The organism is Lactiplantibacillus dongliensis (genome assembly GCF_005405105.1).
Classification (GTDB): domain Bacteria; phylum Bacillota; class Bacilli; order Lactobacillales; family Lactobacillaceae; genus Lactiplantibacillus; species Lactiplantibacillus dongliensis.
On record NZ_BJDK01000007.1, the window covers coordinates 1 to 57671 of the forward strand.

48 protein-coding genes (1 of these 48 running past the window's edge) are annotated in these 57671 nt (G+C 45.8%); 20 read left to right on the forward strand and 28 right to left on the reverse strand.

Translation table 11 applies throughout. From position 1 onward, the window contains the following. Nucleotides 1–166: 166 nt before the first annotated feature. The gene (locus FFM80_RS03450; protein ID WP_137634507.1) at nucleotides 167–883 is read right to left on the reverse strand and encodes a GntR family transcriptional regulator; all 717 of its coding nucleotides are present in this window, start codon (nucleotides 881–883) and stop codon (nucleotides 167–169) included. Between the two features lie 511 nt (nucleotides 884–1394). Here FFM80_RS03450 and FFM80_RS03455 point away from each other — a divergent pair. The 4 genes from FFM80_RS03455 to FFM80_RS03470 all read left to right on the forward strand — a co-directional run bounded on the left by FFM80_RS03455 (nucleotide 1395) and on the right by FFM80_RS03470 (nucleotide 5155). Further along, complete coding sequence (locus FFM80_RS03455; protein ID WP_137634508.1) at nucleotides 1395–1661, forward strand: hypothetical protein; 267 nt, start codon at nucleotides 1395–1397, stop codon at nucleotides 1659–1661. Nucleotides 1662–1941: 280 nt separating this feature from the next. Next, nucleotides 1942–3324, forward strand: a complete 1383-nt coding sequence (locus FFM80_RS03460; protein WP_137639522.1) for a glycoside hydrolase family 1 protein — start codon at nucleotides 1942–1944, stop codon at nucleotides 3322–3324. Further along, a complete protein-coding gene (locus tag FFM80_RS03465; protein WP_137639523.1) occupies nucleotides 3324–4799 on the forward strand; it encodes a PTS sugar transporter subunit IIC in 1476 nt (491 codons plus the stop codon). Before FFM80_RS03460 ends, FFM80_RS03465 begins: the two co-directional genes overlap by 1 nt. 29 nt (nucleotides 4800–4828) lie before the next feature. Then, on the forward strand, nucleotides 4829–5155 hold the full coding sequence (locus FFM80_RS03470) for a PTS sugar transporter subunit IIB (RefSeq protein ID WP_137634511.1): 327 nt from the start codon (nucleotides 4829–4831) through the stop codon (nucleotides 5153–5155). A 1363-nt stretch (nucleotides 5156–6518) separates the two neighbouring features. Here the strand turns inward: FFM80_RS03470 and FFM80_RS03475 are convergent. Next, complete coding sequence (locus tag FFM80_RS03475; RefSeq protein ID WP_137639524.1) at nucleotides 6519–8360, reverse strand: FAD-binding protein; 1842 nt, start codon at nucleotides 8358–8360, stop codon at nucleotides 6519–6521. Nucleotides 8361–8530: 170 nt separating this feature from the next. On the opposite strand from FFM80_RS03475, the gene FFM80_RS03480 reads away from it, so the two are divergent. Beyond that, on the forward strand, nucleotides 8531–9424 hold the full coding sequence (locus FFM80_RS03480) for a LysR family transcriptional regulator (protein WP_137639525.1): 894 nt from the start codon (nucleotides 8531–8533) through the stop codon (nucleotides 9422–9424). A gap of 300 nt (nucleotides 9425–9724) precedes the next feature. Here FFM80_RS03480 and FFM80_RS03485 read toward each other — a convergent pair whose 3' ends face one another. From FFM80_RS03485 to FFM80_RS03495, 3 genes are all read right to left on the reverse strand, one after another. Then, complete coding sequence (locus FFM80_RS03485; protein WP_137639526.1) at nucleotides 9725–10156, reverse strand: universal stress protein; 432 nt, start codon at nucleotides 10154–10156, stop codon at nucleotides 9725–9727. 1 nt (nucleotide 10157) lies between these two features. Continuing rightward, nucleotides 10158–11744 carry an Nramp family divalent metal transporter gene (locus FFM80_RS03490; protein WP_137639527.1) on the reverse strand — a complete coding sequence of 529 codons (1587 nt, stop codon included), beginning with the start codon at nucleotides 11742–11744 and terminating at the stop codon, nucleotides 10158–10160. A gap of 229 nt (nucleotides 11745–11973) precedes the next feature. Continuing rightward, on the reverse strand, nucleotides 11974–14373 hold the full coding sequence (locus FFM80_RS03495; RefSeq protein ID WP_137634515.1) for an NAD(P)H-dependent oxidoreductase: 2400 nt from the start codon (nucleotides 14371–14373) through the stop codon (nucleotides 11974–11976). Between the two features lie 154 nt (nucleotides 14374–14527). Between FFM80_RS03495 and FFM80_RS03500 the strand changes: the two genes are divergently transcribed. Next, nucleotides 14528–15415 (forward strand): LysR family transcriptional regulator, encoded by an 888-nt coding sequence (locus tag FFM80_RS03500; RefSeq protein WP_137639528.1) that lies wholly within the window; start codon nucleotides 14528–14530, stop codon nucleotides 15413–15415. On the opposite strand, the gene FFM80_RS03505 is transcribed toward FFM80_RS03500, so the two are convergent. Further along, the gene (locus FFM80_RS03505) at nucleotides 15404–16918 is read right to left on the reverse strand and encodes a hypothetical protein (RefSeq protein WP_137639529.1); all 1515 of its coding nucleotides are present in this window, start codon (nucleotides 16916–16918) and stop codon (nucleotides 15404–15406) included. The genes FFM80_RS03500 and FFM80_RS03505 overlap by 12 nt on opposite strands. An 889-nt stretch (nucleotides 16919–17807) precedes the next feature. On the opposite strand from FFM80_RS03505, the gene FFM80_RS03510 reads away from it, so the two are divergent. Beyond that, nucleotides 17808–18515: a hypothetical protein gene (locus FFM80_RS03510; RefSeq protein ID WP_137639530.1), complete on the forward strand. Its 708-nt coding sequence runs from the start codon at nucleotides 17808–17810 to the stop codon at nucleotides 18513–18515. Nucleotides 18516–18596: 81 nt separating this feature from the next. Here the strand turns inward: FFM80_RS03510 and FFM80_RS03515 are convergent, their stop codons facing one another. Then, complete coding sequence (locus FFM80_RS03515; protein WP_137639531.1) at nucleotides 18597–20291, reverse strand: oleate hydratase; 1695 nt, start codon at nucleotides 20289–20291, stop codon at nucleotides 18597–18599. 222 nt (nucleotides 20292–20513) lie between these two features. Between FFM80_RS03515 and FFM80_RS03520 the strand changes: the two genes are divergently transcribed. Both FFM80_RS03520 and FFM80_RS03525 read left to right on the forward strand, forming a co-directional pair. Further along, nucleotides 20514–21335, forward strand: a complete 822-nt coding sequence (locus tag FFM80_RS03520; RefSeq protein WP_137639532.1) for an HAD family hydrolase — start codon at nucleotides 20514–20516, stop codon at nucleotides 21333–21335. A gap of 173 nt (nucleotides 21336–21508) precedes the next feature. Continuing rightward, nucleotides 21509–22183 (forward strand): DUF6198 family protein, encoded by a 675-nt coding sequence (locus tag FFM80_RS03525; RefSeq protein WP_479686881.1) that lies wholly within the window; start codon nucleotides 21509–21511, stop codon nucleotides 22181–22183. Between the two features lie 36 nt (nucleotides 22184–22219). Here FFM80_RS03525 and FFM80_RS03530 read toward each other — a convergent pair whose 3' ends face one another. Both FFM80_RS03530 and FFM80_RS03535 read right to left on the reverse strand, forming a co-directional pair. Beyond that, on the reverse strand, nucleotides 22220–22675 hold the full coding sequence (locus FFM80_RS03530) for a nucleoside 2-deoxyribosyltransferase (RefSeq protein ID WP_137634521.1): 456 nt from the start codon (nucleotides 22673–22675) through the stop codon (nucleotides 22220–22222). Between the two features lie 532 nt (nucleotides 22676–23207). Then, the gene (locus FFM80_RS03535; RefSeq protein ID WP_137639533.1) at nucleotides 23208–24080 is read right to left on the reverse strand and encodes an aldo/keto reductase; all 873 of its coding nucleotides are present in this window, start codon (nucleotides 24078–24080) and stop codon (nucleotides 23208–23210) included. Between the two features lie 487 nt (nucleotides 24081–24567). Between FFM80_RS03535 and FFM80_RS03540 the strand changes: the two genes are divergently transcribed. Then, entirely contained in the window at nucleotides 24568–25809 is a 1242-nt protein-coding gene (locus tag FFM80_RS03540) for a PTS sugar transporter subunit IIC (RefSeq protein WP_137639534.1), read from the forward strand. Between the two features lie 47 nt (nucleotides 25810–25856). On the opposite strand, the gene FFM80_RS03545 is transcribed toward FFM80_RS03540, so the two are convergent. The 5 genes from FFM80_RS03545 to FFM80_RS03565 form a co-directional block, all read right to left on the reverse strand. After that, nucleotides 25857–26825, reverse strand: coding sequence for an NADPH:quinone reductase (locus tag FFM80_RS03545; protein WP_137639535.1), 969 nt, complete (start codon nucleotides 26823–26825; stop codon nucleotides 25857–25859). Nucleotides 26826–27063: 238 nt separating this feature from the next. After that, nucleotides 27064–28251 (reverse strand): CynX/NimT family MFS transporter, encoded by a 1188-nt coding sequence (locus FFM80_RS03550; protein WP_137639536.1) that lies wholly within the window; start codon nucleotides 28249–28251, stop codon nucleotides 27064–27066. Between the two features lie 62 nt (nucleotides 28252–28313). Further along, nucleotides 28314–28610: an ArsR/SmtB family transcription factor gene (locus tag FFM80_RS03555; RefSeq protein WP_137634526.1), complete on the reverse strand. Its 297-nt coding sequence runs from the start codon at nucleotides 28608–28610 to the stop codon at nucleotides 28314–28316. Between the two features lie 92 nt (nucleotides 28611–28702). Then, nucleotides 28703–29935, reverse strand: a complete 1233-nt coding sequence (locus tag FFM80_RS03560; protein ID WP_137639537.1) for an MFS transporter — start codon at nucleotides 29933–29935, stop codon at nucleotides 28703–28705. A gap of 239 nt (nucleotides 29936–30174) precedes the next feature. Beyond that, the gene (locus tag FFM80_RS03565) at nucleotides 30175–30597 is read right to left on the reverse strand and encodes an Hsp20/alpha crystallin family protein (protein ID WP_137634528.1); all 423 of its coding nucleotides are present in this window, start codon (nucleotides 30595–30597) and stop codon (nucleotides 30175–30177) included. A gap of 328 nt (nucleotides 30598–30925) precedes the next feature. Here FFM80_RS03565 and FFM80_RS03570 point away from each other — a divergent pair, with 328 nt between their 5' ends. Continuing rightward, nucleotides 30926–31120 (forward strand): PspC domain-containing protein, encoded by a 195-nt coding sequence (locus FFM80_RS03570; RefSeq protein WP_137639538.1) that lies wholly within the window; start codon nucleotides 30926–30928, stop codon nucleotides 31118–31120. A 39-nt stretch (nucleotides 31121–31159) separates the two neighbouring features. On the opposite strand, the gene FFM80_RS03575 is transcribed toward FFM80_RS03570, so the two are convergent. Further along, nucleotides 31160–31645: a GNAT family N-acetyltransferase gene (locus tag FFM80_RS03575; RefSeq protein ID WP_137639539.1), complete on the reverse strand. Its 486-nt coding sequence runs from the start codon at nucleotides 31643–31645 to the stop codon at nucleotides 31160–31162. A 269-nt stretch (nucleotides 31646–31914) separates the two neighbouring features. Between FFM80_RS03575 and FFM80_RS03580 the strand changes: the two genes are divergently transcribed. Then, entirely contained in the window at nucleotides 31915–34653 is a 2739-nt protein-coding gene (locus FFM80_RS03580; protein ID WP_137639540.1) for an HAD-IC family P-type ATPase, read from the forward strand. Nucleotides 34654–34715: 62 nt separating this feature from the next. Here the strand turns inward: FFM80_RS03580 and FFM80_RS03585 are convergent, their stop codons facing one another. Next, on the reverse strand, nucleotides 34716–35600 hold the full coding sequence (locus tag FFM80_RS03585; protein WP_307722450.1) for a proline iminopeptidase-family hydrolase: 885 nt from the start codon (nucleotides 35598–35600) through the stop codon (nucleotides 34716–34718). Nucleotides 35601–35770: 170 nt separating this feature from the next. Between FFM80_RS03585 and FFM80_RS03590 the strand changes: the two genes are divergently transcribed. Both FFM80_RS03590 and FFM80_RS03595 read left to right on the forward strand, forming a co-directional pair. After that, on the forward strand, nucleotides 35771–36253 hold the full coding sequence (locus tag FFM80_RS03590) for a PH domain-containing protein (RefSeq protein ID WP_137639541.1): 483 nt from the start codon (nucleotides 35771–35773) through the stop codon (nucleotides 36251–36253). After that, nucleotides 36246–37676: a PH domain-containing protein gene (locus tag FFM80_RS03595; RefSeq protein ID WP_137639542.1), complete on the forward strand. Its 1431-nt coding sequence runs from the start codon at nucleotides 36246–36248 to the stop codon at nucleotides 37674–37676. Before FFM80_RS03590 ends, FFM80_RS03595 begins: the two co-directional genes overlap by 8 nt. A 65-nt stretch (nucleotides 37677–37741) precedes the next feature. Here FFM80_RS03595 and FFM80_RS03600 read toward each other — a convergent pair whose 3' ends face one another. From FFM80_RS03600 to FFM80_RS03610, 3 genes are read right to left on the reverse strand one after another with little or no spacing between them, the layout of a single operon-like run. Then, a complete protein-coding gene (locus FFM80_RS03600) occupies nucleotides 37742–38113 on the reverse strand; it encodes a hypothetical protein (protein WP_137639543.1) in 372 nt (123 codons plus the stop codon). Then, complete coding sequence (locus FFM80_RS03605) at nucleotides 38106–38900, reverse strand: alpha/beta hydrolase (protein ID WP_137639544.1); 795 nt, start codon at nucleotides 38898–38900, stop codon at nucleotides 38106–38108. The genes FFM80_RS03600 and FFM80_RS03605 overlap by 8 nt, the downstream gene beginning before the upstream one ends. A gap of 20 nt (nucleotides 38901–38920) precedes the next feature. After that, nucleotides 38921–39652, reverse strand: a complete 732-nt coding sequence (locus FFM80_RS03610) for a GntR family transcriptional regulator (RefSeq protein WP_137639545.1) — start codon at nucleotides 39650–39652, stop codon at nucleotides 38921–38923. A gap of 224 nt (nucleotides 39653–39876) precedes the next feature. Between FFM80_RS03610 and FFM80_RS03615 the strand changes: the two genes are divergently transcribed. The 4 genes from FFM80_RS03615 to FFM80_RS03630 all read left to right on the forward strand — a co-directional run bounded on the left by FFM80_RS03615 (nucleotide 39877) and on the right by FFM80_RS03630 (nucleotide 44610). Next, on the forward strand, nucleotides 39877–41226 hold the full coding sequence (locus FFM80_RS03615) for a PTS sugar transporter subunit IIC (protein ID WP_137639546.1): 1350 nt from the start codon (nucleotides 39877–39879) through the stop codon (nucleotides 41224–41226). Nucleotides 41227–41241: 15 nt separating this feature from the next. Continuing rightward, nucleotides 41242–42342 (forward strand): DUF871 domain-containing protein, encoded by a 1101-nt coding sequence (locus FFM80_RS03620; protein ID WP_137639547.1) that lies wholly within the window; start codon nucleotides 41242–41244, stop codon nucleotides 42340–42342. A 462-nt stretch (nucleotides 42343–42804) separates the two neighbouring features. Continuing rightward, nucleotides 42805–43698: an N-acetylmuramic acid 6-phosphate etherase gene (gene murQ, locus FFM80_RS03625; protein ID WP_137639548.1), complete on the forward strand. Its 894-nt coding sequence runs from the start codon at nucleotides 42805–42807 to the stop codon at nucleotides 43696–43698. Nucleotides 43699–43719: 21 nt separating this feature from the next. Continuing rightward, nucleotides 43720–44610 (forward strand): BadF/BadG/BcrA/BcrD ATPase family protein, encoded by an 891-nt coding sequence (locus FFM80_RS03630; RefSeq protein ID WP_137639549.1) that lies wholly within the window; start codon nucleotides 43720–43722, stop codon nucleotides 44608–44610. Between the two features lie 52 nt (nucleotides 44611–44662). On the opposite strand, the gene FFM80_RS03635 is transcribed toward FFM80_RS03630, so the two are convergent. Beyond that, on the reverse strand, nucleotides 44663–45331 hold the full coding sequence (locus FFM80_RS03635) for a hypothetical protein (RefSeq protein ID WP_137639550.1): 669 nt from the start codon (nucleotides 45329–45331) through the stop codon (nucleotides 44663–44665). A 98-nt stretch (nucleotides 45332–45429) separates the two neighbouring features. Next, nucleotides 45430–46791 carry an amino acid permease gene (locus FFM80_RS03640; RefSeq protein ID WP_137639551.1) on the reverse strand — a complete coding sequence of 454 codons (1362 nt, stop codon included), beginning with the start codon at nucleotides 46789–46791 and terminating at the stop codon, nucleotides 45430–45432. A gap of 225 nt (nucleotides 46792–47016) precedes the next feature. Here FFM80_RS03640 and FFM80_RS03645 point away from each other — a divergent pair, with 225 nt between their 5' ends. Further along, nucleotides 47017–47472 carry an NUDIX hydrolase gene (locus FFM80_RS03645; RefSeq protein ID WP_137639552.1) on the forward strand — a complete coding sequence of 152 codons (456 nt, stop codon included), beginning with the start codon at nucleotides 47017–47019 and terminating at the stop codon, nucleotides 47470–47472. Between the two features lie 42 nt (nucleotides 47473–47514). Here FFM80_RS03645 and FFM80_RS03650 read toward each other — a convergent pair whose 3' ends face one another. Continuing rightward, entirely contained in the window at nucleotides 47515–48087 is a 573-nt protein-coding gene (locus FFM80_RS03650; protein ID WP_137639553.1) for a Crp/Fnr family transcriptional regulator, read from the reverse strand. Between the two features lie 90 nt (nucleotides 48088–48177). Between FFM80_RS03650 and FFM80_RS03655 the strand changes: the two genes are divergently transcribed. Then, the gene (locus tag FFM80_RS03655) at nucleotides 48178–48768 is read left to right on the forward strand and encodes an NAD(P)H-dependent oxidoreductase (protein WP_137639554.1); all 591 of its coding nucleotides are present in this window, start codon (nucleotides 48178–48180) and stop codon (nucleotides 48766–48768) included. A gap of 38 nt (nucleotides 48769–48806) precedes the next feature. Here FFM80_RS03655 and FFM80_RS03660 read toward each other — a convergent pair whose 3' ends face one another. The 6 genes from FFM80_RS03660 to FFM80_RS03685 form a co-directional block, all read right to left on the reverse strand. Then, nucleotides 48807–50069, reverse strand: a complete 1263-nt coding sequence (locus FFM80_RS03660) for a glycoside hydrolase family 5 protein (RefSeq protein ID WP_137639555.1) — start codon at nucleotides 50067–50069, stop codon at nucleotides 48807–48809. A gap of 628 nt (nucleotides 50070–50697) precedes the next feature. Next, entirely contained in the window at nucleotides 50698–52290 is a 1593-nt protein-coding gene (locus FFM80_RS03665) for an HIRAN domain-containing protein (protein WP_137639556.1), read from the reverse strand. A 174-nt stretch (nucleotides 52291–52464) separates the two neighbouring features. Beyond that, complete coding sequence (locus FFM80_RS03670) at nucleotides 52465–53949, reverse strand: ABC transporter substrate-binding protein/permease (protein ID WP_137639557.1); 1485 nt, start codon at nucleotides 53947–53949, stop codon at nucleotides 52465–52467. A gap of 591 nt (nucleotides 53950–54540) precedes the next feature. Beyond that, the gene (locus FFM80_RS03675; protein ID WP_223877287.1) at nucleotides 54541–56169 is read right to left on the reverse strand and encodes a peptide ABC transporter substrate-binding protein; all 1629 of its coding nucleotides are present in this window, start codon (nucleotides 56167–56169) and stop codon (nucleotides 54541–54543) included. Between the two features lie 33 nt (nucleotides 56170–56202). Further along, nucleotides 56203–56937, reverse strand: a complete 735-nt coding sequence (locus FFM80_RS03680; RefSeq protein WP_137639558.1) for a gamma-glutamyl-gamma-aminobutyrate hydrolase family protein — start codon at nucleotides 56935–56937, stop codon at nucleotides 56203–56205. 189 nt (nucleotides 56938–57126) lie between these two features. Continuing rightward, nucleotides 57127–57671, reverse strand: partial view of a polysaccharide deacetylase family protein gene (locus FFM80_RS03685; protein ID WP_223877288.1) — the 3' portion only. Its footprint extends 472 nt past the window's final position; only the last 545 of its 1017 coding nucleotides appear in the window; its start codon lies beyond the right edge, outside the window; its stop codon occupies nucleotides 57127–57129.

Genomic DNA, 57671 nt, shown 5'->3' on the forward strand with positions numbered 1-57671 from the left:
GCCGGGCGGGCCAGAATTGGCTCAGTGGTGTCGTTTATCTTGGTCGGTGATTTTCCGACTTAGATAACCCCCGGCTTTCGAGACCGCTCTGTGGCTCGAAAACGCGGCCACCACGTTCCAGCCGATTCTGGCCCAACCAGAGTGGCAATTTAAACCAACTAGCACCCTAATGAACCTGAATATCCGCTACCACGGTACTCGTTGCGTACGGGAAGTGGGATTCTGACACTTCAAACGGCTGACCATCGTCGGTATAACTGACTTGATTAATAATGAGGACGGGATCGCCTAACTTGGCACCCATGCCGTCAACATCATCTTGTGTGGCTTTACCCGCCGAGACAATCCGATGAGACCCGGCAATCGATAAGCCACATTCATTTTCTAAGTAACCATAGACTGAACCCATCAAGACGCTCTTGGTCAATGTGACAATACTGGTTGGCATAATCGTATGTTCATAGGCCCAAACCTGGCCTTCCACATAACGAACTCGCCGAATGACGTAGACGGGATCCATCTCATCGATCATCAACTGTTCCGCTTCACGAGTCGTTGGTAAGCGGGCCTGTAATTCTAAGACCTTACTCGTGACCTTCTTGCCAGCGTTCGTCCGCGTCGTCCCAATTGGGCGATCAACCCGGGTTTCTTGGCGATGGTCGGTCAACCCAAAGTCTTTGCGCACAAAGGTCCCGGCCCCTCGCTTTGAATAAACCATCCCTTCAATAATTAATAATTGAATGGCCTTATGAATCGTAATCCGCGTCGTGTTAAACGTCTTCGCTAATTTATTTTGATCCGGCATCAATTCCCCGGGCGCATACTTGCCCGCTTTGATGTCCGACCGCAAACTATCCGCGATCGTTTCGTATTTATAAGCCAATTAAATTCACATTCTTTCTTCAATAACTTCTTGTCAAACAGTTTACCCCATTTCGTTAACAATTGACAATATTTGTATATACTTTTTCTAATGACTGTTCGTTTGTCTTGCCACTCTGGTTGGACCAGAATCGGTGTTAGCTAGACTGATTGCCCGCCGGTTATTTTCTAAAATACTGGCATGCTTTGGCCGACATTTTAAGAACCAACTTCTCGACTAAATTCGTGGATTAATATTAATCCATAACTACCCGTTAGTTAACGCCGGGCGGGCCAGAATTGGCTCAGTGGTGTCGTTTATCTTAGTCGTGGTTTTGCGACTTAGATAAAGCCCGGCTTTCGAGACCGCTCTGTGGCTCGAAAACGTGGCCACCACGTTCCAGCCGATTCTGGCCCAACCAGAGTGGCAGAATAAACCATTTCAACCTTTTAAAACCGATTGTTTCCCCCTCCATCATCTAAATCGTTATAATGAAGATACTGCCCAATCTAATTCAATGAGGTGAAAGTCTATGGAAGTCCATTCATTAAAACTCGATCAAGAAGCCGTCATCTATTCAGCGGCCATTAAAGCATTAGCCGGCTTTAAGCCTGAAATCGATGTTGATTTTTCAAAAGTAACCAATCAAGAAGAGGCCCAAATCTTAGCGCACGAAACCACGAAGCAATTTACTGAAGTTTTCGAAAAGCTTTTGGAATCTGGCTATGCTAAAGCCATTTCAAAAGGCCAATTGGCTGAATGGGGCGCTTACTATATGGCCCACAAGGTTCACAAATAAGTCTCAATCAATAAAACGTAAGCGCAATCATTTTAAGTCAAAAACAACTAGCACCACTATGATTGACCGCTTGAATTAGTACCAACCAATCCGGTTGGTACTAATTTTTTTGTGATTTCCTGTTTTTACAAATGCCGTCATAACGCGGTTTACCAGCGGTCATTTTTAAAAGACTATACAAATTCAATTAAAAGGATTGTTTTTAATGCCATTTGAGGCTATACTAAAAATTGTTAAAGGAAAGCGCTTCCTGAAAAACAAGCTTAGATTGGAGGAAAATATGGAACTTTCACGTAGAATGCCCAAAGATTTCTTCTGGGGCAACTCCGTTTCAAGTATGCAAACGGAGGGGGCCTGGAACATTGATGGTAAAGGGCTATCAGTATATGATGTGCGCCCGGCCACTGAGCACACTGCGGATTGGCATGACGCCATTGACGAATATCACCGTTATGACGAAGACTTGGATTTGATGCAGGACATGCATATGAACATGTATCGAATTCAGATTTCTTGGTCACGAGTGGTTCCCGATGGTGATGGTGACTTTAATGAAGCCGGGATTGCTTTTTATGACCGCTTAGTTGATGGGATGCTCAAGCGCGGGATTACGCCGATGATTTGCTTGTATCACTTCGACATGCCCTTAGCGTTAGCCCAAAAAGAAAACGGATTCATGTCCCGGCATACGGTGGATGCGTTTGTCCGTTTCGGGAAAAAGATGATTGAACACTTCGCTGATCGGGTCAAGTATTGGATCACGTTCAACGAACATAATTTGTACTTTACAAATGAAGTTTTCAACATTTCAGGTTACGAACATGGCGACAAGTCTCTAAATGATCTCTACACAATCTTCCATCATACGATGTTGGCACACGCCCAATTGGAAACGTTTACCCACAGTCACTATGATGATGTGCAATTTGGAGGCATGATTGCTTATACGCCGGTCTACCCCGCTACTTCCAAGCCAGAAGACGTGTTCGCTGCTCGGCAATTAGATCAATTTTTAAATAACAATTTGAACGATGCGTTTGTCCACGGTCATTACGCCAACGAAGTCTTAACCTATATTAAGAACCACCAAATCGATTATGACTTGCAACCAGGTGACAATGACATCTTAGCGGGCATGCACGCTGACTTCTTAGCTTTCAGCTATTATCGCACGACGACGATCAACGCCGACAAGGTACCAGCGGGAACCGCACCAAATCGTTACTTAGACTATGGCATGGAAAGTAACCGTTTTCTACCAGCTAACCAGTGGGGCTGGACCATTGATCCACTGGGCTTTCGCAATATGATTACTGATTTGTACAATCGCTACAATGTACCGGTCTTCCCGATTGAAAACGGGATTGGGATCGAAGAACATTGGGATGGTCACGATATGATCGAAGATGACTTGCGCATCAAGTATCATAAAGAACACATCCAAGCGATGAAGGACGCAATGTTTTTAGATGGCGCTAAAGTTCTTGGTTACTTGGGCTGGGGGCTCATCGATATTCCGAGTTCACACGCCGACATCGAAAAACGGTACGGGGTCGTCTATGTCAATCGCAGTAATCATGATTTGAAAGATTTAAAACGAGTACCAAAGAAGTCTTATTACTGGCTAAAGTCAGTTTTAGCAAAAAATGGAGATGAATTGTAATGGAAAATAGCAGTAGTAATAGTGCTTTTAGTAATTTCATTAACAACAAGATTTTGCCACCAGTAATGAAGTTCGTTAACACGAAACCAGTTAAAGCCTTACAAGACGGGATGGTTTACGCGTTACCATTTATCATTATTGGGTCCGTATTCTTAATTTTATCAAATATTCCAATACCAGCCGTCGCCGCAGTCTTAAAAGCGTCTGGTTGGTCGGCCTTCTTTAACCAAGCTTACACCGCAACTTTCGCGATTATGTCAGTTTGGGCGGCCGTTGGGATTGCGTATGTGTATGTCCGTAACGAAGGTTATGAAGCGTTGCCTGCCGGGTTAACATCATTAGCAACTTTCCTTCTATTACAAACATTATCCATCGCCAGCCCATTAGCTGGTGCGATGGGTAAAGCTGGCACTGGGATCACCAATGCCGCTGGTAACGTTGTGATGTCTGGAACAGCCGTTTCAAGCAACATCGACAAATTACCAAAGGCTTTACAAGGCTTCTTAACCACTCCTGTTAGTGGCGTAATCAACTTAACTTGGCTTGGTGGTCAAGGGATGGTTGCCGCTATCATTATCGGGATTTTAGTTGGTTGGGCTTACTCCGCTATGATTCGTGCTGGTTGGAAGATTACCTTACCAGAACAAGTCCCAGCTAGTGTTGCTGGTCAATTTACAGCGATGATTCCTGCCGGTGTGATCATTACCGTTTCAATGTTCATTTACGCCGCCATTGATTTCTTCGGTAAGACTGATTTATTGCAATTAATCTATAAATTATTACAAACACCACTCCAAGGGTTATCTGATTCCTTAGGTGGGGCCTTAGTTATTGCGTTCTTAGTCCCATTCTTCTGGTTCTTCGGGGTTCATGGTGGGTTAATCATGGGTGCCATTACCAGTGGTCTCTTGATTCCTAACACAGCTGATAACGCCGCTTTATATAAAGCCGGCAAATTGACTGTTGCTAACGGTGCACACATTGTTACTAACGAATTCTACAACAACTTTATTAACTTAACTGGTTCTGGGATTACCATTGGTTTGGTTATCTTTACGGTCTTCGCTGCTCATTCAGTTCAAATGAAGACCATTGGGAAGATCGAATTGGTTCCAGCTCTATTCAACATTAACGAACCATTCCTGTTTGGTTTGCCATTAGTTATGAACCCATTCTTGGCAATTCCATTCTTCTTAACACCAGTGCTCGTTGCTTTGTCAACTTACTTGGTTATCTACTTCGGGATTGTCCCACCACTGAACGGGGTTGCCGCTCCTTGGACGACACCAGCAATCATTTCTGGGTTCCTGATTGGCGGCTGGAAGATGTGCATCTGGCAGACTATTACCTTGGTTATGTCAACAGCCATCTACTTCCCATTCGCTAAGAAGTACGACAAGATCTTGAAGGGTCAAGAAGACGCTAAGGCTGCTGCAGAAGCTGCTGCCGGTAACGCCGCTACTGAAAAAGCTTAATCGCATTAGTTTGAAAGGATGAATTGATTATGGCTGAAAAAATCATTATGTTAGCCTGCTCAGCGGGGATGTCAACCTCCCTCTTAGTCTCAAAGATGGAAGCCGCTGCTAAAGCGGACGGCGTTGATTACAAGATCTTCGCCACTGCTTCATCTGATATTGACCACCAATTAGCTTCCGATGAAAAGCCCGATGTCTTGTTACTCGGACCACAGATTCGCTATATGGCTAACGATGTTAAAAAGAAGACCGACGCTGCCGGGATTCCAATGGACATCATCAACATGTCTGATTATGGCATGATGAACGGGGAAAACGTCTTAAAAGCTGCTGAAAAGCTATTAGGCGACGCTTAACACGTTGTTCCACGTGAAACATTGTCACACATAGATTGACTAACGGCGCCGCTGCACATTAGATTGTGTAGCGGCGCCGTTTTTTTGTTTAGGGAATAGTAGTCGGTGATTGCCGCTCCGGGTGGGCTGGATTTGATGCTGGAACGTGGTGGCCGCGTTTGTGAGCCAAGGGGCGGTCTCACAAGCCGAGCTTTGACTAAGGCCGGGAAACTCACCCGACCTAAGTCAAACGACACCACTGAGCATCATCCAGCCCACCCTGCGCTAATATTTAGCGTTGTTGAATACACATCTTCTTTGCAAAACGACCTTACTTGCATCATAGCTAGCTTTTTTTCATACATCTGATTTATATTAATCACGCTTGGTGTTAGTTGGCTTAAATTGCCACTCTGGTTGGCACAGAATCGGCTGGAACGTGGTGGCCGCGTTTGCGAGCCAAAGATCGGTCTCGCAAGCCGGGCTTTATCTAAGGCGGAAAATCACCGACTAAGATAAACGACACCACTGAGCCAATTCTGGGCCACCCGACGTTAACTAACGGGTTTTAAAAAATTAACGATTGACTATCTTCAGTTTAATTATTTAGCCAAGAGGTTGGCTTATAAAATGCTCAGCCGTGTCGTTGGCCTTAGTACGAGTATTTTTTCTCGGACTTAGACCAAGGTCAGTTTTGAAGATCGTTATTTGGTTTCAAAATGACCCATGGCATTCCAGCATTTTAGAATCCAACCGGCAGGCGGCAATTTCAACTAGCACCAAGCGTATTAATCCAATAAATTTAAAGGAGTGGTTGTATTTTATGAAAAAGTTAAAGCTGGGCAATCTCAAGTTCACTAATGCTGTCTATACCATCAATAATTATGGATCCCCCAAACTCCGGTTAAATCAAAGATTGATAGTTATTTCTTCTTGTATCGTGATCTACATCCAAATAATTATTCCTAACGCATCTTTGCCAAAGCTAACTATTGGAATAACTGCCATTAACCTTTTTCTAAGTGGCACTCAATTTATGCATGATCTTTCTAACAGCCGAAAAATCATCTATCATCTTTTTAACAGTATGATATCAGGGCTCCTGATCTGCCAGCAAATCTATCCCATTTTGGTTAACGTTCTTGGAAATCACCTAGAACCTTACTTGATTTGGAATATCGGCCTCATAATGGTTGCCTTAATCACTATGGTAGCAATCGCCATTACTCTAAAGGTAGCCAAAAGACGCCATCATTTACTTTGAAACAAGTAGATAATTTTTCAAAACTGATACCGGTCACAAAAACAGACGTTATTATCGGTTGTATTCTTTACTCCCGATAATAGCGTCTATTTTGAGTTTATCAAGATCAATCAAATCTGACTAATCTTTTACTGGCAGTTTGGCCTTTTCCAATGCATTTTTAACGGCACTCTTAACAGCACGACTGGACGTTGATGCACCCGAAATCACATCGACATCATAACTGTTAGCTGCCACCATCTTAGCGGGTAATTGCTCAATCGCAACTTGGCCAACGTCTTCGCTTTCACTTTGACGAACAACTTCAACCTGTTTTAATGTCTCGTCAGCGTATGTGATACGGACAACGACTTGACCGCCAATCCCATTATCACTGGTACCAAGATACTGATTAGGACCAACTTTAATGTCATCATCAGTTGCTAAAAGGTCATTACCACCCAGTGCAGCTGATTTAGCACTGGCCCCAGATGTGGCATCAGTTGTTTCAGGCTGGCTTTCCTTAGCCTTAGCCGCATTTTCACCAGCAATCTTCCCAAAAATCAAGCATTCGGCTAAGTTACCACCACCCTGATATTGGTTCGCACAAATACCGCCTAATTCACCAGCTCCATACAAATGAGGAATCGGCTTGCGACTACTATCCAGAATTTCGGCTTTGGCATTCCGCCGTGGTCCACCTTGCGTGTTTAAAACATCATGGGTTAACGGTGCCGCATAGAACGGTCCATTGCCAAATGCCTGCATTGTTTCTGGATCACGACCATATGCATAATCGTGTCCTTCCATAGCAAAGTGATTGAAATCATTAATTGTTTGCGTCAAAATAGTTGGGTCTACATCCATCTGTTTTGCTAATGCTACCAAGCTATTCCCTTTTAACAACGTCTTTAAGAAGTCAGCATATGGTAACTTCGCATCATTTTGGAATTTCGTTAATTGTGCTTGGTCAAATACTAAGTATGGATGAACATTTGTCCGGGGCACCCGCCAAGTACCATGGTCATAAATATGGCCATGACGATTAGGCTCGTCTTCTTTAAAGTAGCGGCTACCATCATCACCAACTGTAACAATACTCCCCTGATACAAATCTGGCCACGCGCCAACAATCAACCGAGCGCGCTCACCAGCTGGCACCTTAAAAGCCATCCCATGTAACATCCCTAACGCTTCATAATTTTGCATATGCCACATATCAGCGCCAACTTCTTCACCCATCCGAATGCCATCACCTTGGTTATATAAGGTTCCAAGTGGTGCCAAATGATCGGCACCTAAATAATCTTGGACTTGTGACCGATTATTTTCAAAACCACCCATGGCCATGACTATGCCGTTACGTGCTTTAATATTAACTAGCTGACCGTTACGTTCAATTTGGATCCCAATCACTGTCTTTGTCGCTAGATCCTGAATAAGATGTTTTGCCGGTGACTGTAACCAAACATCAATTTTATCAGCACGATCCAATACCTTTTGTCGTAAAATTTTCCATAATGCCGCATCAAACATTCCCGCATGAACCGTGGTGAAATCATAAGACTGTACGCCATCATATTCTGGATATTCAAAAATCGCGTCTTTAATATTGATATCTGTTGAGCTAGTATCGAAATCATTTTTGAAGCTAAATGGTTCAACATCTAGGTATTGACGGACGTACTGGCGCATGTTGACCATACCATCAACATAAGTGTTGACCATCTCATCATCTAAATCCATCGGTGCCGTTAATTTTTGATAATATGTTTTTAAATCTTTAAAGTTGTCGCCCGTACCTATTAACTGTGCTGAATACCGAGTATTCCCACCTTCATGGCCATTAGGTGCGGCATCAGTCAACAAGACCTTCGCGCCGGCATCGGCCGCAAAACGTGCAGCTGTAGCACCTGCACCACCAAAGCCTAAAACTACCGTATCATAAGTCGCATCCCAATTAAGTTGATTATTCGCTATCATATTACCGAGCTCCTTACTTTATTTGTGTCAGTTATCACAACTTCAATAAACAACCTTATTATGCAATCGCTTTCTTTGATTGTAAAATTACTCTCAAGGCGTATGATGATAACAAAACTGTTATAGAATTTAAGTTGTTGTGATTAATCTAGTTATTGGAGGTCTCAAATATGGAACAACGATTAGCTGACTTTTTAGCTGCCATTGAAACAACTGGTAATATGACTAAGGCTGCACAAAGTCTATTTATTACTCAGCCTTACATTAGTCAAACCATTAGTCGTGCTGAACACGACTTGCAAGTGGCCCTACTCAATCGGCAACACCAGCCACTGACCTTAACATACGCTGGTAAACGTGTACTGACTTACCTCCAAGCTGAACATCAACTCCAGCGCTCTTTAAAACAAGAGCTACACCAATTAACCAACCATGCTTATGGCTCGTTATCTTTGGCAATCAATCAGCCTTTAGCTGCAACTTGGCTACCGGCCATTCTACCAACACTGTATACCAAGTTTCCACAACTACACACCAGCTTAATGGAAATGACGACCAGTGACGCTGAACAATTGCTTCCCGCTGGCAAGATTGATGCTTTTATAGGTAAAGCAATCCATGATGACCGTTTAAGTTTTCATACTATCGGTCGCGTCACTTTAGCTTTAGTCGTCCCTAGCAGTTATTCCATTCATGTTGATCCTGCTAATCCACTTGCCGTACTAACAAATCAAAATTTCATTCGCTTAAGTGACCCTTCACGTTTTCAAGAAATGGTCGACCATTTCTTTCAAGATAATGGCATCACGGTCATTAATCGAATTGAAGCGCCAGATTCACGTGTGGCTTTACAATTAAGTCTGGCTCAGCTTGGCTGTACGATAACCGGCTTAATTGATGCACGCCAGTTGCAACGTCAACAGCCACAACGTTTACAAGTCTTTCCCATTCCAATTGAACAGCTTTCTTTAGATATGGGAATTTCCTATCCACGCCAAAATCGATCCGAAGTCATGACAACTCTCGTTAACACCGTTACAACCGTGTTACCAGCCTTAATTTAGGCCTAAAAATTTCTGTAATGACCTTTTAAATATAGGCTTATCTTGGTATTAACGACTCTATCTCCAAACTGTCGCTACTTAACGCCGGGCGGGTCAGAATTGGCTCAGTGGTGTCGTTTATCTTGGTCGGTGATTTTCCGACTTAGATAAAGCCCGGCTCGGAAGACCGCCCTTCGGCTTCCGAACGCGGCCACCACGTTCCAGCCGATTCTGACCCAACCAGAGTGGCAAAAAAACAACTAACATGATACAACAAAAGCACGCAACCAGCTGATCCTGATTGCGTGCTTAATTGTATTTTTAACGAATCACCAACACTGAAACTGGTGAATATTTAGCCATATAAGCGGCTTGACTCCCGAAATGACGCGCTAAACCTTTTTTGGCGATTGATCCAATAATCAATAAATCTGGTTGGAGATGTGGAATCACATCTTTAACAATCGTTTCGCCCGGTTCGCCTTCAGCGATCAACGTCCGTACTCGCTTGGCACCGGCATCTTGGGCTTGCTTTTGATACTTCAGCAAGTGGGTTTCAAGCTCATCACGTTCACCATGGACGTAATCTTTATTCAAGGCCTGATACACATTCATATCATCATTTTCCAAAATCGACACGATAATCAACTCAGCATCGGTTTGAACAGCTTGTTGAATCGCATATTCGAAAGCTAGTAAAGCATCGGCCGAATCATCGACCCCCACTAAAATTCGTTTAAACGTTGTGCTCATCTTATTCACCATCCTTGGCTAAAGCAGCCTGTTGCGCTGCATAACGCCGATTACCACGACGTAAATCATAAACGGTCCAGACTAATAAAGCTAAAATTGCAGCAACTAAAACGTATGCAATAATCGTGGACAACGTTTGTTCACCAGCCGTTGGGTTAGCCCCAAAGAATCCCAAGACCGCATCTGGTAACCCAATCATGTTCAAGACCGTTAATCCAATAACGGATAACCAACCTAACACCTTAATGACCAATGAATTCTTAAACCGATTTCCCATTTCAACTTTGCTATCGGTCATCATCAATAATGGCAGCATCGAGAATGGTAAAGCAAAGGCTAAGAAGACTTGCGAGTTATTCATCAGATTGTTCAGTGCGGTATGTTCATCAATCGCGCTCTTACCACTCGTTAACATGACACAAATTAGCACTGGAATCACTGAGATCAACCGGGTGACTAACCGCCGCAACCATAGTGGCATCCGCATGTGGACGAAACCTTCCATGATAACTTGACCAGTTAAGGTCCCGGTAATCGTGGAGTTTTGACCAGAAGCTAACAACGCAATCGCGAAGAGCGCTGACAGTAATCCTGACTTAGCGACCCCAATCAAAATCCCGTTACTTAACATCGACGTATTTGACAAGGCTTCATACAAGCCGAAGAATGATGGATCTTTAACCGCACCACTCTTGAAGACCGCGACACCCATAATTAAGAGCAACGCATTAACCACAAACGCAAAGGTCAATTGAATGTTTGAATCCCAAGCAGCAAACTTAACCGTCCGTGCCACATCTTTTTCATCGCTGTGATCAATCTTCCGCGTTTGTGAGATGGCCGAATGCAGATACAAGTTATGTGGCATAACGGTCGCCCCGATAATCCCTAGCGAACCAGATAATGGCGTCATCCCAGCAACACTTCTAGATGTTGAGAACGTGGCGGCAGTTGGGACTAACCCTTTAATAACACCGCCCCAATCTGGATTAGAAAGGGCCACTTGATAGACGAAAACAAACAAAATAACTAAAATCAAACAAACCACAATGGCTTCGATCTTTCGAAACCCAATCTTGGTTAATAATAGCAATACTAAGACGTCAAAGACGGTAATAAACACCGCAATGACTAGCGGAATACCGAATAATAGATATAACGCAATGGCTGCCCCAATAACTTCCGCAATATCGGTCGCCATAATAGCAAATTCAGTTAAAATCCATAACACAATTCCTAACGACTTACTGGTTCTGGCCCGAATCGCTTGCGCCAAATCCATCTGACTCACGATGCCAAGTTTAGCTGCCATATATTGAAGCAACATCGCAATCAAACTTGAGATCAAGATGACAGACATTAACATATACTGGTAATTTTGCCCACCAGTAATTGACGTTGACCAGTTCCCGGGATCCATATAGCCAACCGCAACTAACGCACCTGGCCCTGAGTAAGCGAATAAGGTCTTCCAAAAGTTAAGGTTCTTAGGCACCTCAATTGAGCCATTGATCTCTTCTAGTGATGGGCCATTCGCATACTGAATTAGCTTATGCTTCTGGCCACTGCTTGCATTTTCTTTGTTCAAGTAAAACTCCCCCTTTATTCTATTTGAATTAATTGAACAGTTGTCATTGTACAATAAATATTCTTAAATGGAAATGTTTTTTAGGCATGCCTAGAAAAATAAAGCGACTATCAACTACTTTAATAGCCATTCGTGAAACCGTTGACAACATTAGGGCTACCGGCCCCAGTACGCAAAAAAGATCAGTGCAAAATTTGCACTGATCTTTTTTTAAATTAATCGATTCAGTTTAGTTTTCGACTGGGACTTTCGCCAACGCATTCTTGACCGCGCTCTTGATTGCCCGACTTGACGTTGACGCACCAGAGATACTGTCAACATCGTAGGTATTAGCCGCCACCATCTTATCTGGTAATTGTTCGACGGCCGCTTGACCAACATCTTCACTTTCACTTTGTCGTACGATATCGACTTTTTGCAAGGTGTTGTCCGCATAAGTGATCCGAACCACAACTTCGCCACCGATACCGGCTTCACTAACACCCAGATATTGGTTTGTGCCTAGCTCGATCTCGCTTAAAGCATCGGCTTGTGCAATATCATTGCCGCCAAGTTGAACATCTGTCTCCGTTGGCCCTTCGACAGGTACCGTTGAAGCGATTGGCGTCTGCTTAGCCGCGTTTTCACCGGCAATCTTACCGAAGATTAAGCATTCGGCTAAGTTGCTACCACCGGCATATTGATTAGCATTGGCGCCACCGAGTTCCCCGGCGCCGTATAAATGTGGAATCGGTTGTTCGTTGACATCCAAGATTTCAGCTTGGGCATTGCGCCGCGGCCCACCTTGGGTATTCAACATGCCAGCTTCCAAACGAGCCGCATAGAATGGCCCGTTACCAAAGGCCCGCATCGTTTTGGCATCCCGATGCTGACTGAAGTCTTCACCGTTTTGGGCAAAGCTATTAAAATCGGTAACCGTCTTTTCCAAGACAGCTGGATCTAAGTCCGTCGCTGCGGCCAAGTTAGCCAACGTATCGGCTTTAACTAAGTTGTCTAAGAAAGTCGTATCTGGCAAATTATCGGCTTGCTTAAATTGGTCAAGTTGCGCTTGATCAAAGATTAAGTAAGCATGATCTTGAGCAGTTGGAATCCGCCAAGTCCCATGGTCATACAAACGACCATGCCGATTTGGTTCGTCTTCGCGGAAGTAACGACTCCCATCGTCCCCCGCCACAAAGATTGACCCGGTATAGAGATCTGGCCATGGCGCTAAGATCAACTTACCACGTTCACCTGGCTTCGGCGCAAAGGTCATGCCAGCTAAGAACCCTAACCCTTCATAACTGTGCATGTGCCACATGTCGGCACCCACAGCTTCAGCCATCCGAATCCCGTCACCGCGATTATACAAGCTCCCAATTGGGGCCAAATGTGGGGCGCCGAGGTAATCTTGAATATATTTCTGGTTTGTTTCAAAACCACCCATGGTCATCACAACCCCATTACGGGCCCGGATATTGACGCTAACGCCATTCCGCTTGATTTGGACCCCTAAAATAGCTTTGGTCTCAGGATCTTGAATCAACTGTTCCGCTGGAGAATCCAGCCAAACATCAATGTTATCAGCCCGATCTAAGACATGTTGCCGTAAGTTCTTCCATAAAGCAGCATCAAAGAAACCTTCATGAACTAAGGTCAGATCGAATGCTTTTGCTCCTGGAAATTCAGGATATTCTGGGGCCAAAGCATCTGATGGCCCCGTCTTTGGTCCATATTTGTACGTATCGTTATAGCTAACGGGATCTTTAACATCTAAATAAGTCTTAAAGTAGTCCCGCATATTGACCATCCCGTGTACATAAGTAGCTAGGAGGTCTTCGTCAATGTCGATTGAACCGAACATCGCTTGATAATAGGCCAACAATTGATCATAATCCGTCCCAGTTGCCACCACTTGGCCGGCATAGCGGACATTCCCGCCTTCATGACCATTTGGCGCGGCATCGACTAATAACGTTTTGGCATGATTATCGGCCGCAAAACGCGCTGCCGAAGCCCCAGCAGCCCCGAATCCTAGCACGATAACATCGTAACTAGCGCTCCACTTAAGATTGGAACGATTATTAACCGCTTGTGGGGCAAACTTGGCTTCAATCATTTTGGCATAATCGATAAAGTGGGCAACACATTCTTCTAAGAAGGCCACCGTCTTCGTATCTTTGAGCCAACCTTGATCGTCAAAAGCCTGCGTCGCATGACTCAACAGGAACTCGTTACCTGGCAAGACATAACCGCCGATACCAGGTGCATCTAAAGTTTCGCGTAATTGAACTTGAGCGCGCGACGTTCCTTGGGCGCCTAATGAAGCCCCAACGATCATAATGGCTTTATTTCGAAATGGATGGTCGATACATGATAGCCATTCAATGACACTCTTCAAAGCGGCTGGAATTGCATGGTCATATTCCGGTGTCGCTAAGATGACCCCATCAGCGGCCTTCACCGCATCGTTTAACGCTTGGACGCTGGCTGGCGGATTGCTGACAGCATCTTCATTGAATAAAGGTAAATCCTTAATTTCTGCCACTTCAATCTCAACTTCATCTTTAAAGTGGCGCTGCATAAATTGCAATAACTTCCGGTTGTAGGACACGCTTGCGTTGGTCCCGACCAGACCGATAACTTTCATCAAGGTCAAAACTCCCATCTTGGTTCAACTAACTTGTGTGATTGATTTGTGAATTTATTCTCAAAATCATTGTAACGCTGTTATTTAGAAATGAAAGCGGTAAAATAATTCTAGAGGCGAAAGATTTAGTTCGCCTAGCTCAGGAGGCCAAACCATGAACATTGAACTCATCCAATTATTTCTCGAAGTCGTTGAACTCGGGAGCTTTAAAAAGGTTGCGGAACGCCACTTAATCTCGCAACGGGCCGTTTCTAAAAAAATCGGCACGCTTGAAATGGATCTAGGTGTCGCGCTTTTTAAGCGTCAGGCGAATCGAATCAGCCTCACCCCGGCCGGTCACTTCTTCTATACCGCTAGCCAAGAAATGACGAACCGCTTTAGCGAAGCCTTACGTGAAATCCAAACTCTCAGTGGCAACACACAGGAAGTCTTAAGTGTCGGTTACTTTTCAATCTTTGAAAGTCACGTGATGCAAGCTCGCTTTCAGACGTTTAAGCAAGCCCATCCGGCCATCAATTTGATTTTCCGTGAAGAAAGTATTGAACACCTCAGCCAAAGCATTCTGAATGGCGACTTGGACCTCGCCTTTACGATTGTCTACGGCCAAGAACCATTTTTACCAAATAGTCAAGTTCAATCAAAAACAGTCCTAGAACGTGAAATGGTCCTCGGTATCAGTAAACAAAATCCGCTAAGCCAACAAGACAGCGTGCTGCCTCGTGACTTAGCGGATACGAAAGTGCTCTATTATAGTGCTGAGAACTCCGCCTTTTTACAACGGAGCTTTGAAACGCGAAATCCCGAACTCGATCCCCACCAGTTACAACGGGTCACTAGTGTTGAACAGATGGAACTTCTCGTCGCCCTTGATCAAGCTGTGGCTTTTTATCCAGCTGACATCAATGATCCGTTGCTCAACCCCAATCGGCAAATTAACTTTGTGCCCGTACAAGGGAATAACCAGACCTATCACTTAGTTGAATTCTGGCATGCCGGTAATCAAAATCCGGCCCTCACTAAATATCAACACTTAATGCTTTAATAACCATTGTAGCCGTTGCAATGCAGCTTGATGGTCACCACTACTGTGTTGGGCCACGTAATAATAGCCTAAAGTTTCGTGATATAGGGCTTGGCGAGCGGGTGCTAATTGATAGTAACGGTCAAAGGTCTGCTTAAATACCGTTGAACTGTCACTCGCAGCTAATTCACGCTGACAAAATTCCCGCAGTTCGGCTTTACTAAGCCGAGTTCGTGGAATCGGCGTTAACTGCGGCTGTTCAGCTAATCGTTTAGTTAAAGCGGTTTTCAATGGTGTGGCAGCATCGCCCAAAGCAGCCTTAATCGTTATAGCCGAAGTCAATCTAGCCAACTGTTCAAACCAGGCTAAGCTTAATTTAGCACCCCAACGCGTGGCTAAAAGTCGTTGCCAATCAGCTAATTGGGCCGTCGCTTGATGATACGTCCAGCCCCAGCAACTATTGAAGACATCATCATAGAAACGCGTTGTTTGTTGCTGATCTAATGTGCGCGTTACTTGGTCTAAATCGGCCACAAAGTCACGATTCAGCATTGCTAATCGTCGGACTTGAATCCGGCCAGTTTGGGCATATTCCGTCACCATTAACCCGAATTGATAACTATTCAACAGCGTCTTTAAGGGTGGTGTCATGTTCAGTTTACTGAACTGACCTTTAGCCGTGTTTCGGGCCGGGCGTTCAACAATAATTGCTGCTAATCGTTTCAAATAATGTTGATAGGGTTGGCTCTGCCGTAAATCGGTTTCGGCTTTTACAGCGGCTTGTTGCGCAGATTGTTGGGCTTGCTGTTGGGCTAATTGATGCTGCTTTTTAGTCGCTGCGACCCGATCAGCAATGGCTTGCTTTTCTTGGACAACCAATTGGTCATAGGTCCGCAACGTTGGTTTTAATGCTAATAAAGGTAATTCAGCTGTTTTTCGCCGTAAATAAGTTGTCACTGTGGTACTCGTATCGGTTCGCACTTGATGCACTTGCGGTCGAATGTCGCTTGGCAATTGCGGTAACAGTGGCTGCTTAAACATAATCGTTGGCACAACGGGTACTTGGGCCGTCAATGTCTGATATTGGGCCGCCGCATAAAAGTTATCTTCGGTCGTAATCACCATTAAATAACGGGTTTCCGCATTCATAAATTTCTTGACACATTCGGAACCCACGATTAATTCTTGATGATTGCGTTTATTTTGAACATGATATTCATACCGCACCGGTTTATGGCACAATTCGCAATGATGCCATGCTTTGCGATCATCGCTCGCCGTTACCACATATGGCAAACTGGCTAACAGCTGCCATTCTTGACTACAAGCCGTCAACCAATCGGCATGGTCATGCATAATTAAATTGCGTACCGTGATGGGTAAGAAGTCACTATCGGCTTTAACCGTCACATGGTCGCGCAATAACCCACTAATTTGTTGTAAAGTCGTGTGCCGGCGCGCTTGTTCACTTAATAGAAAGAAACGGTTTTCGGCCGGCGTAATTAAAGTTGTCATGGCTGGCATGCGCTTTCAGTCCTCTCATTTGAAACTAACTTAAATAGCATAGCACAAGTTACGGTCAGCTAGGTCGGATGAGCTTTCCGCTTCGTGTTAGATAGATATAACTTGCACTCTAGTTGGTCCAGAATCGGCTGGAACGTGGTGGCCGCGTTTTATCTAAGTCGGCAACCCACCGACTAAGATAAACGACACCACTGAGCCAATTCTGGACCGCCCGGCGTTAATTACCGGGCATCTGCAAATGAAAGTTTTCTTCTACCAGTTGTTTTAGTTTCTAAAATATTCAGCCGTGTTGTTGGGCATCAATATGAGCGATCTTCTCAGACTTAGACTAAGAACAACTTTGAAGACCAAGCTTGCGGCGTTGGCACACAATCTTAGGCATTTGGATAATGGATAACGTGAGCGTAAATACCCAGCATCAAGCATAATTATTTAATTAGCTATCCCCATTGAACAAGCAGTCTTAGTCGTAGTGACCAGCAAGTTCGCTGTGTCGAGCCACTTAGCCGGGTACTTTTGCCCAGATTAGTGGCTGGGCCAGCTTTTAAGACGTGATTTTCGGCTTAAAGGTGCCCTGCAAACCACCCTTTGGCTGCAGGGCTGCCCCACCGCGAATCTGCTGGTCAACGGAGACGACTAATCTCAACCATACTAGATTTTATGACAATCTCGTTACAGTATAAATATGGTAATGATGAGATACCAACAATTCAACTACTAACCTTTTTGTCAACCTTATCAGCACGCAAACTAGCGTTAATTAAGCGAACATCCCTAACCATAAAAATAATGATTTTTTGTGTGATAAAGATTGCTCTTATAAAATCAAGGTGCTAAACTATCGGTGTTCCATCGAAAAAGGTTAAGTTATTTAAGGGGGATTTTCAATATGAAAAAGATTAATGCCTTAATTGCAACTGCTGCTTTAGCTTTACCATTAGCTGCCGCACCATTGGCACCCGCAACTACGTTAATCGCCAACGCCGCGACGGTCAAGAAAGCGACGCCCGCTACGACCACCACTTATACGTTAAAGAAAGCCACCAGCATCAAGAAGACGGCTTACCACGCTAAGAAGGCGGGCGATAAGTATAAGATCGAATTTGCCGCTGACCGTGCCACTGCCAAGGTCTCCAAGTCTAAGACGAAGTTGTCGACGAAGAAGACTTACACCACCAGCAAGACCATCGAATTATTGTCCAACAAGAAAGGTGCTAAGGAAGTTAAATACCTACACCTCAAGAACGATAAAGGTGAATTTGCCGGCTGGGTCAAGGCTTCTGAAATGACTAAAGGTGCACTTGGTTCTAAAACACCCGCTAAGGCTAAAGCCACTAAGTTGACCTTAACCAAAAAGGCTAAGACCATCAAGAAGGCTTACACCGCGACCAAAAAAGGTGAATTTGCCAAAGCAGTCTTCGCTAAAGACGGCAAGACCGCGACTTTAACGAAGGCCGGCACGTTAACCAGCGGTAAGAAATATGACGCAACTAAGTCAATCTATGCTAAGACTTCCACTAAAGCCACTGCCCATGAATATGTTTTATTAAAGGACGCTGGCTGGACCTTAGCTACCAACTTAAAAGCGGCTAAATAAGCTAGCCAATAACTTAACTTAGGCACGACAAGAACAGCGGCTCCGTTTAAACGGAGTCGCTGTTCTTGTCGTGCTTATTGCTTAATCAAACATTTTCTTAGTAGCTTTGAGCAAGGTCTTTGGATCTTTGTCATAACGTGGTGTCTTGACTAAGTTATCCATCGGAACCCCGGCAAAGTGATATGCGGCAATCTCACCAGAACGAACCGCACTTTGTTCCGTGAAGATCATCTGATAAGGTTGTTCCGCAAATTCACCAGTGAAGGCCAAGTTGGTCGAGTGCTTTGGTAAGACTTCTGGCCGATCAGTCTTGGCCCGGTTATTGAAGAGGGCTGAGGCATATGGCATGTAAACTGGGATATTATTGATGATACTATCCATGATTTCTTTTTCCTTATCCTTAATGTTACCAGGACCAGGATCAACCTTGGATAATTGCCCGATCAATTCTTGGGCCATTTCTTTACCCGTCATCTCAATGTAAGGCTTGTGAACGAACTCGCCTTTGCGCCGTGGATAGAGGAAGTAGCCCCAAAGGACGGTTTCATTCGGATTTTGAGTGGTAAAGTGTGGTTGATGATGAACCACGATCGACATGTTGATATCCTTTTGATTCAACGGCGTGATTGGCGTGGTTGATAAGAAGGAGTTCAACGCATTCCCAGGTTCTTGAGTCGTAATCCGCACGATTTCGTTTAAGAACAAATGATCCTTAGTCGTCAACGTGAAGCTGACCCATTCACTGGCATTCCGGTCGTTGAAGAATTTGTCCGGCGTCCCTAAATTATAGAACCGTTCCGTGGCTTTCTTCCAAAGGGCGGCACTAATCCCGTATTCCATGCTTTCTGGTGCGGGCGTGTTGTAATCACCCATCGTGGCCGAATCAGTAATCGAGCCGTTGGTAAAGATAACGGCGGTATCATCGTCAACGGGTACCGTTTCAACATCGCCCGAAGCGACATCTTTAACTTTCAAACCTGTCACCGTAATCTCATCTTGCATCGCGGTGTCTTTGAATTCCCAATCTTCGACAATCTTGTTATCGATGAAGGTGACATTTTGACCTTGCAAGTACTTGATCAATGGTTCAATCATACTTTCAAATTGGTTGTAACGGGTCCGGTTGACCCCAACCAAATGTTCAATTTGGGTAAATTCATAAATCATTTGATGCATGTAACGCCGTAATTCTTGCGCCGAACTTTGGGTCCGGAAAGCGAAGGTCGTTTCCCACATGTACCAGAAGTTGGTCTGGAACATATGCGGATCATCGGCAAAGTATTCGGCAATTGTTACGTTGTCGAGCTTTTCTTCGTCTTTATCTGGCATCATAATGAGTTTGGTTAACAACGCTCGGTCTTTGTTATTGAAGCCTAGTTTACCAGCATTGATAATCCCTTTGCCACCTTGTAACAAACGAGCTTTATCAAAGGTCCGATGCTTGGCGTCAAAGTCACGCGTATCTTCTGCGGCGGTCATCCCAGGTTCGGTGATCGATGGAATCCGGTCGAGCAATTCCATTAAGTCCACATAGGTCCGATAGTTAAGCATCCGGCCACCCCGTGCGACGTAACCGGTCGTGTTTTCCATGGGATGATTCTTGTTCCAATATTCATTAGTGAAATCAGTTGTGACCCCACCATCATTGGCACCATGCATATCAACCCCATAGAAGGTAATATCCTTACCATCCCAATGGCCATCTTGAATTAAATAAACTGCTGAGGCCATGTTCGAGAGCCCCGCACCAATCATAATTGCTTTACTTTTAACCATAAATAACGCCTCCAAAATCATTTGTTAACGCTTACAGGTACATTATACAACTTGGATACCACTTGTCTAGTTTGAAGTGAAACCTTTTCGTTATTTTCATAGAAACTTTAGAATTGAGTCAGTCGGACCGTCGATTAGTCACTAAACTGCAACTTATGCCGGTAAAGTTCACCGAAAGTGACGTAAAGACGCGTATAATATGAAGTACTTAGGAGTGATTGGATGACCCCATATTTAATCTGTTCAGATATCGATGGCACCTTGATGATCGATCATAAAGTAATGACGGCCAAGACCCGTCAAGTGCTACACCAAGTCATGGCACAAGGCCATCAATTTTATTTAACCACGGGACGAATGCTGCCCTTGGCCCATCAAGTTGTCACCGAAATCGGCGGTCCCGTGAAAGTCATCGCTGCTAATGGCGCAACGTTTGAGCAAGGCGATCAACTAAAGAATAGTTTTCTATCCGGTGAACATTTAACGAAAATCTATCAGACCGTCCTCAGTAACAACTGTCGCGTCTACTTTTTCGAAAATAATCGGCTCTACTACACGGGCAAAACGGTTCCTTATCAAGACGAGATCGAAACGAGCGGGACACATGCGACACCAGTTCTGAACGCGATGCCGCTCATCGGACCGGAATTCTTACCGAATCTGACCGGCTACATTACCAACGCCATTGTTTACGGCCAACCGAGTGAACTCGCTCTCGTTCGCCAAGTTCTGGTCCAAACGACTGATTTGAACTTATCCAGTTCGAATCCGCATAACTTGGAAATTATTCCGCACAGTGTCAATAAAGCCCTAGCCGTCACGGCAATTCAGAAGTATACCGGCATCGGCCGTGACCACACGATTGTCTTCGGTAATGAGCTTAACGATCTGGGCATGTTCCGTGTGGCCGGTCACAGTGTCGCGATGGGCAACGCCAGTAATGTTGTCCGCCAAGCCGCGACCGATGTTGCCTTGCCGAATACCGAAGATGGCGTGGCAGTCTTCTTACAAGACTTCTTTAAGTTAAACGAAAATCTAGCTTAGTCCTACGAAAAGGTCCTTTAAAGGTTAGCTTTTAACCAGCCCTTAAACATCTTAGTGAATCATTTAAAAATTCAATCTATATCGTGACTTTTTTAAGCCACTAAAAATTGTGTTACCCCTGCCAAGCGCGGTATGATAGTTCTCGAATGTTTTTAAGAGAGGACTATTTTATTTTGCAATCAAAACCAACGACTGCTAATTCACTTTCCGCGCGCATTGCGGCCTTAATCTTCAGTCTCGTCCTAAATGCTTGCGGGAATGCCCTATGTATTACCTCCAATGTCGGTAGCGGTATCTGGACAGCTTCAGCGGTTAATATGCATGAAGCCTTGGGGTTAGATGTCGGCCTGTTGTTATTTTTAATTGGCCTGGCCAATGCCATTACTAATCAACTTCTGATTCGCCGGCTGGATGTTCCCCGCTTTGTTGGCGAAATCATTTTCGTACTGTGTTTCAGTTACTTCGTTGATCTCTTCACCATGACGTTTACGACCCTTGGAATTCCCCACCTGCCTTGGCTCGTTCGAATGTTCATTTCGATCTTAGGTGTGTCAACATTTTGTGTCGCCATTTCCATTTATCAACGGGCCAATATCTTCATGCATCCTAACGATGATACGACGAATATCTTGCGGTTCATGTATCTAAAAGGTAATGCCACCGCCTCACAATTGATTGACTTCGTCCCACCAATTATCATCATGGCGCTAACCTTTACCATCACGCACCGGGTGGACGCGGTTAATATTGGGACGTTTTACTCCTTTTTGATGAACGGGGTCTTAATTGCGACCGCTGATCGATTGGTCTTTCCCAAGTTAGTGCATAACTTTAAAGTAAAAAAATAAAGCTGCTCGGCGATTTTTCGTCGAACAGCTTTTTAGCTAGCGAATCGCCCCGGTATATTGGAACGCCTCACTGGTTGGATCTTGTAAAAAGGCTTTTAAATCGGACATGTTTTGAACGGTTGCTTGACCCGACTTGGCTAGCATGACATTGAAGGTCCCATCGCCCAAAGTTTCTGCATAATAGGCGACTGGAATGCCTAAGCCGTATGCCGTCCCAGTCTCCCAGATGGTCCCGGTATCAACCCCATCCACCACGGCAACCACTAATTTGGCTTGCTTTAAATGCGCCACATTATCAGCAAATACCGCGTTACGATCCGCATCGGTTGCATCCGGGGTCAAATCAATCCCATCTAAACGGGGACTGTAGTAGGTTATGCCTAGCTCATTCATCAACTGTTCAATCTTCGCTAACCGTTCTGGCTGACCAGCCGTAAACCATGGTCCAGCTAAGTAGACGGTCGGTGTTTCACTTTTAATTCGGGGGTTCATCAAGTATCAATCCTCTTTCAATAGTTAATCAATGTCTACACTTAGTGCTAGTTTGTTTAAATTACCACTCTGGTTGGTCCAGAATCGGCTGGAACGTGGTGGCCACGTTTTTGAGCCAAAAAGCGGTCTCAAAAGCCGGGCTTTATCTAAGGCCGGAAAATCACCGACCAAGATAAACGACACCACTGAGCCAATTCTGGCCCGCCCGGCGTTAAATAACCGGAATTGAAAAATTAATGATTGATTATTCTCAGTTCAGTTATTTAGCCGAGCCGTTGGTTCCTAAAATGCTCAGCTATGTCGTTGGCCTTAGTGTGAGTAGTCTGCTCGGACTTAGGCCAAGGTCAGTTTTGAAGACCTCAGCGTTGGCTTCAAAATGGCCCATGGCGTTCCAGCGTTTTAGGAGCCAACTGGCAGACGCAATCTTAACTAGCACCAAGCGTAATCAGTGTCTTTCATTTTACACGTGCCTCGTCTTAAATAACAAGTTCAAAAAACGAGCTTGGCAATTAAACCAAGCTCGCTACATCATCTATTTCACACTTAATTGACTTAATTCATTGAAGTCCGCCGTGGATAGGTCCACGTTAGCCGCGGCCACGTTATCAGCCAGATGTTCAACTGAACTAGTCCCAGGAATTGGCAAGACATTCTTAGAACGCTTCAACAACCAAGCTAATGCAATCTGGGCTGAACTAACGTGATACTTAGCCGCCATCGTGCTCAAGCTACTCCCAGGTTGCGCCAACTGACCCGTTGCTAGTGGGAACCATGGCAAGAAAGCCATACCTTGTGATTCTGCGTAGTCTAAAACATCGTCATCGCGATGGTCAGCGACGTTATATAAGTTCTCAACAGCATCGATAGTCGCCACTTTTTGGGCGGCTTTTAAGTCGTCAACCGTGACTTGACTCAGACCGATATGCTTGATCTTGCCTTCGTCCTGTAACTTCTTCAATTCACCGACTTGCTCTTCGATTGAGAAGTGCGTATCGATACGATGCAAGAAGACAAGATCTTCATGGTCGATCCCTAACGTCATCATCGAGACTTCCACTTGTTGCCGTAAGTAATTGGGTTCACCATGTGGCGTCCAAACATTCGGCCCTTGCCGCGTCTGACCGACCTTATCTGAAATAAAGATCTGGTCGCGATTAGCGGCGTCCTTTAAGCCCGCTGCTAAATAACGATCCGCGAACCATGGCCCATAAGAATCCGCGGTATCAAAGAAGTTGACTCCATAAGCCAAGGCTTGCTTAATGACCTTGATCCCATTTTCAGGATCCGCGTATGGCCCCCAAGTCCCTGGTCCGGTCAACTGCATCGTCCCATAGCCTAATCGATTGACTTTAAATGCCTCGTCAAAAGCATAAGTTCCCGCATTAGCGGCATTAATTGTTGCCATTCAAATCGCTCCCATCAATTATTTCTCTTCAGTTACATGATCTAGTGTAGCGCTTGGATACGGGTCTAGGTCAACTATTTAGTTCGCGACTTAACGCCGAACCCGGACTGGCCGCTTCCGTGGCTGGGTTGGGTCACCGATTAAGGTCAACAAGCCAACTGCCACTAACACCACTGCCATAACTTGTAATACTGCCATCAGAATGCCTCCGTTCAATTTAAATTCATGAGCGTATTCTACTGACTTCTAGTAACTCGAAGGCAAGCGTTTTGTGACTAAAAAAATAAATAAAATTTTTTTATGACCTTTTTTAATGATTCCTTCATAATTCGGTCTACGCCATTATTTGTTGGTACAAATACGATTGGCGGGTATTGGTTGCTTGTATTGATGTATAAGTATACTCATATGCACTATTTGTAAGGGTTTACAACGCCCGTGCTAACGCTTATTCTTAGCCTATCAACAACAAGGAGGAGTTAAGTTTATGCATAAATTTATGGACTGGCTGCAAAATACCTTAATGCCGCCAATGGCTAAAGTCGGGAATAACAAGTACCTCGTTTCAGTACGGAACGGCTTGGTCTTAACCTTACCAGCCATTATCAGTGGGAGTGTCTTCCTCATTATTGGGAACATTCCGATCAAAGCTTGGACCAACTTAATGGCCCCGTATATGGATATGATTGGGGTCGTTGTCAACGGATCGTTCGGAATTATCTCATTATTGGCCGTCATCGGGATTGGGTACGAACTATCTAAAGCCCTCGAAATCGACCCGCTTTCAGGGGCAGGACTATCAACGATGGCCTTCGTCATTAGCTCATTCAACAATAAATTCAAGTTAGATACGAACAATTTTGCATCATCCGGTTTGTTTACCGCTATTATTACGGCCTTTGTCGCCGTGTCGATCTTCAACTTTTTTGTCAAAAAGAACATTGTCATCAAATTACCAGCTGGGGTCCCCGAAGCCGTATCTAATTCGTTCGTGGCCCTTTTCCCAGGCTTCGTTATTTTGCTTTTATTCTGGTTCGTGCGGATGCCGCTACATATCGACATCAACCAAGTCATTCAAACCATTTTCCATCCCCTATTGTTTGCGATGAATACCTTGCCGGGGATCTTAGTCTATACCTTACTAGTCAGCTTACTGTGGGTCTGCGGGATTCATGGCGACATGACTTTGGAAGGTATCGCTGACCCAATCTTCTTACAGTTCCTAGCTGCAAACGGGACGGCCTTAGCTCATCATCAACCACTCCCATACGTCACTGCCGCTGGGTTCTCCAGCCTATACGTCAACGTCGGTGGGACTGGCGCAACGATTACGTTAGTTGCCCTAATGCTCTTTTCTAAGAGTAAAACTTACCGTGATCTAGGCAAAGTGGCTTTTCCAAGTGCCTTGTTCGAGATTAACGAACCCGTAATCTTCGGTTTTCCAATCGTTATGAACGCCCTCACGATGATTCCATTTATCGTCGTGCCACTCGTCTTAGCAACGTTGTCTTACTTGCTCATTTCCCTCGGCCTGATCTCAGCACCGGTTGCAATGGTGCCTTGGACGATGCCCCCAATTATCGGCCCATTAATGGCTACCGGTTGGGATTGGCGCGCTGCCGTCTGGTCCGCCGTTGAGTTAATCCTAGCTGGCGCGGCTTACTATCCATTCTTCAAAGTCGCTGAAAAACAAATGTTGGCTCAAGAAACGGCTTCAACTGAAGCTTAAGTCAAAAAAACGCCTCGTTGATAGTCTTCAACGAGACGTTTTTTGATTTAAGCTTCCCCTAGCACTAAGACAAGCCGGGCTTTCGATTGATTAGCTTCCACAATCTCATGAGCGCGTTGGGCTTGTGTGAACGGCATGACTTGCAAGTCATCATCCAATAATAACCCTTGGGCAAATAACTGATTCAATAGCTGGCCAGCCCGCTGCAGTTGGTCTAAGCTGGCATGACTAATCACAAAACCAACAATCCGTTGTTGCTGCGTATAGAACTCGCGCACATCAAAAGTGAATTGATTCGTGACCGGCGCGGTGATTAAGGCCACCGTACCACCCAGCCCCAACAGTGATAGGTTGGTCTTCAAATCAACTTTACCGGATGTATCCACAATCGTTTGCACCGGTGTCGTGATTGCACTGGCAAAGTCTGCGTGATAATCCAAGACTTGCTGGGCACCCAGCTGCTTCAACCGATCAAAATCGCGCGGATTAGACGTTGCTAAAACTTTAGCGCCTTTAGCCTGCGCAATCTGTACCAGTTTGGTCCCGACATGTCCCGCCGCACCTTCGATCAAAACGACCTGACCGGGCTCGACTGGACTCACATCTGTTAAGAGGATTGCGGCAGTCGCAGCGGAGTGAACGGCCGCCACTAACGGCAAATCATCAATGCCCGCTGGTGCTAAAAAGGCCCGTTCAGCGGGAATCGCAGCATACTCACTCGTTACCCCCGGGCGACCATCATAACCCATACTGTTCGTCCAAATACGATCACCAACGTTAAATCCGGTGACCTGTTCACCAACTGCAGTCACCGTTCCAACTGCATCGCGACCAATCACGAATGGCAATGACATGGCGGTCTTAAAACTGCCACTCCGCACAAAGGTATCCACGTGATTAACTGCCACCGCCGTCACTTTGACTAATAGTTCCGTGGGACGCAGCGTCGGTTGGGGTAAATCACCAACCTTGATCACGTCTGGCTGACCCGTCTGTTCAATATAAGCTGCTTGCATGCCAAGCCCTCCAATTAAAAATGATGTCTTCGCGTTGATCTAGCTAGACTAGTAAGATAAAACCAGCTAATTATCGCGGAGGCCCTAATAAACTCACGTTATAAAGCTAGTGTAATCCTAATGGCGGTGTTCAAGCTAGCCAACTTACTAATCTGACTGTGGTTATCCAACCTTTCAATACCTGACACTACGCCAACAGATTCATGCACAGCGAGGCCTAACGCCGAAAAAAGGCTGATCAATCATAGATTGTCGCATGGCGTTGCACAATCACTCCAGATAAGGTTAATAACGCGGAAAAGCCTACCGCCAACCAGATCACTAAGTTCCACCCCACGTGACTACCTAACCAACCGAACAAGACAGGGCCAATGGCAGCCAATAAATATCCAGCCGACTGCGCCATTCCTGACAAATCTGCGGTTTCAAACCCATTGGTCGTCTTACGGGTAAAGAAGACGACCGCTAAGTTGAACGCCGCCCCAGAACCAAAGCCTAAGATGATATTCAAGATTACGGCAACTGACAAAGATAACCCGGGTAATAAAATACCGCCGATGCCACCAATAAAGCCAATCCCAATAATTGCTAACATGATAGGCACCCCATGTCGTTTACCCGCCATGGTTGGCACAAGAAAGGCTAACGGCAAGCCACTTAACTGCATCACCGTGACTAAATTACCAGCCGTAATGGTTGAAAAGCCATGCGCCACTAAAATCGTGGGTAACCAAGTCAACATTGAATAATAGACTAGCGCCTGTAAGCCAAAAAACGCTGTAACGACCCACGCAATTGGTAGCCGCCAGACACTTGGGTGCGCCGTTGACTTGGTTTCAGTTGGCGTTGGCAGTACCGGTTCACGATGGTTATGCTTTAAGTTGGGTAGCCAAGTCACCAAGTTAACTAAGCCGACCGCGGACAAGATAGCCATCACGACTGGCAACGACCAATGTGCCGCCATGATGCCCGACAAACCGGTCCCTAATGAACCGACCAACAACATCGATACCGTGTAAGCACTCGTTGCCAGTCCAATCTTAGTTGGAAAGTTATCCTTGATAATCGCCGGTAACAAGACATTGCCACCATCGGCACCAATGCCGACTAACAAAGTTCCAAGCAGTAAGAGCGCAATAGATGGCACGACACGCAAATAACTGCCAACTGCCAAAATAACCAGCATGGCATAAATGGTGACTTCATTACCAAAGCGCCGGCCCCAGCGTGCTAATAAGGGAGACATAATTGCAAACGTCAACAACGGAATCGTTGTTAGCATCCCGGCCATCGAACTTGGTAACCCTAAGGACTGCTTCAAACTACTAATTAGACCGGGCATCATCGTAATTGGCAGCCGCATGTTAGTCGCCACTAACATCATGCCTAATGTCAAATACCGGCTATGCGTATGGGTCGTGGTCATAAATCAGACACTTCTTTCAAATAAATTTTAGTTCGATAATCATCAAACTAAGCAAGCAAAAATTACAGGGTCGCTAAAAACCCTGGCAAATAACGGTCAAACGTGGCCGTCTGCAACGAGAGATATTTGGTTTGCGCGACTTGACGAGTATTGGTCAGTCCGACTAACCGTAAAGCTTTAAAATGATACGACACCGTCGACTTGCTAATCTGTAATTGCGCCCCCACCTCACTGCAAGTCATTTCACGTTGTTCTTGATAAAGCACTCGGATAATTCGAAGACGATTTTGATCGGCTAAAGCTTTAAAAATGGCTACTCGTCGCTGATCAGCCGCGACTTGATTTAGTTCGATATTCATAAAACTAAGGCTACACGTTCTTACCTGAAAAGACAAGTAGCTGGACACAAAAAAAAGCTGTCAATTGGTTTCCCAATCAACCGACTTAAGTCTTATTCTGCATGTGTACGCGGGTTCTTCCAAATCTCTGGTACTAACCACAAAATCAATGCTAGATTCACTAACAATAATCCCGCTGTTAAGATAAAGACCGAATTATAATCAAAGATCCCCGCAATCACACCCCCGAGTAATGCCCCGAGCATGTTACCAATCGCTTGAAATGATTGGTTATAACTAAAAACTGTCGACGTCAAATGTACCGGCGTATTCTTAGTAATCACCGTTTGAATCTCCGGATACAACGCTCCATCTGAGATCCCAATGGCAAAGCGCAACAAGCCTAACGTCACAACACTTGAGATTAAACCTTGCGGGAAATACATAATCACTGCAAAAATGTAGCCAAATAATAGCACTTTTCCAGAACCATGCTCATCGCCATAGCGACCCAAGCGCGGTGCCGCTAAGATATTAGAAATCCCCGGCAATGCCGCAATAATCCCTGCAACAACCGCGATTGGGCCAGTATGATGCATTAATTCCTGGACATATAAACTAATAATTGGTGCAATCGAGGCATTGCCAAGTTGCACAATCATGGTAGAACAAAGCATCACAATAATCAGTTTTGGATTTTGAAACGCCGCCAATGGATTACGGCTCGCGCCAGGTTCACGATGATGTTCAACTGGTTTGAAATGTTCTTGGACAAAGAACAGGCTGAGTAAAAAGGCACCAATTAGTAAACCCGCCGTAATAAAAAACGTGTTCCGAATTGAGAACAGCTGTGCGAGTACCCCACCAACGACCGGGCCAAATAAATTACTACTGACTGCGCCAGTAATCAACGTACTCAACGCCCGACCGCTGTACTTGCGTGGGGTTTGTGAAGCAACTAACGCTTGCGCATTCGAAATAAAGCCCGCAAAGACGCCTTGTAGCGCCCGTAAAGCGACTAATTGCCAGACAGCCGTAACAAAGCCCATTAAGCCCATGGCAACGGCCATCCCTAATGAGGCTCGTAGCAGCATGATCTTACGACCTTTTTTATCCGCCACAATACCCCAAAGTGGCGCCGAGATTGCGGCGACCGCATAGTCGGCCGCAAAGGCTAACCCACTATAGAAGGTAATCTGTTGCTTACTAAACTCACCCAATTGACTAATAAATAATGAGAGGAACGGCATAATTTCACTAAAAGCCATCCCGGCAACAAACGTACAAAACCATAAAACGATTAGATTACGATGCCATGGTCCGCGCTCACGTTCTGCGTCATCCATGTGAGTCATCTCCAAACTCAAGCTCAACTAAACAGTTGGCATGTCAACTAGCTTAACATATTTTAACAAAGCCATGCCGCTTATTTCCCGGGAAATAGCCGACAAATAAGGCGTCCTTTTAAGCAATTCTAGTGACATTTCTATCATAGCGAACCCCCGCCTAATAAGCAATCTAATCCTATTTAAAACAAAAAAGGCACCGCTCAATCTCAAGAGCGATACCTTTAAAATTAATGTGTTTATTGAATTTCAATCTTATTGTCCGTGGCTTGCTTGGACTTTGGTAAGGTAATCGTCAATACGCCATCCGTTTGGGTCGCCTTAATCTGATCAGCGGCCACATTTGGTAACATGTAACTGCGTTGCAAGCTGCCAAAGCGCCGTTCGTTCATCACCACATTTTGATCTTGGTCACTGTGATCCACGAAGCTGTCCTTTTGAACTTTGATTGATAAGACATTATCGCGATAAGCTAACTTCACGTCTTTTTTATCAATCCCAGGCACATCAACGGTCACACTGTATTGGTCATCGGTTTCACTAATATCAGTCTTCAAAGCTTCCGTATCCCCATTGAATGGTTCCCAAAAGCGTTCTGCCATCCGTGCAAATGGATCAAACATCCCAAAGTCATTGTTGCGGTTCATCATTTCATTAGCCATAATCACAATCTCCTCTCAAAAATACTGGCATTCCAAGATCAGCTGGTTTTAATTTCTTTGACCTTTCCTGACCTTCAATTTATATCCTACCAGCTTTAATGAAAGATGCAAGAATTTAGCACTCTATCATGCGGAGTGCTAAATCGAGGTTCAATGTTGAGAATTCGCTACATTAATTCAGCCTGTAACTACAGTAGCTAATTGCTATCGTACTGAGAAGCAACTCCTGAATACAACTATACCTTGCCAACCGACTAACATTAAGTTCGGATAGTAGACGAACGCACTTGAAACCGCTACACTAATGGGAGTTAAAGGAGGGGTTCTCATGAAAATCGATATTCACCGTTCAAGTACTAACCGGGTCTTTGCTGGCGTGATTGGTGGGATTGCCGAACATTTTGATTGGTCGGCTAATGTTGCGCGGCTAATCTTTGTCTTATTAGCTATCACCCCAATGTTCCCGGGGATTATCGCCTACTTGGTCCTTTGGTTATTAATGAAAGATCCAATTGAAGATTAACTAAAATGACCGGCTCGATTTAAGTGAGTCGGTCATTTTTTAATCCAGTAAATAAGCTAAGCCATAATCATCGACGAACTGACCATCTAGGTAAAAGGCCTCACGCGCAACACTTTCCACTTGAAACCCTTGCTGCGCATAGAACTGGCGGGCCGCATGATTTGTCGCTAGTACCCGTAAAGCAATCCGATGAATGCCCTGTTCGCGAGCGGCAGCCTTTAACGCCTGCATTAACTGATGGCCAACGCCTTGATGTTGGGCCGTCTTAGCGACGCCGATACCAATGTCCCAAGTATAACGGGCGGCAGCAAATGGTGGCAGCGGGTTCCACGAAATCATCCCGAGAACTTGCCCCGCAACTTCGGCGACTAACTGACTACCAGCCGGATAACTTTGCACATAGCTGGCTAGATCGCGGGCTAAGACCGGTCCCGGACTATTCTGCGTATTCCAAATCGTTTGATCAATTGCTAATAATGCCGGTAGATCCGCCGTCCTCGATAGCCGGCAATTCACTGTTACCATGTAGTAGCCTCCAATTTCTGTTAAAAATCAGGTTTTAGGCGACTTTTCGCACTAAACCTGATATGCTATTGCAACTAATGTAATTTTTCGTTACAAAAATGTCAAACATTTTAATAACGATTAGTTGTAATATTCGTTTATAATAATAATTAACCAATAATTTATACTGGAAGGGATGTGGCGAAATTGGCCTGCCTAACGCGCAACAAACGCCGAGATTTCACCGAGCCAAATCGATAAAATAATTTATAACAATAGGAGTGGATTTAATGATAGACGAAAATGCCCATCGCTTGACCGACACTGAAGATGCTGAACAGGACCAGATGCCTCCCGATGCCGCCAAACTTTGGCAGCTTGATGAAGCAACCTTAGCCGCTAAATACAAAACTGACCCAGAAAATGGGTTAAGTCTAGATGAGGCGGCCAACCGGTTGTACTTAAATGGCCGTAACGAAATGGAAATTAAGCGCCAATCCCGCTTACTACAATTCATCAAGCAGTTTAATAACAGTATCATTTATATTTTAGCGGCCGCCGCCGTGATGACGTTCTTTATGCAGCGTTACTCCGACTCGATCGTTATCGGCTTAGTCATTATTGCCAACGCCATCATTGGCTACGTGCAGGAACGCCAAGCCGGCAACGCCTTAGAGCGAATCCGAGAAATGTTGATTTCCAAAAACTTCGTCATTCGCGATGGTCAAAAGCTAGAAGTCGATGCGCGTGATTTAGTCGTCGGCGACTTAGTCAACTTGGAAGCCGGCGATGCGGTACCCGCGGATATGCGCTTGATTGCAGCGGACAACTTAAACGTCCAAGAGTCAACGCTGACCGGGGAAACCAATCCGATTGAAAAGATTGAAGAACCGCTTAAGGATGCGCAACTAGCCCTCGCTGATCGCCGCAACATGGTCTATGCTTCAACGGCGGTTACTAGTGGCTCCGGCTATGGCGTCGTAACCGCCACGGCTGGTGCGACTGAGATTGGTCATATCCAACAATCCGTTGGTGAAGTCAAAGAAAAGCCAACGCCATTGATGCGTAACTTGAATTCACTGGGCTTTGGACTCTCAATCGCGATCGTGGTCGCGGCAGTCTTGCTCTTCTTATTAGGGATGGTCATGGATACTTACAGCCTGCCAACCTTATTAATCGCCGTCATTACAATGGTCGTTGGCTCCATGCCAGAAGGATTACCCGCTAGTACGTCCGTCGTTTTAGCCATGGGTACCCGACAAATGACCAAGAAGAATGTCATCGTCAAGTCATTACCAGCCGTTGAAACGTTAGGCGCGGTCGATATTGTCAACACCGATAAGACGGGGACCTTAACAAAAAACGAAATGACCGTCACCAAAATTGTTACCCCCAACCATGCCTTTGATGTGACTGGGGTCGGCTATGATGATAACGGCGGCGTCAACTTTGATGGGGCTTTGACCTTAAATGGACAAGCCTATGATTGGCATCAAGACAATCACTTAGAATGGCTAGTGAACATTGCTGGTCAAACAACTGATGCCCAATTGCATTTTGAAAACGACAAATGGGAACTAACCGGTGAACCAACTGATGGCGCCTTAACGACCCTTTATCGTAAAATGGCCGATCACGACCCCGAAGTCGCCGAAATCGACTCCTTACCGTTCGATTCAGCTTTCCGGTTCTCCGCCCGTTTAGCTGATCTCAACGGACAACGCGTCTTAATGGTCAAAGGGTCACCCGCTACGGTGCTCCGTTTAACCGACCAAGCTGGAGACGAACACCACTGGGCCGCGAAGATGAAGGCCTTGACTGGCGACGGCTTGCGAATCGTGGCCCTCGCCTATCAAGTTGTTGACTCAACAGTTGATACAATTGACGCTAAAGCGATTAGCGGCCTCACCTTAGCCGGGATGGTCGGGATCATCGACCCTCCTCGTGAAGAAGCTGCCACCGCGATCCAGGAACTCCGGCAAGCTGGTGTGCAAGTAAAGATGATTACTGGGGACCATCCAGATACGGCTATGGCGATTGCCAACAAGTTAAACTTGGCGCCCACCGTCAAAGCAATTACTGGTCCCGAAATCGATGCCTTGAATGATACGCAGTTACAAGCGCAAATCGATGACTATAACGTCTTCGCTCGCGCAACGCCTGCTAACAAATTACGGATTGTTCGCGCACAACAAGCCAATGACCACGTTGTTTCAATGACTGGGGACGGTGTTAACGATGCACCTGCCTTGAAGCAAGCAGACATCGGGGTCGCCATGGGGATCAAAGGAACCGAAGTCGCCAAAGAATCCGCCGATATGGTCTTAGCCGATGATGATTTTGCAGATATCGTCGCGGCCGTACGCGAAGGTCGCCACGTTTTCGATAATATCCGTAAAACGATTCGCTTCTTGCTCCCGACTAGTTTCGCTGAAGGGCTGGTCGTCATCATCAGTATCTTGATGGGTCACGACTTACCGCTTTACCCAACTCAGTTGCTTTGGATTAACATGGTTTCGGCCTTAACGATCCAGTTCGCCTTTATCTTCGAGCCGCCCGAAGCTGGGATTATGTCTCGGGGACCACGAAAAGTGAAGGCTGGCTTACTATCGAAGCTCGATTCATTTGAAATCGTCTACGTTTCGTTATTAATCTCTGGCTTAGGAATCTTCGCCTACGACTACTTAACCGCGATTGGCTTACCAAACGTGGTTGGGAGTACGATGTCTTTGAACATTATCATCTTCGGGAAGATTTTCTATCTCTTTAACTTACGAAACGACTACCCAGTCATTTCGAAATACTTCTTCCAGAACAAGATGGCATTTTATATTATTGGAATTTTGATTCTCTTACAGCTCGGCATTGTTTACTTGCCGTTCATGCAATCAATCTTCCATACAACCAACGTCAACTTCTGGTACGGTTGGGGCATTCCGATTATCGCTGGGATCATCGTCTTAGCAGTGACTGAGATTGGGAAGTTCATCCGCTTTCACTTCTTAAAACCAGCAACCATTATTGAATAATCAGGCTAAAAACAAATACGGCGCTAACCTCTTAATTGAAAGTTAGCACCGTATTTTTGTCTTTATTCGGTTAAAAATTCTCCAAGATGTTTGAAATAATCTAACGGGTTATCCAGCATCTGACCATGCCCAGCCCCAGGGGTGATATGGACTGTTGCGTTGGGAATCGTTTGTGCCATTCGCTGTACCGCCGCAATCGGCATCGTATCATTTTCACCAACGGTCAGATAAGTCGGGACGCGCAGATACTGCAACCGCTCGCGGATGTCCCAGTCCTTTAGTGCACCGACCATGACAAACTCATTGTCACCCTGAAAGTAATGATAAATGTCTGTCGCCAATGTCGACACTAAGTGTGTCGGGTGTGGATCGGTGGCGCGATGTAAATGCCGGTTGCCAAGTTCAGCAATTAGCTTTTGATAACGTGGTTCGTGGAACGCTTGGCGTCGTTCAACATCTTGCATATAGATGACTGCCCGCTTAGAAAACTGCTGCGATCGAATGGCATTCAGATGGGTGATATATTCTGGAATGTTGTCTACCATACTAGAGATGATCAGGCCTTTAAGATGATCGCCATATTTGAGCGCGTATTCTTGAGCTAACAGGCCGCCCCATGACTGTCCTAATAAATAAAAGTTATCCAACCCCAGTGCCTGACGCACAGTTTCGACCTCATCGACATAGTACGCAATATTAAGATATTTATCACGATTAGCTTGGTCGGTCCAATCCGGTGCTTCCGAAAAATAGGACCCAAGTTGATCATAATAGCTGACCTGAACATGGTAGTACGCTAGTCGTTTAGCGAAGTTTTCGAAGACTTCGTGGGTACCACCGGGACCGCCATGCAGACACAGTAAATTGATAGGGCCTTGACCGTCAGTGCGAGTCCATAAGTGGTAGCCGTCTGGTTGGGTGATGATTTTGGTGCCTGGTGTAATCATTATGTAAGTGCCTCCCTGCGTGTTGGTTGGTGCTAGTATAGCGCGGAGCGGCGGTTGGGACAATGTGGCCGTTTTATTGTCCTTAAACTTAACCATCTTAATCCAGCCATTGCACGAACATTCAAACTCCCCTAGAATAGGAACTATCAATCAACCACGGAGGAATTTACATGCCTACCCAATCTATAAAGCACTTACCTAAAACGATCAAAACAATCTGGATTTGGACAAGCCTAATTGAGCTAACACTTGGCTTACTATTCGCTATCGGGACTTGGCTATTAAGTCGCTGGTTTGCGCCAACTTTCTGGCACATGACCACCATTGCCATCCTCATCTTGACGTTGCTAATAGTCATCATTGAACTCGTACTTGTTAACTATCGTTGGCAATTCAACACTTACCTCGTCAACCCACGGCAATTTGAACTACACGATGGTTACTTCTTCCGTAAACAAACGGTGATTCCCATCGCTCAGATTCAAAATATCAAGTTGGAACAGGGCCCCTTATTACGACTTAAACACCTGCAAGCCGTCACCCTGGTTACCGCAGCGTCTAGCCATAAGATTGCTGGAATTCCGGCAGCAGAATCTGAACAGTTCAAATCACTAGTCATGGCACTAGCACAGGAGGCGCGGACTGATGACTAATCCCACGCCACAACGGTTGCATCCATTGGCGCTGATTAATGAGTTTTACCACCTCATTCGTGAATGGGTCATTCCCTTGATTGTGCTACTAATCTCGTTAACACCGGTCTTACTCAAAGCCCATTTAACTGGTTGGCTACCTGTAGCGATTATCGTCATTCTCTTAGTCTTTCTGATTCCCGCGGGATTACGTTATTGGACCTTCAAATTTGCGTTGACCACTGACAGTCTCGTTATCTATTCTGGAGTCTTTAATCACCAGACTAATCACATCCCTTACCAACGGATTCAATCCGTTAATCAGACTCAGTGGGCGTTCTTAAAGCCGTTCAATCTCATTACCTTAAGTGTCGAAACGGCGGGCCATAGTAGTAGTGACCGGCCAGAAGCCGTCTTGGCCGTTGTTAATGCAACAGTTTATGCACAACTAATGGCTGCTCAACAAGCTGCTACGCTAGTAACGCCAACCGCAGTGCCCCAAATACCGACTTATACGATTAATCGACGCGACTTACGTGAATTTGCCTTAACCTCACCAGCCTTTTTATCCGTCTTTCTACTCATCCTAGCTGGCTTTGGTAAGCTAAGTGAAAGTGCCCGTAAAGCACTGATTAATTGGGCTTTCAGTAGTGCTCAACATATTAGCCTGCTATCAATCATCGGGTTAATATTAGCCACCGTCCTACTCTTTTACCTTGGCTCAATTGTGACGCTCATCATGACCTACTATGGCTTTACCTTAACGCGACAAGGCGACCATCTCATTGTTCGCCGCGGCTGGTTCAAGACTCGGCAGACTGAGATTGCCATTGATCGCATTCAAGCTATCCGATTGAAGCAACCGTTATTACGACATTGGCTACACTTAGTGACGGTCCAACTGGTCGTGATTAGCAATGACCATAAAAATGACGATGCTGCCAATGTGATCGTTATGCCGGTCATCAAGCAAGCCACCGTTAATCACTTTTTGACGACCTTTTTCCCGCAATTACCACCACTGACTTTAACGCGGAATACCGACCCCCGAACTTGCTGGTGGAACTTACGCAATTACGGCTTGGTCGGTTTACTTATTTGTCTGCCATTTAGTATCTTATGGCGTCGCTGGGGCAGTCTTAGCTGGTTAATCTGGGGACTACTGATGCCAATGGGATTGTTACGCAGTCATGCTAGTTCGGCCCAAGTGTTGACACCTCGCTACCTGATGATTAGTACTAGTCGCTGGTTCACTCGCAACGACTATTTGTTCCAACGTCAACATGTTCAATCGCTTGAATTACGGCAATCAATCTGGTTGCATAAACACGCTTACGGCCATATTCGCTTACACTTTCGGGCTGGCCAGCATGGTCGCAGTCAGACCGTTCGTTACTTACCAATCACCCAGTTACAACGCATCCGCCAGTGGTATGAACGCTAAAATGTTTCACGTGAAACAAAAGCTCCGGTAGTTACTGTTAAATCAGTAACTATCGGAGCTTTTGTTTAGTGCATCACCGTCACAAAGATTTCAATTAAAACCATGACTACCGCTAAGCCATCCAAGACCCAGCAACCCCAGATATAATAGTTCTCCAAAGGTTTGTACGCCTGATGTGTCACCTTTAAATTTTTTTCGTAAAGGCGATTAAAGTAGATAAACGCCCATGCCAAGAGCCAAAGAACAAAACAAAATAACGGATAAACAAAAATATTACTCCGAATCCCCCATGGTTCAAGGCCACTAATCGAGGTTGGCACAAAAATCTTTGCGGGTAAGACAGGATATGCGATTACCGCTAATAGTAACGGAATCAATGCCAATCCCGTTTGTTTCCATAAATTATAATGGCGTAATTTCGGTTTAAAATTAGACAACTTGCCAACTTCCCTTCATTAACCAATGCATCGCGGCTGGTAATTGTTGATTCCATAATGACCAATCATGATGGCCGACTTGTTCCTGCCACGTAAAGTCCGTGCCAAACTGAGCCGCCAACTGAGGCCGTAATGCTAAATCCATCGAGCGTAAGATATCTGCACTACCAGTCGTTGCTAAGACCCGTAAGCCTGGAGTGACTGGCTGATAATGGGCTAACAAATGCGTTAGGCTCACTGATGAATCGTCCAACTGCTGCGGATCAAAGGCCAAGTCCATATCAGGCATAATGGCCGCTTGCTCCGTTCGAAAACGTGCTAGATCAGCAACTGGTGATAAGGCTGCCACGGCGGCAAAACGTTTCGGCTCACTGAGCGCCCAACGCAATGCTGCATAACCACCCATTGAATTTCCCATGACATAATTACGGGCACGGTCGGTCGCCAACGGAAAGATATACTGCATTCGTGCGGGTAATTCTTGCGTTAAAAACGACCAGTAATGTGGGCCGTGAACCATATCCGTATAAAAGCCCCGTTCGGTCTGCGGCATCACGACAGCGACTCGATACTGCGTCGCCAACTGCTCAATAGCCGTCCGCCGTAACCAAGTCGTGGCATCACCACCCAAGCCATGTAGCAGCCAAATCGTTGGCAATAATTGCGGTCCCTGGGCGTACGCCGACAACACCCCACCAGTCGGCCCGGTTGGTTCTGGCAAGATGACATTAACTGTCACCTGCCGTCGTAAGACATTTGAAAAAAAGTTATTACTATGAATGGACATTAACCCATCACTCCCCCAACCTAACGAATTTCACTAGCGACCCGCGGCTGGGCGGTGCTAGTCAGATGTAACCCAAAATAATTCGGCAATAAGTAACTCAACGTATATTCCAAAATTTGATCTTCACGAAAGACCCACCGCTCAACTTTAACAACCGGCGCATCCAAGGTGACGTGCAAGTAATCAGCGACCCGCTGGTTAGGCACGACCGTTACGGCATATTCTTGTTCAAACGGCTGCTGGGCCAGATCTAGCTGCGCGTGTTTACGGATCAACGCATACAACGAATGAATCAACCGTGGCCGACTCACACTAGCTGGCGGTAACAACGACTTTAAATACCAAGACTGCGAATATTCAAACGGCACCTGCTGAATCTCACGCAACCGTTCAAAGTACCAGACGGGGGTGGTCGTCTCAAACTTACTCCGCGCCTTAACGGGAGTCGTCTCATTGACGACTAACACGGCAACTTGTTCATCATCCAAATCATAGGCGTGGGTATCCGTAATCTTCACAGCCGTGCCGCGATTGAACTTCGACACAAAACTGCCCTTCCCTTGAATTCGATGGATATAGCCTTGATCAGCTAGCATATTCAACACCCGCACGACCGTGGTCGAACTGACTTGGTACTTTTCACGTAATTCTTTTTCACTATAAAACGGTGCGTTCTTCTTAAAGCGATTAGAATTTAATTCCAAGATCAAAGCATTTAAAATCGTTTGATAGATTGGTTCCTTTCGACTCACGACCGCCACCTCCGCCATTTTCCAACTTAACACATTAAATGTCTATACTTACAGGCTGATTATGTCACTTTGGCCATTTAAAAGCAATGTAAGCGTTAACTCATTCACTATAATATGCTATACTTGCCACAGATTTCAAGTTAATGCATTAACTTAAAGCACCAGAAAGGTTGTAATTCAACCGACTGGGAGTGTTTTAAATTTTTTAAGGAGATGAATTTCTGATGGATCAATCAAGTTCATGGAAAGATAAGACCGTTGCCGTCATGAGTAAAATTGCCGCGAACCGGTATTTACGCGCAATTCGTGACGGGATGGCGGTCATTATTCCAGTCGCCATCGTGGGGTCATTCTTTACAGTTGTTACCCAATTCCCACTTGCGGCTTGGACCAATTTCATTAAACCCTATGCAGCTGGTTTAGCTATTCCAATTAATTTTTCAATGGGGTTTATGGCCATTTACGCGGCCTTCGCGATTGCGGGGCGTTTAGCGGAAGGCTATGATTTTGACCGAATTTCAACTGGGGTCGTATCAGTTATGGTATTCTTACTGCTTGCGGTCAAACCAATTGCCGCATCGACTCCGGCCGCGATGAAAGCGTTAAGCTTAAAGGCCGCGGCGACCGTCGTGCCACTGACTAACTTTGGGGCGGCGGGACTATTTACCGCTATGTTGGCCGGGATTGCGACTGCGGAAGTCACCCGCTTTTGCCGTGACCATCACTTGGTCATTAGCATGCCAGACGGGGTACCACCCGCTGTCGCTGCGTCATTTTCAGCGCTGATTCCTGCGACCTTCTTAATCGTGGTTGCTTGGACCATTCACGTTGGCTTTAACTTTGACGTTAACACGTTCTTACAATGGGTCTTCAGTCCGTTAGCTTACTTTGGGAAAGATAACTTAATCTCAGTCATCGTCCCAATCTTATTGACTGATATCGTTTGGTTATTCGGGATTCACGGGGCTGCTTTAGCCACCCCAATCTTCTGGCCACTCTGGTACCCGAACCTGAATGCCAACATGGCGGCCGTGGCTAAAGGTACCGTTACCGCTGCCAATGCGCCACACTTCATGACCGAACAATTCTTCCAGTGGTTCGTCTATGTTGGCGGTGCCGGGGCAACCTTGTCACTATGTATTTTATTGGCTTTCTTCTCCAAGTCGAGTTATGGGAAGACAATTGGGAAAGTCACAATTATTCCAGGGCTCTTCAACATTAACGAACCCGTAATCTTCGGGGTGCCCATTGTTATGAACCCTTACTTCGCGATTCCATTCGTTTTAGCACCATTAGCGATGGGGATCTTAACTTGGTTTGCGACAATTACCCATATGATCAGTCGGACGGTCGCCTTAGTGCCTTGGACATTGCCAGGACCAATTGGCGCCTTAATGACCACCGCTTGGGACTGGCGTGCCGCCGTCTTATGTGTGGTTAATATCGTCATGGCGACGTTTATCTACTACCCATTCTTCAAAATTTGGGATCGGAACCAATTAAAGAACGAACAACAAGCAGCCGCTGAAGATGCGGCTAAAGCTGCGGCCGCTGATGCGGTTCCAGCAGAATAAGAGGGTTAAAGAGTTATGTTAGGAATTTCAGTTTATCCGACCAAAGCGCCGACTGAACAAAGTATTACTTATCTGAAAACCGCTGCTAAGTATGGCTTCAAACGGGTCTTCGCTAGTTTACTCGATGTTACCCCGGAGAATAAAGATGCCATCTTAGCACAATTCAAAAAAGTGTTCACGGTTGCTAACGACTTAGGGATGTCTGTCACGATTGATGCCAATCCACGGCTATTTGACACCCTGGGCGTTGATTATCACCACTTAGGCTTGTTCAAGCAATTGGGGGCCAGTGCCATTCGGCTGGACGCGAACTTTGACGGCTTAACCGAATCAATGATGAGTTACGAAGATTCCGGTCTGGATATCGAATTAAACTTATCCGTTGATACCGGGAATATCGGCAACATTATGTCTTATTTACCAAACAAGCAACGGCTAAGCGGGTGCCACAACTTCTATCCGCAACGTTTTACCGGGCTAGACTTAGACTTCTTTACCAAATGTACCGAGAAGTATCGGCAAATGGGCTTAAAGACCGCGGCTTTTGTGACCTCACAAGTGGCGACGACTGGGCCACATCCATTTAACGATGGCTTGCCGACCTTGGAAATGCACCGGGACTTACCAATCGTCGTACAAGCCAAGCATTTATTTGCGACTGGTCTCATCGATGATGTCTTAATCAGCAACCAATTCGCCAGTGATGATGAATTGAAACAATTGAGCCAGCTTAATCAGGACCAACTCAGCTTAGCGGTTGATTTCGACGCAGCTGCCACCCCATTGGAACGCGAGATCTTACTCGATCATCAGCATTTCAATCGTGGCGATGTCAACAGTTACAGTGTTCGCTCGACTTTTGTTAAGTTGCAGTATAAGGATCAATCGATTCCAGTTAACCACCCCGTTGCAACCTTGCAACCCGGTGATGTGGTTATTGGGAACGATTCATTCGGCCAATATAAAGGTGAAGTCAACATTGTGAAACAACCAATGCCTAATATTGATCAGCATAAAAACGTTGTCGGCCATTTAGTCGCTGATGAACAGTTCCTAATTCCGTACATCCGACCATGGATGAAATTTCGGTTTGAGGATGCGCAAGCTCATAAATGACAGTCAGCTGGGGGAGCTGCGGCAATTAGTTGCCGTGGCTCCTCTTTTGTGTCAAAGTGTGAGGGAACGTAAGGGGTTATTTTTCCGCTCCGGTTAAAACTTTCTAGCTGGTGATAGTCACCATCGCTTTTATTAACCAACACTGCATGACCTTATACCTAATATCAATTAACTGATTCATTATTGGAAACCAGCCATTTAACTAAATTTACTGACTAAGAAGATCCTCATTAACTGATCAATGGCCGTTATTTAACGCCGGGCGGGCTAGAATTGGCTCAGTGGTGTCGTTTTACTTAATCGGTGATTTTCCGATTTAGTAAAAGCCCGGCTTATGAGACCGCCCTTCGGCTCATAAACGTGGCCACCACGTTCCAGCCGATTCTAGCCCAACCAGAGTGGCAAATTTAATCTAATCAATACTAAAATAATCGCTAAAAATCTAAACCAAAAAGGAGAAAAATCGTGAAAAACATCAATCAACTCACCACTGAAAGCCGCAATCCGGCCAGCGCGCATTTAGATGAGATGTCCATTGCCGACATCGTCACCTTGATGAATCAAGAAGATGCCAAAGTCAGCCAGAGCATCCAATCCCAACTACCAGCCATTGCCAAGGCAGTTGCCTTAATCGTCGCCGCATTTAAAGCTGGCGGCCGACTCATCTACATGGGGGCCGGAACTAGCGGACGCTTAGGCGTGCTCGATGCCGCCGAATGTGTCCCAACCTTTGGCACCGACCCCGCCATGGTCCGCGGCATTATCGCCGGTGGTCAAAAAGCAATGACAGTCGCTGTTGAAGGCGCGGAAGATTCGCTGACTTTAGGCGTCCAAGATTTAAAAGACCTTACCTTAACCGTCCATGACGCCGTTGTTGGCATCGCGGCTAGCGGGCGCACGCCATATGTGATTGGCGCTTTAACTTATGCCAATGAGATTGGCGCAGCGACCATTAGTCTGGCCTGCAATGACCATGCCGAAATCAGCAATATTGCGCAAGTGGCGATTGAAGTCACTCCAGGTCCCGAAGTCTTATCTGGTTCAACTAGATTAAAAGCCGGGACCGCCGAAAAGATGGTTTTAAACATGTTGTCAACGATTTCAATGGTCAAAATCGGTAAGGTGTATCATAATCTAATGGTAGACGTGAAACCCACTAACGAGAAACTCGTTATTCGGGCCAAACACATCATAGAACTCGCGACCGGCGTTGATTCAACAACTGCCAGCACGCTATTCGAATCAGCGGGGCACGACGTTAAAACGGCGATTGTGATGGCATTGGCGCAAGTTGACGCTACCACCGCCCATGACCGGCTCAAAAAAGCCGACGGGGTCGTTCGTGACGCGCTTTAAATCAAGGAGGAATTTTTTGAAATGGATTATGTCATTGGGGTCGATTGCGGAGGTACCAATACCACTGCCATCGCTTATCAATTATCCGGTCAGCCGATTAAAACAGTCGTGACCGGACCGGCCAACTTAATGGTCGACGATTTACGAGCACTGAATAATGTCCGCAATGCCGTTCAAAACTTACTAGCTAAAATTGACGGCACCTGCCAGGCCGTAACTGTTGGCATTGCCGGCTTGCGCGCCTATCCGTTTGTTGAACGTTTTCGTCAACAAATCAATGTCCCCGTACCACAAGTTAACTTAATGAACGATGCACAATTGGCGCAAATCGCTAAATTACACGGACAAGCTGGCTTAGTCACCATCGCGGGAACTGGCTCAGTAGTCATTGGGACTAACGGCAAACGGCAATTCAGTGCGGGCGGCTGGGGCCACTTGTTGGGCGACGAAGGCAGTGGTTATCAACTGAGTCGCCTCGCTGTACAACAACTCACGGCTGAGACCGATGCCGGTACGCTGTCGCCATTCAGTAAAGCTTTGTTGACCCATTTAAAGTTAAACTCCGTCTTTGAACTCATCGACCATTTTTATCAATGGGACAAAGGCCACGTGGCGAAGTTAGCCCCGTTTGTTTTGGATCAAGCTACCAAGGGTGATCCGCATGCCAATACTATGGTTGAGACGGCCACCACTGGCTTAGCCGCAACCATCCTACAAGCGCGTCATAAAGGTCGCTGGACCGCAACTGATACCGTCAATTTAGCCTTTACCGGTTCGGTTTTAGAAAAGAATACGTTCTACCGCGAACATTTGATGCAAGCCCTCGCAAAATCCGGGTTACCATTCAATTACTTACCTGTTACCCCAGAAATCAGTAATGCGATTGCAGCTGTCTATGCCTATCAAGCGTAAAAAATAATCTCACTAGTCATCAGACCAGTGAGATTATTTTTATCTTTACTAATTAGTCAAAATCATTTGAAGAAAGCTTTTCAAGACGGCGGATCAAGCCCTGCACGCCTTGATCAAAACTAGCAAGGTCAATCTGAATCGGGGCGCAGACTGCGGCAACTGCCGCCCAATCTATATGACCATCTTTCACTAAGCTGGTTTGTAATTGTGACACTTGTTCGGCGGTGACTTGTGCTAAGTGCTCACGCCCCCAAGTGCCAATCAACCCATTCACGGCCAATTGTTGACTCAAGCTATCAAGCCACGTCGTCGGTGTCAGTGACTTGATTAAGCTTAACCGGTCTTCTAACGGCACCGCGGGGACTTCTTTAAGTAGGAAATCCTGCCAACCACTGAATTGCTGATTCAAAATCGCATAATATTGCCATGGCACTTGATACCCTGATAGTTGTAACGTTTGCTTGGTTAACGCCGTGACATCCCAGATCTGCCCATTTTCGGGGGCAGTCGCCAGATCAAGCCAATTACCGAAGAATTGCTGCATCGTCTTTTGGACGACCACGCGTTGTCGTTTAGCCTGTGTTAAATGATAGCGAACCAATAGGAAAGCTTTGATTTTTAACGGATCAATCGCCCGCGCTTCATGTTGGGCATGATGTTGTTTAAACTGCCGCACCATTTTCTTACGACTGGACTTGGCATAATGTCCCTGTTTGACCATCGTTAGGCCACCTCATTTCTGCTCATTAATGTTACTTAGTTTACCGCATTTCAAGGGAAAATAAAAAGTGCTCACCCATTTGGATGAACACCTTTGACCTAAGCTTCCGTATCTACTCGATGATGATACTTGCGGAAATAAATAATCGTCATAATCGCTAAAAAAACGACTCCCACTAAAATCGAATAACGCGTTTCCGGATTAATAAACATAAAAATCAACGTTAATGCTAAGAAGGCTAAGGTGGCATAGTTTGAATATGGTGACAATGGCATTTTAAACGGATGATCGGCCATTTTATCAGCATTCTGTCGCCGAAATTCAATCTGGCTGATCAAAATCACGATCCACGGCACCATTCCTGGCAATACAATGGAACTGTAAACCATCACGAAAATCTCACTCGCATCCTTAAAGAACATCGGTAACACCACGTTCAAGATAATCCCGATCAAGATCCCCGCTGAAATCGAAATCACGGCGTAAAACGGCACGCCATGACGATTCAAAAGCGTCATCTTATGCGGTAATTGATGATTTTCAGCCAATGTATACGTCATCCGACTAGCACTATAAATCCCGGAATTGGCTCCGGAAAGTGAAGCGGTAATCACCACAAAGTTGATGATTGACGCGGCCGCGGTAATCCCAATCTTGGCAAACGTTTGGACGAATGGTGACCCAATCTGATTTAACTGATCCCAAGGGTAGATACTGACGATGACAAAGATTGCCCCGACATAAAAGATTAGAATCCGCGCAACCGTCGACCGAATTGCTTTAACTAACGTACTCTGTGGATTCTCCGCTTCACCGGCAGTGACCCCAATCAGCTCAATCCCTTGATAGGATGCCAACACGATCGACAAGGCGAAGACGAACCCTTTGACCCCGCCGGTAAAGAAACCGTGACGCCATAAATTACTAATCCCGATGGCGTGACCATGGTTCCCAAAGCCGAATAAGATTAAGCCTAAACCGACAATAATCATCAGGATAATCGTCACCACTTTAATCAGGGAGAACCAAGTCTCTAACGTCCCGAACATCTTGACCGAGATCAGGTTGGCCACACATAAGAAGATAATGGCAATTAATCCTGGCACCCAGTCCGGCAGATTCGGCCACCAAAACCGACAATAGCCACCCAGCGCAATCATTTCACTCATCCCCACGACCACGAATTGGAAGACGTTGCTCCAAGCCGTTAGATAGCCGAACACCGGATGAATGTACTCAGAAGCGAACTTGGCAAATGAGCCCGTATTGGGATCAACGTATAACATTTCACCCAGGGCTCGCATGATCAAGTAAAGAAACGCTCCCGAAACCAGATACGCGATTAACACTGACGGCCCCGTCCACTTAATGGTGGAACCAGCCCCCATAAAGAGACCGACCCCAATCGTGCCGCCCAGTGCAATCATTTGCATCTGGCCCGTACTTAATTTTCTCTGCATAACTTTCTCTCTTTTCATTTGTAAAGAACAAGTCGCGATAATCAACAACACATAGCTTCCATCTTAACTAAAATTTTGCTGATACGCAACTTGACTAATTAACGACGAGGCGGTCAGAATCCAGTCCTCATCCGCATTCAGCGTTCTTAGTAAAATTTAATCAACCAACGTCGACCATCGCTTTCGGTTATACTAAAGGTATCCTAAAACGAAAGTCGTGATGACATGGCAAATTACATCCAAGAAATCCGCGCCCTCGTCGGCCATAAACCATTGATTTTAAATACTGCGGCTGGTATTCTGCTTAACGACCAGCATCAAGTGCTCCTGAACTTGCGTACGGACACCCATAATTGGAGTCTTCCGGGTGGCTATCTCGAATATGGCGAGACTTACGCCCAAGCTTGTGTTCGCGAATACAAAGAAGATAGCGGCTTAAAAGTCGACATCGTGGCACCGATTCAAATCTTTGACCGCGGTGAGACCACCTATCCGAACGGCGATGTTACCCAGACCATTAGTATGCTCTACTTAGTCCGAGCAGTCGGCGGCCAGTTATTAGGGGCAGCCACCGATGAAACCTTGCAGTTAGACTACTTCGACTTTGATCAATTACCCCCATTGATGAACCAGCAGACCGCTGACATGTTAACGGCGGCGCAAAAGTTTACGACAAATTAAAAAAAATCGCGTTCCCATTTAACTGCTGGGAACGCGATTTTTTTAGGCTTCTGGTTTCAAACGCCGCCGAATCCGACTTAACGAGACTGGGGTAATCCCTAGATATGATGCCACTAATTGTAGTGGTACCCGATCCAAAATATCTGGCTCATCAGCCTGCAATTTCTGGTAGCGTTCAACGGGCGACAACGACAACTGATCTAAAAAGACGTTGCGATAACTAATAAATCGTTCGCAAATAAAGCGCGTAATGGCCGGCTCAATCGTTGGGTATTGCTGCTGAAGCTGAGTGAAGGCTGATTTCGATAGTGCCAAAACGCTAGTCGGCTCAAAACTTTCAATCGAGAAACGACTCGGTTGGTCAAGGTAGAAACTTTCAAAGGAAGACACCAGTTGATTCTCAAAGAAGAATTGCAAAGTAATCTCCTGACGTTCACTGTTATGCCATAACCGCAACGCCCCACTCGTCACAATGTAAATCTCCGTGGCGACTTGTCCCTCACTTAGTAACGTCGTCCCCGCTGGCACTTGCTGCGGCACAAACAACGACTTTAATTGAGGCCAATGCGCCTTTAATTCAGGAAATTGCTGACCAAGATATGCTGGTAGTTCCATCGAAATTCCTCCCACTTAACAATTGTTAAGGCACTCGTCATGACTAGTCGCTATACTAACGAAATTAATTAAAAAAACGAGGTCTTACTTATGAAAACTGTTATTATTTTTGATCATCCCTATACGGCCACTGCTGGCAATAATGTGCCCCATCACCGGTCATTTCTAGCTGCCTTACTTCAATCAGTCTTAGCGCAACTTCGCGTGGAAAACAATCAAATTGATCTGATTGACTTACATGCAGATGGCTTTAATCCAGTCATGTCTGCGGCCGATTTAACTAATTGGCGCCGGGGTCGCGCCATTGATCCGCAAGTCGCGGATTATCAGCAGCGTTTATTAGCGGCCGACCGAATCATCTTCATGTTCCCAGTTTGGTGGGAAGTCATGCCCGCGATGACGAAGGGCTTTTTGGACAAAGTCTATGCCAAAGACCAGCTCTACCGGGCTGACAACATGCAAACCAAACTCGTCAAGCAACCTAAGATCGAGATCATCACCACGATGAGTACCCCTAATTGGGCTTATCGTTTAATCTTTGGCGCTCCGCTCGCCAAATTGTTATTCCGCGGGACCTTTTTAAAAACCCGTTTATGGCACTTCAAGTGGCATAATTTCGCGCAAGTCGAGAAAAAGTCCCCCGCCAAGCGCGCACAACTACTCAACCAATTTAAGCTTTAAGTGACAAGGCGGCTGGAAAATTTCCAGTCGCCTTAATATTATGGTTTCCGTAACCCAGATGTTCCTAATTTAACTTGACCGTCCAGTCCATAAAATTGGCCTTTTTTGGACTGCCATAATGCGGGTTTCACGAACCGATACAGTTTCGAATTCCAACTAGTCCAATTACTAGTCAATAGACCGCCCGTATCCGCTGAATTATTATTCAAACACCAATACGTAAAGTTCAACTTGTGCGTCTTGATCAACTTACGTTCGGCTTTCATCCACTTCAAGTTAGAACCGCTGAAATAACCGCCCCATTCACCAAGATATAAGGGGGCCTTTTTATTGGCATGGATATAATACCAATTCGGCCGCCAATAGTTCTTCATCAATGAGTTATACGTAAAGTTTCCTTGCACCCAGCTACTACCTGGTGCCACACTCGGACCGTAATCATGGATTGAATAGACCAATTGGCGCTTCTTCAACTTAACCGGATATTTCGCAACGCCCCGTAAGTTAGCGCCCCATAACGCATAATTATATTGGGCCGACTTCTTATACCCGGTCGCCCACTTTTTGGGTGTCACTTGCACCCCTTCGACAAAAACAAGCGCATGCGGGTTAGCTTTCAGAACTTTATTCCCAGCTTTCGCAGCGATATAACGCCAATTGTTAGCTGCCTTGGACCCGTCCCACTTGGCGTAACTACTGTCAGTTACCATCCCATGGGGTTCGTTCTTCAAGTCATAGCCAATAATCGTATCGTTTTTCTTATACCGTTTAGCTAGCCAGCTCAACGCTGCATAATAATCCTTAGTGGTATAGCTTCCCGCTTTCCACAGCGGCGCATTTTGGCCTTGCGGATCACTCTTGGCACTATGAATATCCACAATCACCTTTAAGCCGTCTTTTTGGCAATCAGCTAAAAACCGACTCCAGATTTGCAAACTATTCTTGCCTTTTAAAGCAGCGTTCGTACTGAGATTAATGTTAGCTTGCGGATACTTTTTCTGCGACCAAGCTTTTAAGAGTTGGACCGAAAACGGCACTCGAATCGTGTTAAAGCCATGGTTAGCCACCGACTTGACCGTCTTATCCAAGTTGGCCGTCCAGACACCGTCAAATGTATTCGTGCCGGTATTGTAGCCGAACCAATTAACCCCGCTAATCCGAACCGTCTTGCCCTGGGCATCGACAATCCGATTACCCTTAGTATGTAACCAGTCTGACTTCGGCCGACTTGCTGCTTGCGCAGATAAACCGCTTATTGCCAGTCCAGCAATTAATGTGAGTCCCAATGCTCGCCATTTCATTTACAACCACCCCGTTCTTAAAATTCAATCCCCCATAGTTACTTGCCGCTCCGGTTAGGCCGGATTTGACGCTGGAACGTGGTGGCCACGTTTGCGAGCCAAAGAACGGTCTCGCAAGCCGGGCTTTCACTAGGCCGAAAAAAACGGCCAAGTAAAATTTCACCACTGAGCGTCATCCAGCCCAACCTGCGCTAAACTAAACTCAAAATCTTTATGCCAATACCACTCTACTTACGCTTGGTGCTAGTCGGCTTAAATTACCACTCTGGTTGGGCCAGAATCGGCTGGAACGTGGTGGCCGCGTTTGGAAGCCAAAGTGCGGGCTTCCAAGCCGGGCTTTATCTAAGTCGGAAAACCACCGACTAAGATAAACGACACCACTGAGCCAATTCTGGCCCGCCCGACGTTAATTAACGGGAATTAATGATTATTTATTGTCAATCGTAAATTTAGCCGAGAGGTTGGATGCTAAAATGTTCAGCCGTGTCGTTGGTCTTAGTGCGAGTGTTTTTCTCGGACTTAGACCAAGGTAAGTTTTGAAGACCGGGTTTTGGCTTCAAAATGACCCATGGCGTTCCAGCATTTTAGCAACCAACCGGCAGGCGGCAATTTTAACTAGTACCAAACCTCAATCCTGCCAACGATTCATAAAGATTTGTAACCAATCTGGTTCATCCGGTGCCAAGACCCGTTGCGGATGTTCCGGCTGATCAATAATTGCTAACGCTGAAATCTCTTTCACTGGTACTTCTTGAACTTCGACCGCTTCAAAATTATAAAAAGCTAACATTGCTGTGGCTTGTGGATCGTTTTTATTCAAGTAGTCACTGAATAATTGAAACGGATAGATCGGCTGATTCACGATCCCCAGTGTGGGCAGATAAAACCGCATACTGGCAATTTCGTGATATAACGTCGCATGAATCAAGGCTTGTAATAGAGCTTGATCCACGCCATCCGCACTTCCCGCCGCTAGATGCACATAGCGTTGATAACTGGCCAAGCCATGATAGACCTCATCACCCAAAGTCGTCCGCAACTTTTCAATCGTAAAGGGCGTCACACTCGGTTCCAATTCTAATCCTAATTGTTGATTAGGTAGGCCGGACACCAATAAAGCAGCTAATTCAGCTTGGTTGAATGTCGCTTGTTGATGATGCGCCGTCCGTGCAACATACGGCAGACGAGCGGCTTTTTCAGGATACGCCAACGCTAAATTCAATGCAATCTGTGCATGCGGATCGCCATACGAAACCCAGCTCACCACAAATCCCAGCGCTTGATGGTCAGCCACCTTACCAACGCGATAAATCGCTTGGGCCTGAGTGCGGTCACTCGGCAGATTATCGTTATCCCCCGTCATCGTCTTCGTACTAATCCCGACAACGTAAAAACTATCCGGATTCGTTAAAATCACCGCCTGGTCAGTGGGATTATTCCAAGCATCGACCACGTCGGCCGCACCATTAGGAGCACAAGTCACCAATTGTTGATCTTGAACGGCTGACCAGTTAGGCGTAATAAAATAGCGCTTCGTTACAAAGCAGCTATCATCCGGTGTGAGCCAAGGGTTTAGCGCCGTCACTTGATACGTAATTGGCCGACCGTTACTTTTGACCGTTAAATGACCTAATGGCGTCATCAGTAAATCACTAGGCACCGCCGCTAGACTTGGCGCAGTCGTCTTAGCGAGCTGCTGTCTGACTCGTAGCGCTGGCACGCCAGCTTGGGCAGCGACACTTTCAAATAAGATTATTGTGACTTGCTGATGCACGACTGATACCGTTTCAACAACACCGTATAACAAGTGCCCCTGATCCATTAAGATCGCATAAACGCCATTTAGACTTCGTGGTAAATATCCCAGCTTCGCATGCTGTTGCGTCCATACCGACACAGCTTTCGCATCATGTGAATTATTACCCTCACGTTGCAGTAAGACGCACGCGCCAATCGGTAACTGTGCCAAAGTCGTTTTAATCTGCGGGGCGTAGTGACAACCGGCTAAGGCAATGGCATTCAACCGAACATCGGCCCCTGCGACCCCAACCACCCCATCACTCACGATTTGCGTAATCGCCGTCACGGCAATCATTAGCACCGGTTGAGCTGGAACTGCTGTGGCCTGAACCAAAACTTGTTGTTGATGATCAACTAACGCTAAAATGCGATAGATTTGCTGATTCTGCGCTTTAACGAGCATTCCGACTTGCAGTTCCATGATAAAAGCCCCCTCTGACTGTTAAATTCATTATAGCTTACTTCGGCAACTAGGTGAAAGCCTTATCATGAGTGCCGAGTAAATCTGATTCAAACCATAATTAGCCTGTTACACGACAAAGCACTGTCCAAGCCCAGTTAATCTCAACTAGGCTTAGACAGTGCTTTTAAAAGCTTAATTTAACTGACGGGCATGACCACGATTTAAGCGGTTTTCGTAATACCGTAATAAACGCGTCAAGACCCAACAGATAACAAAATAGATTACCATGGCAATTCCAATCGGTGCCACACCACGATACGTATCCGCTTGAACAATTCCCAATTGATAGATCAACTCGGTAACCCCGATAATCGACACCATGGAGGTATCTTTAATTAAGTTAATGAACTGATTCCCCAATGATGGCCAGATGATTTTCAACGTCTGTGGTAAGACCACATAACGCATCGTTGCCCCTTTGGATAGGCCTAAACTCTCCGCGGCTTCCGTCTGACCAGCATCGACAGCTTGAATCCCACCGCGAATAATTTCACTCAAGTAGGCCCCACTATTTAAGACGATCGCAATCATCCCAGCAACTAATGCCGAGACATCGACAATCATCCCAATGCCAAAGTAGACAAACATGATTTGGACCATTAACGGTGTACCGCGGACAAACTCAACGTAACCGGTCGCTAACCAGCGTAACGGCCGCACCGCGTTGAACCGTAGCATCGCTAACAACATCCCTAACAGACTCCCACCAATAATCCCGACAATGGCGATCAATAGCGTGTACTCAAGGCCTTTAGCGAAATAGTCACGATAATGCCACATCGACGTATCCGCCGTATTGACCTTCAAGTATTTCCCCGCCGTTTTCAAATAACGTTTCTGAATCCAATGATGGGCTTTGATCTTAGTCAGCGACTGATTAATCGCCACTTTTAAACTCGTTGAACCTTTTTTGAGTGCAATCGCGTTACCCGCTTGCGCACTGCTAGTCTTGAAATGACCATCGATCGCCATTAGGCTCGGATCATTCTTCGCGTATGCCGTTGCCGAAGCGGTCCCCTTGACTACCGCCGCAACTTTATGCGTCTTTAGCGCCAAGATCAAGTTGGCCGCACTACTCATCCCAGTCAACTTCGAGGCAGGCATCTGCTGCTTAATCAAGTTATATTGTAGTGTTCCAGTTTCAGCGGCGACCTTTTGACCAGCCAATGACTTTTTTGTCTGATACTTGGCCTGATCCGTTCGATTGATGAGAATGGCTTCACCTTCCGTATAGTAAATGTTAGTGAAGTCCACATTTTTTCGCCGGGCCGGGGTCGGGCTCATCCCGGATAAAATCATATCGACTTTACCCGTCGTTAGTGCCGGTAATAATGAATCAAACGACAACTTTTTAACAACTAGCTTAACGCCAAGATCCTTGGCAATTTGCTTACCGATCTCGACGTCCATCCCAACGATTTTCGACTTGCCATGCTCATTAATCTGAAATTCATACGGTGGGTAGTTCGGTGACGTCCCCATCACCAAAGTACCCTTCGCTTTCACTTGCGCTAATGACTGGTCACTTGCCGCTTGGGCATTACCACCCAAACTCAAAACAACTAAACAACTTAATAACGCTAACCACCAGAATTGCCCCAACTTGCTTAACTTCATTCAACCGTTCCTCCGTCACAAAAGTAAATTCAGTATAGGCTTAAATGAGTATTAATACAATATAATTCATTAAAAATACATTTTTATACATTAATTAGCTGAATAAATGTATAAAAAAGACACGTTTGGTGCTAGTTGGTTTAAATTGCCACTCTGGTTGGGCCAAAATCGGCTGGAACGTGGTGGCCGCGTTTATGAGCCACAAAACGGTCTCATAAGCCGGGCTTTGACTAACTCGAGAAAATCACTCGACTAAGTCAAACGACACCACTGAGCCAATTCTGGCCCGCCCGCCGTTAATTAACGGCTATTAAGGAATCAACAATTGATTATTTTTAGTTTAGTCATCTAGCTGAGAGGTTGGTTCCTAAAATGCTCAGCCGTGTCGTTGGCCTTAGTGCGAGTGGGCTACTCGGACTTAGGCCAAGGCCAGTTTTGAAGACCGCACTTTGGCTTCAAAATAGTCCATGGCGTTCCAGCGTTTTAGGAACCAACCGGCAGGCGGCAATTTCAACTAGCACCAAGCGTAAAAAAGGCGTCATCTCATGAAGTAGATGACGTCTTTTAACGTTTCACGTGAAACAAATCCGTTTATTTCCAATAGGCGTACCGATAAAGGGTATCGCGCAACAAGCTGAAGTGAATCCCGCCAACCTTGCTGCTAACCAAGTGCGCTGCCGCCGTCTGATACAACGGCGTTACCCCTTGATGACTGGCCACAAACTTAGCTGCTTGTTGAGCTGTTTGGTAGCGAGCCGTTGGTGATTGGGTCCCAGCTGCTAAGGTCGAAATCAAGCCTTCATATTGCGTATTGTGATACTTCCCAAAGTTGACCGAAGTCCGCATTGACGCTTTATCCAAGAAATCAATGGGGTCTTGGAAATCACTCGACCAAGCTAAAGTAGCAAAGTCAAAGTTACCCTTGCTCAAGTTTGAGATTTCATTCGTCAACGGGACGGACTTAACCGTCACCGTGACACCTGATAGATGCTTTTCAATCGCTGCTTGAATAAATTCCGCCGCCGACTTGTTCACGTCAGTGTCATTAGTCAATAATTGCAAGGTCAGCTTTTTCTTACCCAGACTAGCTTGGGCTTTCTTCCAGTAAGTCTTCGCTTTAGCAGGGCTATAAGCATACAAATTACCAGTATCGGTATTAAAATCTTTATCCGTGCTAGGATTGCTTGTGTTACCACTTGGAACTAGCGATGTGGCTGCCACCGAGCCATCCTTCAAGACATTGGTCACTAATGAGCGCCGATTCAACGCATAACTAACAGCTCGCCGTAAATCAGCATTCTTAGTCACGGAACGTTTGTTGTTCCATGGCATGAAGTACAATTGGTTCAACTTGGTAATCGTCAGGTTGTGCTTCAAAGCGCCCCGTTTGGCACTGGCCACTTGGGTCCCGGTAATCTGGGTCACTTGCACCGCATTGCTTTCAAATAAATTCTGCGCGGTACTGTTGGTCTTCACCGTTTGAACCTTAATATTTTTGATGCGGACGTTTTTCGCGTCATAATAATGGTTGTTTTTCACATAATGCCACGTATCATTGGTCCCATCCCAGCTCTTTAAGACATATGGCCCATCCGATAACGTCTTCGCTGCCGACGTCCCGTATTTATTGCCATACTTTTCCGTAAAGGCTTTATTCAACGGATAGATTTCAGTGGCTAATCGGTAATTGAAGTAAGGAATCTGTTTGGCTAATGTCAATTGCAGTTTATACTTGCCTAATGCTTTAACCCCCAGCGTGCTGACAGCCTTTTTACCACTCGTTATCGCTGGGGCATTTTTGATTTCCGCCACGTGGCCGATTTCTTGTGACTTGGTCGTTGGACTCACTTGCCGTTGCATTGAATAGACAAAGTCAGCGGCCGTGACGGCTTTACCGTTCGCCCACTTCGCGTTATGACGTAGGTCGAACGTATAAGTCTTACCACCGTTCGTTGGTTTAACAATCTTTTTAGCAATAGCGGGCACGATCTTGCCTTGTTGATTGGTCGTGTAGAGTCCCTCCATATATTGCGCTAATGCAGCTTGACTGACCACGTCGTCCGCTTTATTCGGATCGGCCGTGGCGATGGCTTGTGCTGCCGTTACGGTCAACGTTTTATCGCTTGTTTTAGCGCTGTTAGATTTCGTCCCACAACTTGCTAAAACTAACCCTAGGGTGATAATCCCTAGACCACTGACCCATTTTTTTATTGTTTGCATCTGTTAAAAACTTCCCCTCGAAACATGACTTGTTTAAGCTTGACTCGCGGCAATAAACCCGTTAAATAACGCGGCCATCGTCGGATTAACTTGCTGCATTTCTTCTGGATGCCATTGAACACCCAATTGCAGACCACCGGCTGTTGCTTCAATCGCTTCAACCACTTGGTCAGGCGCCGTGGCGACGACTTTAAAGCCAGGGGCCACTTGCTTGATCATCTGATGATGAAAAGAATTAACGGCTAATTCACCGGCAGACACATAGCTCGCTAAGGTCGAGTCGGCCGTAACTGTCACATGATGCATGCCATACGCTGGCAATTGTAATTGCATGTGCTTCAGTGTGCCTTGTCCCGCTGGCATGTAGCTCGCATCTTGATATAGCGTCCCACCGTAGCAGGCATTTAAGATCTGCAACCCGCGGCAAATACCCAGGATTGGCTTATGCACAGCATGGACAGCTTTAATCAAGGTAAGCTCATACGCATCACGTTCAGGGTCAATCCCACCAAGCTTGGCTAAGGGTTCCTCACCGTAAGTCAGCGGATCGACATCATCGCCGCCACAGAGCAGCAGTCCGTCAATCAGCCCGACATAACGTGCAATTGTGTCTGCATCTTGCGTGACCGGCAACACCAGTGGAATGCCGCCATTAGCTGTAATTGATCGTAAATATTCCCGGTTTACATAATCCCGTTTACGACCGACAAACACCTGACTATTAACGGTAATAACACCTGGTGCAATCCCAATAATCGGTTTCGTCATGCTATCAACTTCCTTCTCTTTTTGCCATAAAAAAACCTGCATGCTGCCTTAGCACCCAGGAGCGGTAACGGATCAGCCAACGCGACTGATTTCATTAATTTTACATTAGATTTTATGACTACAATTGTCAACTAATACGACCGTGACCACCAAAAAACGGATCTCAATGACTGAGATCCGCGATATGGTCTATTTACCAGCCGTTCGATAATTATTGGCTGCAAAGTATTGTAACCCTGGTAAGGCTTGTTGATTCAATAACTGACTGACCGTCACAAAATGATAGCCCTTCGCCTTGAGTCGCTTAATAATCGTCGGTACCGCCGCGACAGATGGTGCATGGATATCATGCATCAAAATAATGCTACCGGGATGCGTGGTCCGTAAGACTTCATTAATGTCTTTAGCTTTATTCAAATAAGCCCAATCCCGGGAATCCACTGACCAACGCACAATCGGATGCTGAATCTTGCGACCCTCGGCAGCAGTGATGTTACCATATGGTGGCCGCACGTACTGCGGTAATTTGCCCGTGGCGGCATAAATCGCGCGATCGGTTCGAATCACTTGGTTCACACTCGCAGTGGTACCAATCTGACTAAAATCAGGATGGTTCCATGAATGATTGCCAACTTCATTACCCGCTTTGACGACGGCTTGGGTAATCTTGGGATACCGACTGACACTTTGACCAACCTCAAAGAACGTGGCATGGACGTTATTTTGCTTCAAGA

Coding starts and splice junctions, on each gene's coding strand:
- FFM80_RS03455 (WP_137634508.1), top strand. CDS start 1,395: ATGGAAGTCCATTCATTAAAACTCGATCAAGAAGCCGTCATCTATTCA.
- FFM80_RS03460 (WP_137639522.1), top strand. CDS start 1,942: ATGGAACTTTCACGTAGAATGCCCAAAGATTTCTTCTGGGGCAACTCC.
- FFM80_RS03465 (WP_137639523.1), top strand. CDS start 3,324: ATGGAAAATAGCAGTAGTAATAGTGCTTTTAGTAATTTCATTAACAAC.
- FFM80_RS03470 (WP_137634511.1), top strand. CDS start 4,829: ATGGCTGAAAAAATCATTATGTTAGCCTGCTCAGCGGGGATGTCAACC.
- FFM80_RS03475 (WP_137639524.1), bottom strand. CDS start 8,360: ATGATAGCGAATAATCAACTTAATTGGGATGCGACTTATGATACGGTA.
- FFM80_RS03480 (WP_137639525.1), top strand. CDS start 8,531: ATGGAACAACGATTAGCTGACTTTTTAGCTGCCATTGAAACAACTGGT.
- FFM80_RS03485 (WP_137639526.1), bottom strand. CDS start 10,156: ATGAGCACAACGTTTAAACGAATTTTAGTGGGGGTCGATGATTCGGCC.
- FFM80_RS03495 (WP_137634515.1), bottom strand. CDS start 14,373: ATGAAAGTTATCGGTCTGGTCGGGACCAACGCAAGCGTGTCCTACAAC.
- FFM80_RS03500 (WP_137639528.1), top strand. CDS start 14,528: ATGAACATTGAACTCATCCAATTATTTCTCGAAGTCGTTGAACTCGGG.
- FFM80_RS03505 (WP_137639529.1), bottom strand. CDS start 16,918: ATGCCAGCCATGACAACTTTAATTACGCCGGCCGAAAACCGTTTCTTT.
- FFM80_RS03510 (WP_137639530.1), top strand. CDS start 17,808: ATGAAAAAGATTAATGCCTTAATTGCAACTGCTGCTTTAGCTTTACCA.
- FFM80_RS03515 (WP_137639531.1), bottom strand. CDS start 20,291: ATGGTTAAAAGTAAAGCAATTATGATTGGTGCGGGGCTCTCGAACATG.
- FFM80_RS03520 (WP_137639532.1), top strand. CDS start 20,514: ATGACCCCATATTTAATCTGTTCAGATATCGATGGCACCTTGATGATC.
- FFM80_RS03530 (WP_137634521.1), bottom strand. CDS start 22,675: ATGAACCCCCGAATTAAAAGTGAAACACCGACCGTCTACTTAGCTGGA.
- FFM80_RS03535 (WP_137639533.1), bottom strand. CDS start 24,080: ATGGCAACAATTAATGCCGCTAATGCGGGAACTTATGCTTTTGACGAG.
- FFM80_RS03540 (WP_137639534.1), top strand. CDS start 24,568: ATGCATAAATTTATGGACTGGCTGCAAAATACCTTAATGCCGCCAATG.
- FFM80_RS03545 (WP_137639535.1), bottom strand. CDS start 26,825: ATGCAAGCAGCTTATATTGAACAGACGGGTCAGCCAGACGTGATCAAG.
- FFM80_RS03550 (WP_137639536.1), bottom strand. CDS start 28,251: ATGACCACGACCCATACGCATAGCCGGTATTTGACATTAGGCATGATG.
- FFM80_RS03555 (WP_137634526.1), bottom strand. CDS start 28,610: ATGAATATCGAACTAAATCAAGTCGCGGCTGATCAGCGACGAGTAGCC.
- FFM80_RS03560 (WP_137639537.1), bottom strand. CDS start 29,935: ATGGATGACGCAGAACGTGAGCGCGGACCATGGCATCGTAATCTAATC.
- FFM80_RS03565 (WP_137634528.1), bottom strand. CDS start 30,597: ATGGCTAATGAAATGATGAACCGCAACAATGACTTTGGGATGTTTGAT.
- FFM80_RS03570 (WP_137639538.1), top strand. CDS start 30,926: ATGAAAATCGATATTCACCGTTCAAGTACTAACCGGGTCTTTGCTGGC.
- FFM80_RS03575 (WP_137639539.1), bottom strand. CDS start 31,645: ATGGTAACAGTGAATTGCCGGCTATCGAGGACGGCGGATCTACCGGCA.
- FFM80_RS03580 (WP_137639540.1), top strand. CDS start 31,915: ATGATAGACGAAAATGCCCATCGCTTGACCGACACTGAAGATGCTGAA.
- FFM80_RS03585 (WP_307722450.1), bottom strand. CDS start 35,600: ATGATTACACCAGGCACCAAAATCATCACCCAACCAGACGGCTACCAC.
- FFM80_RS03590 (WP_137639541.1), top strand. CDS start 35,771: ATGCCTACCCAATCTATAAAGCACTTACCTAAAACGATCAAAACAATC.
- FFM80_RS03595 (WP_137639542.1), top strand. CDS start 36,246: ATGACTAATCCCACGCCACAACGGTTGCATCCATTGGCGCTGATTAAT.
- FFM80_RS03605 (WP_137639544.1), bottom strand. CDS start 38,900: ATGTCCATTCATAGTAATAACTTTTTTTCAAATGTCTTACGACGGCAG.
- FFM80_RS03615 (WP_137639546.1), top strand. CDS start 39,877: ATGGATCAATCAAGTTCATGGAAAGATAAGACCGTTGCCGTCATGAGT.
- FFM80_RS03620 (WP_137639547.1), top strand. CDS start 41,242: ATGTTAGGAATTTCAGTTTATCCGACCAAAGCGCCGACTGAACAAAGT.
- FFM80_RS03630 (WP_137639549.1), top strand. CDS start 43,720: ATGGATTATGTCATTGGGGTCGATTGCGGAGGTACCAATACCACTGCC.
- FFM80_RS03635 (WP_137639550.1), bottom strand. CDS start 45,331: ATGGTCAAACAGGGACATTATGCCAAGTCCAGTCGTAAGAAAATGGTG.
- FFM80_RS03640 (WP_137639551.1), bottom strand. CDS start 46,791: ATGCAGAGAAAATTAAGTACGGGCCAGATGCAAATGATTGCACTGGGC.
- FFM80_RS03645 (WP_137639552.1), top strand. CDS start 47,017: ATGGCAAATTACATCCAAGAAATCCGCGCCCTCGTCGGCCATAAACCA.
- FFM80_RS03650 (WP_137639553.1), bottom strand. CDS start 48,087: ATGGAACTACCAGCATATCTTGGTCAGCAATTTCCTGAATTAAAGGCG.
- FFM80_RS03655 (WP_137639554.1), top strand. CDS start 48,178: ATGAAAACTGTTATTATTTTTGATCATCCCTATACGGCCACTGCTGGC.
- FFM80_RS03660 (WP_137639555.1), bottom strand. CDS start 50,069: ATGAAATGGCGAGCATTGGGACTCACATTAATTGCTGGACTGGCAATA.
- FFM80_RS03665 (WP_137639556.1), bottom strand. CDS start 52,290: ATGGAACTGCAAGTCGGAATGCTCGTTAAAGCGCAGAATCAGCAAATC.
- FFM80_RS03670 (WP_137639557.1), bottom strand. CDS start 53,949: ATGAAGTTAAGCAAGTTGGGGCAATTCTGGTGGTTAGCGTTATTAAGT.
- FFM80_RS03675 (WP_223877287.1), bottom strand. CDS start 56,169: ATGCAAACAATAAAAAAATGGGTCAGTGGTCTAGGGATTATCACCCTA.
- FFM80_RS03680 (WP_137639558.1), bottom strand. CDS start 56,937: ATGACGAAACCGATTATTGGGATTGCACCAGGTGTTATTACCGTTAAT.